The sequence below is a fragment of the Collinsella aerofaciens genome, from assembly GCF_040910325.1.
In the GTDB taxonomy this organism is placed as follows: Bacteria; Actinomycetota; Coriobacteriia; order Coriobacteriales; family Coriobacteriaceae; genus Collinsella; species Collinsella aerofaciens_BL.
In genome coordinates this window covers 1-53,085 of sequence record NZ_JBDGAV010000008.1, presented here as the reverse complement: position 1 = coordinate 53,085, position 53,085 = coordinate 1, and the positions used below count along the sequence as shown (strand labels likewise).

Annotated in this window: 43 protein-coding genes; 28 read left to right on the top strand and 15 right to left on the bottom strand. The window is 58.9% G+C overall.

Annotated elements, in window-relative coordinates; genetic code table 11:
• Positions 1-824, bottom strand: an 824-nt coding sequence (locus tag AB5Z25_RS04810; RefSeq protein ID WP_368134922.1) for a hypothetical protein, incomplete at its 3' end; no start/stop codon positions are given.
• A 329-nt stretch (positions 825-1,153) separates the two neighbouring features.
• Between AB5Z25_RS04810 and ptcA the strand changes: the two genes are divergently transcribed.
• The 3 genes from ptcA to AB5Z25_RS04795 all read left to right on the top strand — a co-directional run bounded on the left by ptcA (position 1,154) and on the right by AB5Z25_RS04795 (position 5,373).
• On the top strand, positions 1,154-2,227 hold the full coding sequence (gene ptcA, locus AB5Z25_RS04805) for a putrescine carbamoyltransferase (protein ID WP_117583532.1): 1,074 nt from the start codon (positions 1,154-1,156) through the stop codon (positions 2,225-2,227).
• Positions 2,228-2,360: 133 nt separating this feature from the next.
• Entirely contained in the window at positions 2,361-3,800 is a 1,440-nt protein-coding gene (locus AB5Z25_RS04800; RefSeq protein ID WP_368134921.1) for an APC family permease, read from the top strand.
• Between the two features lie 367 nt (positions 3,801-4,167).
• A complete protein-coding gene (locus tag AB5Z25_RS04795) occupies positions 4,168-5,373 on the top strand; it encodes an agmatine deiminase family protein (protein ID WP_368134920.1) in 1,206 nt (401 codons plus the stop codon).
• A gap of 202 nt (positions 5,374-5,575) precedes the next feature.
• Here the strand turns inward: AB5Z25_RS04795 and AB5Z25_RS04790 are convergent, their stop codons facing one another.
• On the bottom strand, positions 5,576-5,845 hold the full coding sequence (locus AB5Z25_RS04790) for a hypothetical protein (protein WP_271736888.1): 270 nt from the start codon (positions 5,843-5,845) through the stop codon (positions 5,576-5,578).
• Here AB5Z25_RS04790 and AB5Z25_RS04785 point away from each other — a divergent pair.
• Positions 5,844-7,253, top strand: coding sequence for an APC family permease (locus AB5Z25_RS04785; protein WP_368134919.1), 1,410 nt, complete (start codon positions 5,844-5,846; stop codon positions 7,251-7,253). The two genes, AB5Z25_RS04790 and AB5Z25_RS04785, sit on opposite strands and share 2 nt — an antisense overlap.
• Before the next feature lie 35 nt (positions 7,254-7,288).
• On the opposite strand, the gene AB5Z25_RS04780 is transcribed toward AB5Z25_RS04785, so the two are convergent.
• The gene (locus AB5Z25_RS04780) at positions 7,289-7,480 is read right to left on the bottom strand and encodes a hypothetical protein (protein WP_368134918.1); all 192 of its coding nucleotides are present in this window, start codon (positions 7,478-7,480) and stop codon (positions 7,289-7,291) included.
• Positions 7,481-7,608: 128 nt separating this feature from the next.
• On the opposite strand from AB5Z25_RS04780, the gene AB5Z25_RS04775 reads away from it, so the two are divergent.
• The 4 genes from AB5Z25_RS04775 to AB5Z25_RS04760 all read left to right on the top strand — a co-directional run bounded on the left by AB5Z25_RS04775 (position 7,609) and on the right by AB5Z25_RS04760 (position 13,407).
• Positions 7,609-8,601 (top strand): helix-turn-helix domain-containing protein, encoded by a 993-nt coding sequence (locus AB5Z25_RS04775; protein WP_217750206.1) that lies wholly within the window; start codon positions 7,609-7,611, stop codon positions 8,599-8,601.
• 315 nt (positions 8,602-8,916) lie between these two features.
• Positions 8,917-10,545 (top strand): amidohydrolase, encoded by a 1,629-nt coding sequence (locus AB5Z25_RS04770; protein WP_158554608.1) that lies wholly within the window; start codon positions 8,917-8,919, stop codon positions 10,543-10,545.
• An 87-nt stretch (positions 10,546-10,632) separates the two neighbouring features.
• Positions 10,633-12,009, top strand: coding sequence for an MATE family efflux transporter (locus tag AB5Z25_RS04765; protein ID WP_117746646.1), 1,377 nt, complete (start codon positions 10,633-10,635; stop codon positions 12,007-12,009).
• A gap of 228 nt (positions 12,010-12,237) precedes the next feature.
• On the top strand, positions 12,238-13,407 hold the full coding sequence (locus AB5Z25_RS04760; RefSeq protein WP_199409482.1) for an ATP-binding protein: 1,170 nt from the start codon (positions 12,238-12,240) through the stop codon (positions 13,405-13,407).
• Positions 13,408-13,779: 372 nt separating this feature from the next.
• Here the strand turns inward: AB5Z25_RS04760 and AB5Z25_RS04755 are convergent, their stop codons facing one another.
• The gene (locus AB5Z25_RS04755; RefSeq protein WP_271736885.1) at positions 13,780-14,583 is read right to left on the bottom strand and encodes a LuxR C-terminal-related transcriptional regulator; all 804 of its coding nucleotides are present in this window, start codon (positions 14,581-14,583) and stop codon (positions 13,780-13,782) included.
• 178 nt (positions 14,584-14,761) lie between these two features.
• Here AB5Z25_RS04755 and aguA point away from each other — a divergent pair, with 178 nt between their 5' ends.
• Positions 14,762-15,883, top strand: coding sequence for an agmatine deiminase (gene aguA / locus AB5Z25_RS04750; protein ID WP_161155974.1), 1,122 nt, complete (start codon positions 14,762-14,764; stop codon positions 15,881-15,883).
• Positions 15,884-16,043: 160 nt separating this feature from the next.
• The gene (locus AB5Z25_RS04745; RefSeq protein WP_158554607.1) at positions 16,044-16,214 is read left to right on the top strand and encodes a hypothetical protein; all 171 of its coding nucleotides are present in this window, start codon (positions 16,044-16,046) and stop codon (positions 16,212-16,214) included.
• Positions 16,215-16,829: 615 nt separating this feature from the next.
• On the opposite strand, the gene AB5Z25_RS04740 is transcribed toward AB5Z25_RS04745, so the two are convergent.
• Positions 16,830-17,480 carry a GNAT family N-acetyltransferase gene (locus tag AB5Z25_RS04740; RefSeq protein ID WP_368134917.1) on the bottom strand — a complete coding sequence of 217 codons (651 nt, stop codon included), beginning with the start codon at positions 17,478-17,480 and terminating at the stop codon, positions 16,830-16,832.
• A gap of 517 nt (positions 17,481-17,997) precedes the next feature.
• Here AB5Z25_RS04740 and AB5Z25_RS04735 point away from each other — a divergent pair.
• Positions 17,998-19,131, top strand: coding sequence for an IS110 family RNA-guided transposase (locus AB5Z25_RS04735; protein WP_115596229.1), 1,134 nt, complete (start codon positions 17,998-18,000; stop codon positions 19,129-19,131).
• A gap of 238 nt (positions 19,132-19,369) precedes the next feature.
• Here the strand turns inward: AB5Z25_RS04735 and AB5Z25_RS04730 are convergent, their stop codons facing one another.
• From AB5Z25_RS04730 to AB5Z25_RS04715, 4 genes are all read right to left on the bottom strand, one after another.
• Complete coding sequence (locus tag AB5Z25_RS04730) at positions 19,370-20,401, bottom strand: 3-deoxy-7-phosphoheptulonate synthase (RefSeq protein ID WP_117635771.1); 1,032 nt, start codon at positions 20,399-20,401, stop codon at positions 19,370-19,372.
• A 579-nt stretch (positions 20,402-20,980) separates the two neighbouring features.
• On the bottom strand, positions 20,981-22,837 hold the full coding sequence (locus AB5Z25_RS04725; protein ID WP_368134916.1) for an ABC transporter ATP-binding protein: 1,857 nt from the start codon (positions 22,835-22,837) through the stop codon (positions 20,981-20,983).
• Entirely contained in the window at positions 22,837-25,203 is a 2,367-nt protein-coding gene (locus AB5Z25_RS04720) for an ABC transporter ATP-binding protein (RefSeq protein WP_368134915.1), read from the bottom strand. The genes AB5Z25_RS04725 and AB5Z25_RS04720 overlap by 1 nt, the downstream gene beginning before the upstream one ends.
• Entirely contained in the window at positions 25,200-25,649 is a 450-nt protein-coding gene (locus tag AB5Z25_RS04715; RefSeq protein WP_368134914.1) for a MarR family winged helix-turn-helix transcriptional regulator, read from the bottom strand. The genes AB5Z25_RS04720 and AB5Z25_RS04715 overlap by 4 nt, the downstream gene beginning before the upstream one ends.
• A 251-nt stretch (positions 25,650-25,900) precedes the next feature.
• On the opposite strand from AB5Z25_RS04715, the gene AB5Z25_RS04710 reads away from it, so the two are divergent.
• From AB5Z25_RS04710 to yihA, 12 genes are all read left to right on the top strand, one after another.
• On the top strand, positions 25,901-26,650 hold the full coding sequence (locus AB5Z25_RS04710) for an SDR family NAD(P)-dependent oxidoreductase (RefSeq protein WP_006234857.1): 750 nt from the start codon (positions 25,901-25,903) through the stop codon (positions 26,648-26,650).
• Positions 26,651-26,758: 108 nt separating this feature from the next.
• The gene (locus AB5Z25_RS04705; RefSeq protein WP_368134913.1) at positions 26,759-27,778 is read left to right on the top strand and encodes a 2-keto-3-deoxygluconate permease; all 1,020 of its coding nucleotides are present in this window, start codon (positions 26,759-26,761) and stop codon (positions 27,776-27,778) included.
• Positions 27,779-28,244: 466 nt separating this feature from the next.
• Positions 28,245-30,296: a formate C-acetyltransferase gene (gene pflB, locus AB5Z25_RS04700; RefSeq protein ID WP_055310750.1), complete on the top strand. Its 2,052-nt coding sequence runs from the start codon at positions 28,245-28,247 to the stop codon at positions 30,294-30,296.
• Positions 30,297-30,381: 85 nt separating this feature from the next.
• Complete coding sequence (gene grcA3, locus AB5Z25_RS04695; protein ID WP_117583521.1) at positions 30,382-30,633, top strand: autonomous glycyl radical cofactor GrcA3; 252 nt, start codon at positions 30,382-30,384, stop codon at positions 30,631-30,633.
• A 411-nt stretch (positions 30,634-31,044) separates the two neighbouring features.
• A complete protein-coding gene (locus AB5Z25_RS04690; RefSeq protein WP_225093894.1) occupies positions 31,045-32,055 on the top strand; it encodes a LacI family DNA-binding transcriptional regulator in 1,011 nt (336 codons plus the stop codon).
• 184 nt (positions 32,056-32,239) lie between these two features.
• On the top strand, positions 32,240-33,622 hold the full coding sequence (locus AB5Z25_RS04685) for a family 43 glycosylhydrolase (protein WP_117746634.1): 1,383 nt from the start codon (positions 32,240-32,242) through the stop codon (positions 33,620-33,622).
• Between the two features lie 45 nt (positions 33,623-33,667).
• On the top strand, positions 33,668-35,119 hold the full coding sequence (locus AB5Z25_RS04680) for a PTS transporter subunit EIIC (RefSeq protein WP_052044095.1): 1,452 nt from the start codon (positions 33,668-33,670) through the stop codon (positions 35,117-35,119).
• 101 nt (positions 35,120-35,220) lie between these two features.
• A complete protein-coding gene (locus tag AB5Z25_RS04675) occupies positions 35,221-36,663 on the top strand; it encodes a glycoside hydrolase family 32 protein (RefSeq protein ID WP_368134912.1) in 1,443 nt (480 codons plus the stop codon).
• 275 nt (positions 36,664-36,938) lie between these two features.
• Entirely contained in the window at positions 36,939-37,793 is an 855-nt protein-coding gene (locus tag AB5Z25_RS04670) for a DegV family protein (protein ID WP_368134911.1), read from the top strand.
• Between the two features lie 186 nt (positions 37,794-37,979).
• Positions 37,980-38,798: a pyruvate formate-lyase-activating protein gene (gene pflA, locus AB5Z25_RS04665; RefSeq protein ID WP_368134910.1), complete on the top strand. Its 819-nt coding sequence runs from the start codon at positions 37,980-37,982 to the stop codon at positions 38,796-38,798.
• Between the two features lie 122 nt (positions 38,799-38,920).
• Positions 38,921-39,661 carry a 5'-methylthioadenosine/S-adenosylhomocysteine nucleosidase gene (gene mtnN / locus AB5Z25_RS04660; RefSeq protein WP_035137633.1) on the top strand — a complete coding sequence of 247 codons (741 nt, stop codon included), beginning with the start codon at positions 38,921-38,923 and terminating at the stop codon, positions 39,659-39,661.
• Positions 39,662-39,700: 39 nt separating this feature from the next.
• Positions 39,701-40,291 carry a ribosome biogenesis GTP-binding protein YihA/YsxC gene (gene yihA, locus AB5Z25_RS04655; RefSeq protein WP_055252447.1) on the top strand — a complete coding sequence of 197 codons (591 nt, stop codon included), beginning with the start codon at positions 39,701-39,703 and terminating at the stop codon, positions 40,289-40,291.
• A 236-nt stretch (positions 40,292-40,527) separates the two neighbouring features.
• On the opposite strand, the gene thrB is transcribed toward yihA, so the two are convergent.
• Both thrB and thrC read right to left on the bottom strand, forming a co-directional pair.
• Positions 40,528-41,409 carry a homoserine kinase gene (gene thrB / locus AB5Z25_RS04650; RefSeq protein WP_368134909.1) on the bottom strand — a complete coding sequence of 294 codons (882 nt, stop codon included), beginning with the start codon at positions 41,407-41,409 and terminating at the stop codon, positions 40,528-40,530.
• Positions 41,410-41,610: 201 nt separating this feature from the next.
• On the bottom strand, positions 41,611-43,128 hold the full coding sequence (gene thrC / locus AB5Z25_RS04645) for a threonine synthase (protein WP_368134908.1): 1,518 nt from the start codon (positions 43,126-43,128) through the stop codon (positions 41,611-41,613).
• A gap of 104 nt (positions 43,129-43,232) precedes the next feature.
• Here thrC and AB5Z25_RS04640 point away from each other — a divergent pair, with 104 nt between their 5' ends.
• From AB5Z25_RS04640 to AB5Z25_RS04630, 3 genes are all read left to right on the top strand, one after another.
• Positions 43,233-44,621: an aspartate kinase gene (locus AB5Z25_RS04640; RefSeq protein ID WP_138113249.1), complete on the top strand. Its 1,389-nt coding sequence runs from the start codon at positions 43,233-43,235 to the stop codon at positions 44,619-44,621.
• Positions 44,622-44,795: 174 nt separating this feature from the next.
• A complete protein-coding gene (locus AB5Z25_RS04635) occupies positions 44,796-45,821 on the top strand; it encodes an aspartate-semialdehyde dehydrogenase (RefSeq protein ID WP_368134907.1) in 1,026 nt (341 codons plus the stop codon).
• Between the two features lie 695 nt (positions 45,822-46,516).
• A complete protein-coding gene (locus AB5Z25_RS04630) occupies positions 46,517-47,095 on the top strand; it encodes a methylated-DNA--[protein]-cysteine S-methyltransferase (RefSeq protein ID WP_368134906.1) in 579 nt (192 codons plus the stop codon).
• Between the two features lie 144 nt (positions 47,096-47,239).
• Here AB5Z25_RS04630 and AB5Z25_RS04625 read toward each other — a convergent pair whose 3' ends face one another.
• The 3 genes from AB5Z25_RS04625 to AB5Z25_RS04615 form a co-directional block, all read right to left on the bottom strand.
• Positions 47,240-47,434 carry a chloride channel protein gene (locus AB5Z25_RS04625; protein WP_195520693.1) on the bottom strand — a complete coding sequence of 65 codons (195 nt, stop codon included), beginning with the start codon at positions 47,432-47,434 and terminating at the stop codon, positions 47,240-47,242.
• Positions 47,353-47,802, bottom strand: coding sequence for an Abi family protein (locus AB5Z25_RS04620; protein WP_368134905.1), 450 nt, complete (start codon positions 47,800-47,802; stop codon positions 47,353-47,355). Before AB5Z25_RS04620 ends, AB5Z25_RS04625 begins: the two co-directional genes overlap by 82 nt.
• A 170-nt stretch (positions 47,803-47,972) precedes the next feature.
• Positions 47,973-48,611 carry a GyrI-like domain-containing protein gene (locus tag AB5Z25_RS04615; protein ID WP_368134904.1) on the bottom strand — a complete coding sequence of 213 codons (639 nt, stop codon included), beginning with the start codon at positions 48,609-48,611 and terminating at the stop codon, positions 47,973-47,975.
• A 270-nt stretch (positions 48,612-48,881) separates the two neighbouring features.
• On the opposite strand from AB5Z25_RS04615, the gene AB5Z25_RS04610 reads away from it, so the two are divergent.
• Together AB5Z25_RS04610 and AB5Z25_RS04605 are read left to right on the top strand one after the other, a co-directional pair.
• Positions 48,882-49,583 carry an ABC transporter ATP-binding protein gene (locus tag AB5Z25_RS04610; RefSeq protein WP_227790901.1) on the top strand — a complete coding sequence of 234 codons (702 nt, stop codon included), beginning with the start codon at positions 48,882-48,884 and terminating at the stop codon, positions 49,581-49,583.
• 5 nt (positions 49,584-49,588) lie between these two features.
• The gene (locus AB5Z25_RS04605; protein ID WP_368134903.1) at positions 49,589-52,354 is read left to right on the top strand and encodes an FtsX-like permease family protein; all 2,766 of its coding nucleotides are present in this window, start codon (positions 49,589-49,591) and stop codon (positions 52,352-52,354) included.
• Positions 52,355-52,481: 127 nt separating this feature from the next.
• On the opposite strand, the gene AB5Z25_RS04600 is transcribed toward AB5Z25_RS04605, so the two are convergent.
• On the bottom strand, positions 52,482-53,085 hold a 604-nt coding region (locus AB5Z25_RS04600; protein WP_368134902.1), incomplete at its 5' end, for a DUF4368 domain-containing protein.

Genomic DNA, 53,085 nt, shown 5'->3' with positions numbered 1-53,085 from the left:
ACCAGACGCAAAACCTCGGCCTCGCGGTTGGAGAGCCTGTGGGCATTGCGATAGAAGGGCATTTGCTCTTCGATGTGCCGATCAAGATCGCTGACGTTCTTTTCCTCGGGCGCCTCCTGCATGCGGATTGAAAGCACGTGGTAGGCGTAGATGATCAGCAGAATCGCAAAGTAGCACGCAAAGACGTTCTCGCTAAAGTTGCGCTCGGATAGATACAGCTGCAGCCAAGAGGGTGTCAGACTCATGGGGATGACAAGGATGTTGTAGAAATCCTCGGCAACGATGCAACCGACCAGAATAGCGCCGATAATCAGGTGCTTTCGCTGGTTGTTAACGCGTGCCTTCAGCTCAACCTCTGTACTCTTATGAGCCGTCCAGAAGATATACAGTCCCACAAAGACAAGGAATACCTGACGCATCGTGTAGTAGATCCACTGACGCATGGGGCCGGAGGGGACTGCGACGATAGTCAGCGACTCGCACAGCAAAAACTTTAGGACAGGGATGGCGAACAACTTCTTAGAATGCTTATCGAGCAAGTCCATGGCAATCAGCCAAATACAAGCCTGTGAAGCAGTCACCACAAGGGTCCGCAATACAGGCATGGTAATTGAGTAATAGTCGCTGTCCGGAAAGCTCTCGTTTTGCAACGTGTATTCAAAAAAGAAGATCTCGGTCATCTCGATGGCGTAGCAAATAAAAACGCCACTGCCATAGATAAAGAAGCGTCGACGGGATGAGGCATAGGCGGCAAGCGAAAGCACTGCCGTCACAATACAGATTACGAGTATCGCTTGGGTATAGAAGAACATGAGTGTGTCCATCTGTCACTGTCCTGTCTTATTTGATCTCTTATGGAGCCCGCTATATCCCCCGGGTATATATGTCTCAGCCGATTCTTCCATTGCGGATTAGACGCCAAGATACAGCATAGCCGTATACCGTTCGTGGCTCCAGATAGTAAACCTTCTGTAAACACTTGACCTGCGGGTTTATATTGGATTAGAGAGGGTGTAACTCCGTGAACGGTCTTTAATCCCGAATAAACTAGGTAAAAATTGCATACGGGTGAATGATGGTCTTGTCAACACGAGGCGTGATGTCCGAGCGTCTCATAGTAATAGTCGGCAAGACCGGCGGAAAGGAAATCGATATGGCACTGCCTAAGGATTTCATCGACACCAACGACTTCACCAAAGAGCAGATCCTGGCTATCGAGGATCTTGGCCTGGCAATGAAGAAGGCCATCAAGGTTGACGGTTATTATCCGCACCTGCTTCGCAACAAGAGCCTTGGCATGATCTTCCAGCAGGTCTCCACCCGCACTCGTCTTTCCTTCGAGACCGCTATGACCGACCTCGGCGGCCATGCTCAGTTCTATGGCCCTGGCACCATCCAGCTCGGCGGTCACGAGTCCCTGGGCGACACCGCTCGCGTTATGGGCTCGCTGCTCGACATCATGATGGCTCGCGTTGACCGTCACAAGGACGTCGTCGGCCTCGCCGAGGGCTCTGCTGTGCCCGTCATCAACGGCATGTCCGAGTTCAACCATCCCACGCAGGAGATGGGCGACCTCATGACCATGCTCGAGAACCTCCCCGAGGGCAAGAAGATCGAGGACTGCACCCTGGCCTTCATCGGCGACGCCACCCAGGTCTGCGTCTCCCTCATGTTCATCGCCTCCAAGGTCGGCATGAAGTTTGTCCAGTTTGGACCTAAGGGCCACCAGATCCCCGACGGCGGCCTGCACGTTGGCACCGTCGAGGAGCGCGCCGAGTTCGGCAAGCAGATGATGGCCATCGCCGAGGAGAACTGCAAGGTCTCCGGCGGCTCGGTTGTCATCTCCGACGACATCGAGTGCATCAAGGGCGCCGACTTCATCTACACCGACGTGTGGTATGGCCTGTACGACGAGGAGGTCTCGGGCGAGAACTACATGGACGTGTTCTATCCCAAGTATCAGGTCACCATGGACATGATGAACTTCGCCGGCCCCAACTCCAAGTTCATGCACTGCCTGCCGGCCACCCGCAACGAGGAAGTCGTCGACGAGGTCATGGACGATCCCGAGCGCTCCCTGTGCTGGGTCGAGGCCGAGAACCGCAAGCACTCCATCCGTGCTCTCCTTGCCGCCCTGGGCAAGCGCACCCCGCTCAACGACGAGGGTGTCGAGTACTCCGCCAAGGCTGAGCTCCACGCCGCTCTCGAGGCTCTCGAGCAGCTCTAAGCCTCAAGGCTTCTAAAAGCACGTTTGCGGGCGGTGGATGCTCGTCTCCTGCCGCCCGCTCACCGAGGCCCAAGCAATTGCCTTAATGCCTTAGGGCCTCGGATCTGTCCAAGACTGAGCGAAGGAGCTCATCATGAGCGACGGAAAGAAAAAGCTTTCCTTCTTTACGGTCATTTCGACCATCATCTGCGTCGTCTTCGTTTGCGAGGCCGCCGCACCTGCTGCCGCCATCGGCAACCAGCAGTTCTTCTGGTGGATCTTCCTGATCCTGACCTTCCTGATCCCTTACGGCATGGTCGTCGCCGAGCTCGGCACCACCTATGACGGCGAGGGCGGCATTTACGACTGGGTACGCGATGGCCTGGGCGACAAGTGGGGCGCCCGCATCTCGTACTACTACTGGATTAACTACCCGCTGTGGATCGCCTCGCTGGCAACCATGTTCCCCGACATCCTGGGCATGGTCTTCGGCGTCGAGTTCAACCTGATCGCCAAGATGGTTATCGAACTTGCCTTCGTGTGGATCGTGTACCTCATGGGTCGCTCCAAGGCTGCCGACTCCGAGTGGGTCCTCAACGGTGGCGCCCTGATCAAGGTCGCCGTAGCCGTTGTCGTCGGCGCTCTGGGCATCTGGTTTGCCATGGAGAACGGTTTTGCGAACGACATGTCCGCCGCCACCTTCCTGCCCGAGCTCACCAACACCAACGCTCTCGGCTACCTGTCCATCATCATCTTCAACTTCATGGGCTTCGAGGTCATCTGCACCATGACCGACGACATGGCCGATCCCGCTCGCGATATTCCCAAGGCTATCATTGTCGGTGGCGTGGCTATTGCCGTCATCTACCTGTTCGCCGGCTTCGGCATCGGCGCCGCTGTGCCGGCCGATTCCATCGACCCCGACTACGGCATGATCGTCGCAGTCCAGACCATGGTGGGCGACTCCATGCTCTTCAAGGTCATCTGCATCGCCTTCCTGATCACCCTGTTCGCCAACATGGCCGCCTGGTCCTTCGGCGTCAACTCCGTCGCCCGCTACGCCGCCGAGCACGGCAACATGCCCAAGGTCTTCGCCTCGATGATCTCCGAGGACGACATGCCCAACGGCGCCAACCTGGTCAACGCCGTCGTCGCCTCCCTGGTTCTCTGCCTGCAGCTGGTGCCCATCGACGCCATCTCCAACGGCGTCTTCTGGATGCTCTTCGGCACCTCCGTCGTCTTCCTGCTGCTCACCTACATCCCGATGTTCCCGGCGTTCCTCAACCTTCGCAAGAACGACCCGAACCGCGAGCGCATCTTCACGTTCCCGTTCAAGGGCGCGATGATGAAGGTCATGCTGGCCATCCCCTGCATCGAGCTGGTCCTGGCCATCGTCGCGACGCTGGTGCCGTTCTCCGCCGCCGAAATCGGCGACAAGGTCCCGATGATCGTCATCTTCATCGTGCTCGTGCTCATCGGCGAGGTCGTCCGCGTCGTGAGCGCCAAGGGCCGCAAGGAAGAGTACAAGGGCCTCACCCCCGAGCTGGCTGCCCAGCGTCTCGCTGAGGAGGCCGCCGAGGCCGAGGAGAACTAGAGCACCCGGTTCTGGGACTCCGATCCTCCTCGCGTACCAACGTGCGCTTCGTCGGGCTTGTCGCTCCCGACTCCGGGCACTCCGGCCTCTTCGGAGGCGTGCCCAAGCGACAGGTTTGCTAACCATTCCCTGGGGTGGGTGTGAGCTATTGCTCCGGTAACCACCGCCCACCCCAATCTCTCTCCCGTATCCTTCGTGCGTTTTGTCTCCGCGCACCGGGTTACGTCGTCGCTTGCCGGTGCGACTCCGTGAAAACCGGCGCCGGGCGCCCCGACCTTTGCCGGGGAACGGGCGCCTACCATCTCTTGGTTTTAGGCTGCGGGTAACCCGCCCGCGGCAAACGATCGTTCGATTTGGAGGAAATCTTATGCGTACGATCACCGAGTCCGAGTCCACCCCCAGGGCCGACGGCTTCTTCATGCCCGCCGAGTTCGCCCCGCAGGACCGCGTGTGGATGGGCTGGCCCCACCGCACCGACACCTGGGCCCACGGCGCCAAGCCGGCCCAGAGGCAGTATGCCGCCATCGCCCGCGCCATCTCCGAGTTCACCCCGGTCTACATGTGCGCCAACCAGGTCGACTACGCCAACTGCAAGGCCGTCTTCGAGGAGGACGAGAACGTCACCGTCATCGAGATGACCACCGACGACGCCTGGTTCCGCGACACCGCCGCCACCTACGTCATCGACGGCAAGGGCGGGAAGCGCGCCAACCACTGGCACTTCAACGCCTACGGCGGCCTCGTCGACGGCCTGTACTTCCCGTGGGACAAGGACGAGCAGATCGCCCTCAAGATGGCCGAGCTCTCCGGCTGCCGCCGCTACCGTCCCGACGACATGATCCTCGAGGGCGGCTCCATCACCGTCGACGGCGAGGGCACCCTCGTCGTGACCGACCAGTGCCTGCTTTCCCCGGGCCGCACCTGCTCTGCGGTGCTCGAGGAGGAAGAGGACCCCGAGTCCATCTGGCCCAAGTACCGCAAGAAGTTCGAGCCCTGGAGCGAGGAGCTCCGCGCCTACATGGACGAGCACCTCAAGGACTACCTGGGCGTCGAGAAGGTCATCTGGGTCAAGGAGGGCATCGACCCCGAGGAGACCAACGGCCACATCGACGACGTCGCCACCTTCATCGCCCCGGGCGTCATGGCCTGCATCTGGACCGACGACCCCGAGTACCCGTTCTACGACCAGTGCCACGCCGCCTACGAGACCCTCTCCAACGCGGTCGACGCCAAGGGCCGCAAGATTAAGGTCTACAAGCTCTGCATGCCCGTGAACCCGCTGTTCATGGACCAGGCCTCCTGCGACACCATCGACGCCGACGAGAACGCCGAGCCGCGCGTCCCCGACGAGCCGCTGATCGCCTCCTACATGAACTACCTGGTCACCAACCACGGCGTCATCGTCCCGCAGTACGGCGACGAGAACGACCAGCTGGCCGTCGACACGCTCCAGGAGATCTACGACGAGGTCTGGGGCGAGGGCGTCTACAAGTGCGTGGGCGTCCAGTCCGATCAGGTCGTCTACGGCGGCGGCAACATCCACTGCATCACGCAGCAGGAGCCGTCCGCTTAATCGTCTGGCTTTCCGAGGCACCCCATCTCGCCGCTCAAGCCGTCGCTCGCGGCGACCTGGGGCACCTCGGAAACCCAGCCGGCCAAGCGCACAGGGCTACCTGGTTGGTCGGCTGGGTTCTCTTTGGGCACTCCGTTGCCTCCACATCGGAGTGCCCTTTTTCTTTGATTGGGTACGCGTCTGGCCTGGGATTTATTGCGGGTTAGGCCAATTGTTCGCTTGGATATCCCAGGTCAGACGCGTCTTCAATCGCCGAAAGTTCCCGGTCGCGAGCGCGGCCGTTTTGATCGGAGTATCTTTGTACCAGCGTATCGTCATCTTCACCCGCCTGTTCCGCGAGCGTTGGTCCAGCAATTGCATCCTCTCCTCTCTTTGGGATGGCACCTGCACCGGTGACGCGGCCTGCAACCCTACCTTGGGCTGCGCCTTCGGTACAGATGCCATCCTTTTTGCTGTAGGGGGAGCGTGCCATGGCAGGTAAAAAGTTCTCCCTGTTCGAGGTCATCCTCTCGGTTATCTGCGTCGTGTTTACCATCGAGGCGGCTGCTCCGGCGTCTGCCATGGGTAACGTGCAGTTCTTCTGGTGGATCTTCCTCATCATTACGTTTTTGCTTCCCTATGGCCTGGTGGTGGCCGAGCTCGGTACGGCGTTCGATTCCGAGGGCGGTCTGTACGATTGGGTCCGCTTGGGCCTGGGTGACCGTTGGGGCGCCCGCTGTTCCTGGTGCTACTGGGTTAACTTTCCACTGTGGGTGGCAAGTATCGCCTGCATGTTCCCCAGTGTTATCAATGCGGTATGGGGTATCGAGTTTTCGCTCGGGGTCCGAATTGCCATCGAGCTTGCCTTTGTGTGGGGTGTCACCGTCATGGCGATGCAGCCGGTTGCCGAGGCCGATTGGGTCATGGATGGCGGCGCCGTCATCAAGGTGCTCATCACCGCCGTGGTGGGAATCGTCGGCATCTGGTTTGCCTGCAACAACGGCTTCGCCAACGACATGTCGTTCGAGACCTTCATTCCAGACTTGGGCGACACCAATTCGTTGACGTTCCTATCGATCATCCTATTCAACTTTATGGGCTTCGAAGTGGTCGCGACCTTTGCCAGCACGATGAAGAGCCCGTCGCGCGATATCCCCAAGGCGGTTATCGCCGGTGGCGTGGCCATCGCGGCGATCTACATCATCTGCGGCATCGGCATTGGAGCCGCGGTCCCCACCGAGCAGCTTTCGCTCGATTCGGGCATTGTGGACGCGGTCGCCGCCATGGTGGGGCGCACCCACCCGCTGACGATGATTGTTGGCGTGGCCTTTTTGGTGACGCTGTTCGCCAACATGATCTGCTGGAGCTTTGGCGTCAACAACGTGGCGAGCTATGCCGCGCGCCATGGCAACATGCCGCGCCCCTTTGCTCTGGTGTCCAAGAAGACCGGCATGCCCGACGGCTCGGCGCTCATTAACGGTTGCTTTGCCAGCCTGGTGCTACTGCTCCAGATCCCGCTGGGCGAGGGTTCAGACGTCTTTTGGGTTTTCTTCTCGATGAACGTCGTCTTTTTGCTCATGAGCTATATCCCGATGTTCCCGGCGTTTTGGCGCCTGCGCAAATACGACGGTCGCCCGCGTGTGTTCCGTGCGCCCTTCGAGGGCAAGGTACTCGCGGTGGCGCTCGCGATTCCCGTGGTGGAGCTCGTGCTTTCGATTATCGCTACGATCGTGCCGCTCAACAGTTCACCCACCGAGATGGCAAAGATGCCGATCCTCTTGGGCGTGGTGATCGCCGTGTTGCTGGGCGAGGTTTCGCGCCTCATATCGCGCCGCGGCCGCAGCGTCGATAATCCCGGCGTTGGCGCAAGGGGGACAGGTCGCTTTGCGCCAAAACAGTAGCTCCGCGAGCTGCGCGGCGCTCGCTGCATCCCGGATTACTGTCCGCGGTGCTCGGGATCAGAATCGAGCTTGGGCGCAAAGTAGGGGACGTGGCCCAGGTAGGGGCAGCTGTCCGAACGCGCCTCAACGGCGCAGGGGACATTGTCGTAGGTCATGGAAGAACCGAGTCGGGTGATGGCCTTGGCGGCGGGCGCGACGAGCATCTTGAGCGGAGCGATCGGCGTCATGGCATCTCCTTTCATCGGTGAGACACAGCTTGTTTATCTAAACGATACAGTACGTTTAATCGGTGAGTCTAATCTTGCGGCAAAGAATCTGTCAACATCCTCACAGCATCTAGACAGGGGAGGCGGGCATGAGTTTCGCGTTCTATATCTACACCACGATTATCATGGGTGTGGCTCTGGTGACCAGTGCCGTGGCATTGGTGGTTTGGCTCATGACGCGCCGTCGCGACAGCCTCGTGGCCGCGGCGGGTTTTTTGCTCTATATGCTCGATATGTCGGTCATCTTTTTTGACGAGTACAATCGGCTCAAATACGACTACGCCGTTACCTTTAGCGAGCCGCTGCAGCACCCCTTGCTGCGCTGCGTGCTTGGTATTGCCATCTATGCCTGCGTGGTGCTATGGATGTTTGCGCGCTTGCGCAAAAGACCGACGTCGCGCATGCTCGGACTCGCTATCGTGCCGTTTTCAATCTTGCAATTGCTGCTGGTGCCTCGCAGCGGCGCTGCCGGAGAGGTGCAGCAGTATCTCTTTTGGCTCACGCGTGACCTGGGTAATGTAGGATGTCTTGCCTATGCCGCCTGGCATTACCGGTACAGAGCAACGCGTGTTGAGAAACTCGACCTCGACCGCTCAAAGCTCTTTTGGAAGGTGGCCTTCGTTCTTGTGTTTTGCGTGATCGCCGAGGACACCTACATGATCTTGTTCTGCCGCCCCGACTCCCAAAACCCCGTCATCGGCCTCTTTTTGTGGTATCTGTCCGAGCGCAATATCTCCGAAAACGTGCTGCTCGTGGTATGCGCGGCTCAGCTTTTTTGCCAGTTTAGCCATATCCTGCGTGTGTATGCCCGTCATCCGCGTGCCGATGAGGACGTGGCAGCCGAGAGCGCAAGCTCTGAGGACGATCTCGCATCGCGTGTGGTGATTTATGCCGACGCCCATAAGCTGTCACGGCGCGAGCAGGAGGTGCTCACGCTGGTGCTGAAGGGCAACGACGCCCAAAACATCGCCAGCGAGTTGGTCATCAGCCCTGGCACGGTCAAGGCACACTTGCATCGCATCTACGTTAAAAGCGGCGTCTCCAACCGAGATGACCTTATAGATACCTTTTGGCGTTCCTAGCCTCATTCTTCCTCGCATGCGGGTCTTGCTGTGTGGGCGGCCACACCGTTGGGCGTAATGAAGCGGTAATAATCTCAGACAATAAACCTGCAGGTAAAGCGTGTAAACCTGCTTAAACTGACCGTTTGCGGTCCCTGGCCTTGGCACGGATTTGCCCCTGTGTATCAATGGGTGTAGCGCGAAGCCGCGGACGTGGGACAGACGTCCGAGCACGGCTTGTAGGCACGCGCCGATGCGGGAGCGCTACGCTCCCAACCGAGTGCCCACGCGGGCGGTGCGTCCGCGTTACAACCAAAGATGCCTGAGGAGGCTCACATGGACAAGGCTGATGTAGTTATCAAGAGCGACGCCGTCTTTACCGGCGATGGGCTCGAGCCGTTTAAGGGCGGCGTTGCCGTGCGGGGCGATAAAATCGTTGCCTGCGGTGACGATGCTCACCTGGCACCGTTTATCGGTCCCGATACCGAGGTGCGCGACTTTGGCGACCAGCTCGTCATGCCCGGCCTGATCGACTCGCACACGCATTTTGCCCAGGGCGCGTTTATGACCGACCCCGATTTTGCCGTCAACCTCATCGACTGCACCAGTTTTGAGATGGCGATGGAACGTGTCGTGGCGTTTGCGGCCGACCATCCCGATAACGAGTGGATTCTGGGCTGCCAGATTATCCAGTTCCAGTGGGATGTCCCCGAGATGCCCACGGCCGCGATGATCGATGAGTACATCTCCGACCGCCCGGTATTTCTGCAGCAGGTTGACTTGCATACCTTTAGTGCCAATACCTGCGCCATCAACAAGGTGGGAGTAACTTCGCAGACGCCCGATCCCGCAGGCGGCAAGATCCTTAAGGATGCCGACGGCAATCTGACGGGCGTGTTTTCCAACAACGCCGGCGCCTTCTTTATGGACGAGGTCTACGACCCAGCGCCCGAGGTTGTTGACGCGTCGTTTGCAAAAACCGCCCGGCGCGCCAATGCCCTGGGAATCACTACGGTCGGCATGGTCAATCCTACGTTTGTGAGCATGGAAAACCCGTATGCGGTGTTGGCAGGTCTTAATGCCAAGGGCGACTTGCCGCTGCGCGTGTTCCTGTACACCGACCTGTTCGAAAACGAGTCCTTGACGCTCGAGCAGATCAAGGAGAAATACGCCTTCCCGGGTACGCAGGTGGAGTGGCACGGCTTTAAGCAGTTCCTTGATGGTGTGTGCTCCGACCATACCGCCTGGATGCTTGAACCCTATAGCAACGCACCCGACACCTGTGGTGAGCCCGCGGAGGAGCCGGAGCGCATCCGTGCTGCCATCCTGAGGGCGCAGGAATGGGGCGTTGACACGCGCATCCATGCAATCGGCGATCGCTCGGTGCGTTTTGTGCTCGATTGCTTTGAGGAGGGCGAGCGCTTGCATGGCAAGCGGGATTGTCGCCACTCCATGGAGCACAACGAGACGGTTCAACCCGAGGATATGCCGCGTTATGCCGAGCTCGGCGTCTGCCCCGGCATGCAGCCGTGGCACATGCTGCTCGATATGGCTGACCTTGCCAAGGACGAAGCCGTGGGTCCCGAGCGTGCCGCGCTTTCGTGGCCCCTGCATAGCCTGCTTGCCAGCGGAGCCGTGGTGCACCTGGGCAGTGACTTCCCCGTTGTGGGCTTGGAGCCCATGGAGGAGGTGTACGGCGCGGTCTTCCGCATGCTCGAGGACGGTTCCAACCCTGAGGGCTGGTTCCCCCAGGAGCGCATTACCATGGCCGAGGCTCTGCGCGCCTACACCTATGGCAGCGCCTACGCCATGCATGCCGAGGACCGCATCGGCACGCTCGCGTGCGGCAAACAGGCAGATATCTGCGTGCTCGACCGCAATCTCTTTGATTGCGAGCCGGCCGAGGTGCTCGAGGCTACCGCAGCCCTCACGATGATCGCCGGCAAGGTGGTCTTTGAGGCATAGCGCCATCGTTTGATTGGGCGGCTTGGTGCCAGTTGTCAGCCGCCTGACATCCGTTCAGCACTACTCTCTCAAGGAAAGGGGAGAACAATGGCAGAAGAAGTAACCGCTGCCGTGGAGGAGGAGCGCGAGCTCGCCTCCCAACCGATTCCCGGTCTGGTGCGTAAGTACACCATCGTCACCGGCCAGGGCATGCTCGCCCAGATCATCATGGTGGTCCTTGAGGGCCTCGTGATGGGTTGGGGCCTAGGTGCCCACGGCCTGGCATGTGTCTCGATCATTATGTCGGTCGAGTACATCAACCTGGCCTTTGGCAACCTGTTTGGCACCGGCGTGCCCGCCGTGGTGGGCAACCTTTTGGGTGCCGGCGACATCAAGGGCGCAAGCAAGGCTTTTAGCCAGGGCTTTTGGCTCACCACGATCGTGAGTGTGCTGCTTGCTGTGGTGATGGCAGTGTTTACCGAGCCCATCTGCACATTCTTTGGCGCCACGCCCGACATCATGGCCGATACCGTTGCCGGCGTGCGCACCTTCGCCGTGCTGCTGCCGCTCACGGTCATTGGCCAGATGATCACCGCTGTGATGCGTGTGGACGAGAAGGTTCAGATCCAGGCCAACCTCATGACCGTTTCGGCCATCGTCGCCATCTGTTGGCTCGCGCTTTCCACGTTTGTGCTCAAGTTTGGCGTTATGGGCGCCGGCGTGTACTACGGGCTTTCCATCGGTATCTGGGCCATCGGTATCTTCTGGTTCATCGGGGGCAAAAAGTCCCAGCTCCAGATTAGCCTGGCCGACCTTAAGCTCGACCTCGCCATCTGCGGCCAGATCTTCAAGATCGGCTTCCCGTTCTTCCTGGTCCAGGGTGCGACCTTTATCTTTAATACCGTTGCCAACTCGCTTTTGGGTTCGCTCGGCGGCGACATGGGCTCGCTCTACATCGCAGCCTTTGGCGTGATCAACGGCTACATCCTCTACATTACCATGATGGTTGCCCAGTGCTTCTCCTACGGTCTGCAGCCCATCGCTGCCTTCAACGCCGGCGCAAAGGCTTGGGCACGCCTTAAGGAGACGCTCTCCTGCACGCTTAAGTACCAGGTTGTGACGCTGGCGCTGGTCACCGTCGCGCTCTGGCTTGCCGCCACCCCGGTGTGCGCCTTCTTTGCCGGCAGCGATCCTGCGCTCGTTGAGGTTGCCGCCAACGCCACGCGTACTGTCATCCTGGCTGTTGCCCTGGGCTATCTTGCCATGACCATGTCGATGTATTTCCAGGCGGTCGAGAAGGTGGGTGTCGCCACGTTTACGGGCCTGCTTCGCTATGTGATCTGCTCGGTGCCGCTTATGTACCTCCTCGGCAACATGATGGGTGTCGAGGGCGTGTGGATCGCCCTGGTGGTGGCCGATGCCATTACTGGCATCATCTCCATTGCGCTCGCCGCGCACGAGTCCAAGCGCCTTGCCACGCTCTAGGCTCGGACATGGCTGGCGTACGATAGTCGAACAAGTTAACTCGCCTGCAAGCCACCACAATGGGGACAGCCCCCATTGTGGTGGCTTTTGTTATTTAGGGTCTGAGATTTCGGCTCTATAAATAATGCTTTTGAACTGGGTTACTATAAGATTATGGTAAACGCTACTATAAGATTATGGAGAATGAAACTATTCGATTATGGTAACAGCGTAATAAGGGGCGTTGATATGGCTGAGTTCATTAACAGGGATTTGCATGAGTTGCTCATTCGCATGGCAGGCTGGTTTCCTGTTGTGTCGTTGACAGGGCCTAGGCAGAGTGGTAAGTCTACGCTGGTTCGGCATGCCTTTCCCGACTATTCCTACGTCACGCTTGAGGACCCTCAAACGAGGCGCGCGGCCTTGGAGGATCCGGTGAGTTTTATCCGCAACCGAAAGGGCGGACTCATCATCGATGAGGCGCAATACGCCCCGGATTTGTTTTCAATGATCCAGGTTGTTTCGGATGAGCGGGGAGACGCCGGTCAATACATCCTTACAGGCTCGCAAAACTTTTTGATGATGAAAAGCATCGGGCAGTCTCTTGCCGGGCGAGTCGGGATCTTAAAATTGCTGCCATTATCGTTTCGAGAAGCGGAGAGGGGCCAGCAGGGGCAGCTGGAAGTGGATTTGTTCGCGCTCGAAGGGGGATACCCTCGCCTGCGTTCCGCCGGAATGCCGTCCTCGGTTTATTTTCCCAGCTATATCGATACCTATGTTGAGCGCGATGTTGTGGGCTTGCTTGATGTGCGCAATAAGGCGGAGTTTCATAAGTTTCTGTCCATAATTGCTCAGAGCGTCGGTGCCCTCATCAATATATCCTCGCTTTCTCGAGATACGGGCGTGAGCGTATCGACCATTAAAAGCTGGTTGTCCATTCTGGAGCAGAGCTACCTGACGTTTTCGCTGCAGCCCTATTATGCAAATGCCAAGAAGCGTCTAACTAAAACGCCCAAGCTCTATTTTTACGACACGGGGCTGCTCTGCTACTTGCTCAAAATTGGATCACTGGAGCAACTATTGGAGAGCCCTTATCTGGGGGCCGTTTTCGAAAACCTCATCGTTTCCGAAACGGCGAAGAGCCATCTCAACGTGGGCGAGAATCCCGAGCTGTATTTCTATAGGGACGACAGCAAGCGTGAAATCGATTTGCTCGACTGTACAAACTCAGGGAGTCCCAAGGCTATCGAAATAAAATCATCCAGAACGTATCACGATAAGTACGCCCGCCATCTACAGACTGTATGCGATGAGATCGACATTGCAAAAGATGCGCGCTATGTTGTGGCCCGCGTGGACTCAACGTATGAGTCGAAAGACTGTAGTGTGGTTTCGGCGCGTGATTGGCTTTTACGATAACAAGCTCGGCGTATTAACGGCTGCCGCGAAGGGAACCGGCCCCCTTTTTGCGGCGGTTTTTGCCTATCTGGTGCGTCTTAGATGCAAGTGAGTAGACTTATTTGGATATGCCGAGCACATCGCAACAAATACTCAATAAAACCGCAGGTCAGAGCTGTGGCGTTTTGGGGCGTGCTTGACCTCCTGCAAAAAGCCTACTCACTTGGTTTTTCTGCTAGAAGACCGCCGCGAGGGAAGGCAGCTCCCTCGCGGCGGCTGACATTTGCCCAGATAAAACCTGCCAAAATAAACCTGTCTACTCTTTGAGCCAGAGCCGACACTAATTCAAATGGCGAAATCAAAGGGCGTTCTCTGCATGGAGGGCGCCCTTTTTTATCGCGGGATGTTTTGCGTGGCAGTCATGAGGCCCAGGCGGTTGCTGACGCCGAGCTTGCGATAGATGGCGTTGACATGCTTCTTGACGGTTGACTCGCTTATGAATAGCTCGTTTGCCATCTGTTTGTTCGTTTTGCCGTCGAGCATGAGCCGCATGACTTCGGCTTCGCGCGGTTGGATATTGTGTTCTGTAATGAAAGCATTTAGCTGGTTTGTGTCTTCTGTCTGGGTGAGTTTAATGCCCCGAGGATAGAGGTTGGCGAGCGCGAGGCTCGCGTGCCGAGCGACTTCGAGCAGGATTGCGAGCTCGGTGTCGGTGAAGTCTCCGGCCGTGCGTTCACGAAACAGGGTGATGCTTCCTAGCGGGCTGTCGTTGTGCGCGAGCGTGGCCGTACAGCCAAAGTAGACGCCCTGCGGTTCCATCCATTTGCGATAGATGGGCGTGGCATCGCGTCGCTCGACGTCGACGAGGTCGAGGTCGCGGTAGACGCCGACCTTATGTAAGTCAAAGCTCCATGTTGTATAGTCCATCGCGGCGTAGCGGTTGTAGTAGTCGCTCAGTGCGCGGTCGTCCATTCCGCTGCTTGCGGGGTGGACGTAGCGTGGGGCATCACTGCCCGCTGCCTCGATCAGGTCGAACATGGCGATCCGATGGGGCACGAGCCCTGTCGTTCCCTCGAGGGTCTCCTTTTGCAGCTTATCGACACCGTGTGATGCGTGGATTGCAAGCGCGAGCTCGTTGAGAGCAGTCCAGGTCGTACTGTCCAACTCAATAGTCTGCTGATTATTGCATGGGGGCATAGGGCATCCTTTCCATTGTGGAACCCAGTATGTCATGTTCTCGGCCTGAATAGAACTTTAGGTCAGCGAATGGTATACCGTCGGTCGCTGAAAGGGGCTCGAGGGACCATTGAGAACATCTCGGTGCGGCCGCATCATGGTCTCGTCAAGCAAAAGCACCGAGATTTAGGAGCTTGAAATGAAGACCATTTACGAGAGCGAGTCTACGCCAAAGAAGGACGGATTCTACATGCCCGGCGAGTACGAAGAGCAGGAGCGCACCTGGATTTTGTGGCCGCATCGCTCGGATGTGTGGCGCTGTGGTGCCAAGCCGGCGCAAAAGGTCTTTACCGAGATTATTAAGACCGTTGCACGTTTTCAGCCCATCACTGTGGGCGTCAACACTGAAGACTTCCCCGCGGTGTGTGAGATCTTCGACGGCGTTGAGAACGTGCGCGTTATCCACATGGAGTACAACGACAGCTGGATTCGCGACCCCGGCCCGGCGTTTCTTGTCAACGACAAGGGGGACGTGGCACTCTCGCACTTCCACTTTAATGCTTACGGCGGTTTCATTGACGGCCTGTATTTCCCGTGGGACAAGGACGCTTCCATTGGCCTGCAGGTGGCACAGCTCGAGCAGGTTAACCGCTATCGTCCCGAGGATTATATCCTCGAGGGTGGCTCGTTTAACTGCGACGGCCAGGGCACCGTGGTGACCACCGAGATGTGCCTGCTCAATGAGGACCGCAACCCCCAGTACACCAAGGAGCAGATCGAGGAGAAGCTTGCCGAGTACCTGGGCATCGAGAAGGTCATTTGGATCAAGGATGGCATCGACCCGTTTGAGACCAACGGGCACGTGGACGACGTCGCATGCTTTAGTGCGCCCGGCGAGGTCTGCTGCATGTGGACCGATGATCCCAACCATAAGTTCTACAAGGAGTGCCAAGAGGCGTATAAGACGCTTTCCGAGACGACGGATGCCCGTGGCCGCAAGCTCAAGATCCACAAGGTGATTATGCCTGCGACCTCGGTATATATGACCGAGGAGGAGGCCAGCACGATTGACCCCGTCGAGGGCGTGCTGCCGCGTACCCCCGAGGATGCTTTCGAGCCGAGCTACCTCAACTTCCTGCCCATCAACGGCGCAGTGCTTGTACCGCAGTTCGGCGATCCCAATGACGCCCAGGCGCTCAAGGATATCCAGGCTGCTTATCCGGACCGTGAAGTCATCGGTATCATGACTCGCGAGGTTATCTACGGCGGCGGCAACATCCACTGCATCACCCAGCAGCAGCCCAAGGCGCGCTGTAAATAGCAGTTCCATGGTGAACAGTGCTTGATTGTCCGCACGCGAAAGTCCGCCGACTTCAATGGTCGGCGGACTTTTTGTGTGGTGGTTTCAGCTGAACGGCGGGCCGTGCGGCTTGGGTGTGCGGGCACACAATCTGGGGAAACCAAACAGATTGGGGCCTTATATGATCGACTCGAAGGGAAACGTGCGACCCGAGGGCATGTTTAACAGGGCGTACCTGGCCCCCGAAGCCCAGCGCGCATACGATACGCTGCTCGAGTGCGTGCTCAACGGGCAGAAGGGTTGCGAGGCTTCGGCGCATGCGGGCATGGATACCATCAAGGCGCTCGTATAGCTTTACGCTTTCGGATGTGACACATAGGACTGCGTGCGCCGCTCCCGGCTATATTGCCCCCGAGGTGCTTCAACTCATGGAGATAGCCGGCATCAGCGATTTCGAGAGCTTGGCAGCGTCCACGAATGCCCCCGTGTTTACGCCACAGACGGATGACTTTGGACTCGCGGTCCATATCTTTAAGATGCTTAACCGCGGAATACACCCATACGCTTCTGGTGAGCTGGACTTGGACATATTTGACCTGGACGACGATGACATTCCGCCTGCACCATTGATAAACAGCTGCGTGTGTAATGGGCACAGCCCGTTTGTGGGGACGTTGGTCGGATACGTTGTCCCAAAGTACGCTCTTGAGCTCGATGATTTTAGCGGCACTATGGGCGAGGCACTCCGTCGATCGCTGTATGGCAGGGCGGAGGAGCGTCTTGACGCACGCACATGGGCGCGCCTGCTCGACCGCTATCTATCCGAGACAGTTGTGTGCAAGCGTGGCCATCTCCACCACTCGTTACAGCACGAATGCCCTTGCTGCCGAGGAGAGCGCGCCTTGTTGACTCGTCTTGGTTGATGGTTTGGGCCGTCTTGTAGAAAGCCCGTGAGGCGACATGCAAGTTAATCCTGCGTGTCGCCTCCGTACATATAGACGATAAATCCGTCGCCGGTGTCCTGGCTGTGATCCTCCAAGATGCGCTTCATGTTGAGGTACTCGTAGAACTGCCAGTCGGAGTTGCAGTCGCTCATCAGGAAGAATTTGGTGCACTCGGCTTTGGCGAGTTCGGCGCGCGCAAGGTCGATGAGCGCACGGCCGAGCCCCTTGCCCTGCCATTCGGGCACGATGATGATCAGGTTGAGCTGGCCTTGGGCATATTCGTTGCCCGTGGCGGCAAAGCGGTCGGCTGTTGCCTTCTCGCGGCTATCGCCAAAGAGCGAGCCTTCGAGCTTGGCATCGGCGGTCTTTGCCATCTCGGTTGCCTGGACGAACATCTCGTTGTAGCAGGGCTCCCACGTGGGATTGGTGCGTGGTTTGCCGTCTTCGAAGATACCGATGCAGCAAGCGGCGATGATGCGGCCTTCAGCTTCGGCAACGAGCGCGATGGGGGAGCGCTGCAGCTGCATGGCGATGTTAAAGCGCGCACAGAAATCGGCGGCTTCGACGTCGCCTCGGTTGCGCAGCGTGTTGCACCACAGCTGGTTGTAGATGGCGGCGATGCCGGCCAGGTCATCGAGCGTGGCGGCACGCAGAGTTACGTTGTCAAGGCTCATGGGGGCTCCTTCCAAGTTGGGTCAGGCCACCCCTGAGTGTGACATGGACGCAGGACGGCCGCATCGACCATTCGGCAGGCGAGCCTCGAATCCTCGGGGACGGAGGGTCCTAAGAAGGAATGAGGGCGGATTTTCGGACACTTGCTCGATGAGAGTGGATAATCTCCCACTTTTAGCGCTGGTATAGGCCAAAAACGGGAGATTATCCACTCTCATTCTGGGTAGTCGTTGGGGACGTTCTTAAACGACCAGTCATTAAAGAACGTCCATTACAGTCGAAATTGTCAGCCCGGGACCGTCTCGGGCTACGATTGAGGCGCGCCCAGAACGGGCCGCCGACCGGGCGCCCGCGCACGGCCGAACGTCCCTGCCCCCGAGAGGGCCCGTTGGGTGCTGCCGGCGCGGGACGCGCCGCCCCCGACGGCTGATAGGAAAGTGCCGGGCAGGCGCCGCGGCTGGTAATGTGAGTGCCGAGGGGGAGGCCATCCGGTCGAACGACTACCGGAAGGATACCACCGTGAAAGCGCCATCCACCAGACCCGCGGCCGTGCTCGGCCTGGACGTCGGCAAGTCGTCGCACTGGGCCTGCCTGATCGACCGCGACGGGGAGGTGCTGGCCAGCGCCCCCGTCCGCAACAGGGAGGCCGAGCTCGACGCGCTGTTCGCCTCCGCGCCCGCCGGCACGCTCGTCGTCGTCGACCAGTTCCGCAACATAGGGTCCCTCGCCGTGAGGCGGGCCCGCGCCGCGGGGCTCGGGGTCGCCCACCTGCCCGGGCTCGCCGCCAGCCGCGCCGCGGGCCTGTTCGCCGGCGAGGCCAAGACCGACGAGCGCGACGCCGCGGTGATCGCGCGGACCGCCCTGGGCGTGCCGGACTCCCTGTCGGGGGTCCCGGGCCGCGGCGAGGCCCTCGAGGCCGCCCGCGCCCTCTCGTCGCAGCGCGACCACGTCGTCGCCTGCGCGACCAGGGACAAGAACCGCCTGCGCGCGGTGCTGCTCGAGTCCTGCCCGGCCCTCGAGGCCGCGGTCGACCTGTCGGACCGGCGGTGGCTGGAGCTGCTCGCCGGGTTCGGCGGGGCGTGGGGGATCGCCCGCTCCGGGGCCGAGGGCCCGCGGGCCGAGGCCGCCGGGGAGGCCGCGGCCGCCTCCACCGCGCCCCCGCCGGCGCTCGTCGAGGCCGAGAACAGGCAGGTCAGGTTCCTGGCCGCCCGGATATCGGAGGCCCTCGACGAGGCCGGGGCCCTCGAGGCCGAGACGGCGGCGCTGCTCGAGGGCGACGAGACCTACGCGTGTCTGCTCACCGTGCCCGGCATCGGCCCGAGGACCGCGGCGCAGCTCGCGGTGTCGGTCGACATCGGGAGGTTCCCGGACCACGACCACCTGGCCTCGTACTGCGGCATAGCCCCGAGGGTGAGGAGCTCCGGCACGTCGGTGAGGTCGGTCAGGGCGTCCAGGCGCGGCGACGCGAGGCTCAAGTCCCTGCTGATCTTCTCGTGCAACAGCCTGGTGAGGTCCTCGGGGCGCTACGGCGAGTACTACCGGGCCTGCAGGGCGCGGGGCATGGGGCACGGGCGGGCGCTCAAGGCCGTCGCGAGGAAGCGGCTCAGGGCGATATACGCCGTGATGCGCGACCGGGTGCCCTACCGGGAGTAGCCCCGACGGTTGACAAAACTATAGGAACACCCAATGACTACCCCAAGGAACATCCCAAACTGCCGGCAGAAAAGGAACGTCCCTAACTGCCGCATCCGGAGTAAGACAACGCCGCAGGTAGAGGACGGACAGCGAGCGGGCCGCATTTGAGACAAGGTGACGTGAAACGAAAGGGCGCTGACCTTCTGGTCGCGCCCTTGAAGTTGAACGTCAGATTGTCCAAATGCGGCCCGCGTAACTAAACCCGCTCCGCGATCTCGTGGATGAGGTAGTCGGTCTTTTCCCAGCCCAGGCACGGGTCGGTGATCGACTTGCCAAAGACACCGCCGTCGACCGGCTGGTTGCCGTCCTCCAGGTAGGACTCGATCATAAAGCCCTTGACCAGCTTGGAGATGGACTCGTTGCGGCGGCAGCTGTCGAGCACCTCCTTGCAAATGCGATACTGCTCCAGCGGACGCTTGCCCGAGTTGTCGTGGTTGCAGTCGATGACCGCTGCCGGATTGGCATAGCCGGCGTGCTCGGTGTAGCGCTCGGCCAGGCGCTCGAGGTGCTCGTAGTGGTAGTTGGGGTAGGTGCGGCCATCGAGGCCGATGTAACCACGCATAACGGCGTGCGCGAGCGGATTGCCGTCGCACTCGACCTCCCAGTTGCGGAAGATGAAGCTCTGGTGCGCCTGCGCGGCGTAAATGGAGTTGAGCATAACGGTGGTAGAGCCGGCAGTGGGATTCTTCATGCCGACGGGTACCGAAATGCCGCTCGACACCAGGCGATGCTCCTGGTTCTCGACCGAGCGTGCGCCCACGGCCACATAGCTCAGCAGGTCAACGAGGTATTGGTAGTTGGACGGGTAGAGCATCTCGTCGGCGGTAAAGAAACCGGTCTCCTCGATGACGCGCAGGTGCATGTGGCGGATGGCCTTAACGCCTTCGAGCAGGTCATCGGGCGCCTCGGGGTCGGGGTTGTGCAGCAGGCCCTTGTAGCCAGTGCCCTTGGTGCGCGGCTTGTTGGTGTAGACGCGCGGAATGATGATGAGCTTGTCCTTGACCTCTTCGGCGGTCTTGGCCAGTCGGTTCATATACTCGAGCACCGAATCCTCGCGGTCGGCAGAGCACGGGCCGATGATGAGCACCTTACGTGCGTCCTCGCCGGTAAAGACTTTGGCGACCTCGGCGTCAAATGCCTGCTTTTTGGCGGTAAGCTCGGCAGAAAGCGGCATTTCCTCGCGGATCTCCATGGGTATCGGCAGCCTGCGTTTGAATTCCATGGCCATAGGGGCCTCCTCAATCTATAGAAAGAGCAATAAGCGTTTTGTCGAATGCTCGGCATTATCCGCTGTCGCACGCTAAAGTGCAAGCCTTTGTCACCCCGAAACCTACCAAAAAGAGACAGGTTTATTTTGGCAGGTTTTATCTGGGCAAACGTCGGCGAATGCCGGGAGGGAGCGGCGTCGCGCGGGACCCTAAGGCTATTGTCGGTTCCCCAGGAAACACCCTGTGGGCAAAAAATGCCAAATATGAGTACGGTTGCTAGCTTAGTAGCATATTGCCTTCGCAAAATAATAGACATAACAGCAAAATATGTTCATTAACGCAAACACATATAAGTCCGCTATAGGGCTGTTTGATCAATTTAGGGACGCGTGTAAGCCGTGAAAACGGCATTTGGGGCTGTTTTGGCTGTTACTAAAAGGGTAACAGTACTCATATTTGCCATTTTTTGCCCACGGGGCCTCGAAGGGGCTGTCAATCAGGTCCCAGGGGAGGCGGTTTGAGGGCCGCAGAGCAAAAACGGGGGCGCAGGTTGTCCTGCGCCCCCGTTCTCGGGCGTTATTCGCTCCTTGCGGCCGAATTTACGCCGCCTCGTCGAACTGCGAGTTGTACAGGTCGGCGTAGAAGCCGCCCTGGGCGAGCAGCTCGTCGTGCGTGCCCTTCTCGACGATGTCGCCGTCGCGAATCACCAAGATCACGTCGGCGTTGCGGATCGTGGACAGGCGGTGCGCGATGACAAAGCTGGTGCGGCCCTGCATCAGCGCATCCATGGCGCGCTGAATGAGCTCCTCGGTACGAGTGTCAACGTTGGAGGTCGCCTCGTCCAGAATCAGCGCCGGGCGGTCGGCCAAAATGGCACGGGCGATGGTCACGAGCTGGCGCTGACCCTGCGACAGGTTAGTGCCCTCCTCGTTGATCATAAAGTCGTAGCCGCCGGCGAGCGTATGGATAAAGTGGTCGCAGCGTGCGGCGCGTGCAGCGGCCTCGACCTCGGCATCGCTTGCATCGGGACGTCCGTAGCGGATGTTCTCGCGGATGGTGCCGTTAAACAGCCAGGTATCCTGCAGCACCATGGCAAACTCGCCGCGCAGTGCCGCGCGGTCCCAGTCGCGCACGTCGACGCCCTCGACGCGCAGCGAACCGCCATCCACGTCGTAGAAACGCTGCAGCAGCTTAATGAGCGTGGTCTTGCCGGCGCCGGTGGGGCCGACGATGGCGATGGTCTGACCGGGCTGCGCCTCGCAGCTAAAGTCGTGGATGATGGTCTTGTCGGGCGTGTAGCCAAACTTGACGTGGTCGAACTCAACGTGGCCGGGGCGCTTCTCGGGAATCTGCGCGTCGGCTTTCTGTTCCTCCTCGGGCGCGGCCAGGAACTCAAAGACGCGCTCGGTGGCGGCGGCCATCGACTGCATCGTGTTGCTCACGTTGCCCAGCTGCTGCACCGGCTGCGTAAAGTTGCGCACGTACTGGATAAAGCTCTGGATGTCGCCGGGCGTGGCATTGCCGGTCAGCGCGAGCTGTGCGCCCACCACGACAACGCCCACGTAGCCCATGTTGCCCACCAAGCTCATAAGCGGCATCATCAGGCCCGACAGGAACTGCGAGCGCCAACCGCTCACAAACAGTCGGTCGTTTTGACGGTCGAACTCCTCGATCGAGGCCTCGGCGCGGTCGAACACCTGAATAACGTTCTGGCCGGCAAAGTCCTCCTCGATAATGCCGTTGACGGCGCCCAGGACTTGCTGTTGCTCGCGGAAGTACGGCTGCGAGAAGTGAATCATCACGGTCAGGATAATCGCGGCGGCCGGCAGTGTGAGCACGGTGACGCCGGTGAGCGGCAGACTGATTGACAGCATCATGACGAGCACGCCGATAATCTGCGTGACGGACGTAATAAGCTGCGTCACGCTCTGGTTGAGCGACTGGCCGAGCGTATCGACGTCGTTGGTGATGCGGCTGAGTACGTCTCCCTTGCTGTGGCCGTTGAAGTAACTCATCGGCACGACGGCAATCTTGGCGGCGATTTCCTTGCGCATGCGGTAGCAGATCTTTTGCGTGACGCCGGTCATGAGCCAGCCCTGGACCAGGCTGCAGACAGAGCTCGCCAGATACAGGCAGAGCAAAAAGCCGAGCGTCTTGGCGATCCAGTCAAAGTCAACGTCGCCGGTGCCGTTGACCTTGGCGACCAGGCCTTCGAACAGCTTGGTCGTAACCTGGCCGAGCACCTTGGGTCCCACAATGTTAAAGATGACCGAGCACACGGCAAAGGCGACGGCGACAAACACGGCAATCTTGTGCTGGCCGATATAGCCGAGCAGCTGCCTCATGGTGCCCTTAAAGTCCTTGGCCTTTTCGCCGCGACGCATGCCGCCCATGCGGCCCATGGGTCCACGCTGACGGGTGGGCTTGGGAATTTGGGTCTTGGTCTCGTCTGCCATTAGCGCTCGCCTCCTTCCGTAACGGCTGCAATTTCTTCTTGGGTAAGCCCCAGCTCCTCGGCGGAAAGCTGTGACTGTGCGATCTCCAGGTACGCCGGGCAGCTGCGCAGCAGCTCCTCGTGCGTGCCGGTGCCCACTACGTGGCCGTCGTCGAGCACGATGATCTGGTCGGCGTGCATGATGGTCGCGATGCGCTGGGCCACGACCACGAGCGCGGCGTCGGTGACGTTTTTGGCCAGCTCTTCGCGCAGGCGCGCGTCGGTCTTGTAGTCGAGGGCGCTAAACGAATCATCGAACACCACGACCTCGGGCTTTTTGGCCAACGCGCGGGCGATGGCCAGACGCTGGCGCTGACCGCCCGAGACATTGGAGCCGCCCTGGCTAATGGGGGAGTCGTACCCGTCCTCGCGCTCGGCGATAAAGTCCTCCGCCTGGGCGACGTGTGCTGCCTGGCGCATATCCTCGTCACTCACCATGTCGCCGGCAAACTTGAGGTTGCTCTCGACGGTACCCGAGAACAGACGACCCTGCTGCGGAATATAACCGATGCGGCGGCGCAGCTCAGAGAGGGTCATGTCGCGCACGTCGATGCCGTCGAGCGAAATGCTGCCGCCCGTGACGTCGTACAGGCGCGGAATCAACTGTACAAGCGTGGACTTGCCCGAGCCCGTGGAACCAATGATGCCGAGCATCTGGCCGGCGTGCGTGGTGAAGTTTACGCCGCTAATGACGTCGGCGCGGGCATCGGGATACTGGAAGCTCACGTCGCGGAAGGTGAGCTCGCCGCGCGGCGCGCTGGCAGCAGGCAGTTTGGGCGAGACAGGGTCGTTGATACTCGTGGGGCAGGTGATGACCTCTTCCACGCGCTCGGCTGCGACCTCGGCGCGGGGCAGGATGACCGAAACCATGGTGAGGATCATAAACGCCATGACGATCTGCATGGTGTAGGAGATGAACGCCATCATGTTGCCGACCTGCATCACGCCGTCGGACACGCCCTGCGCGCCAAACCAGACGATAAGCACGGTGATGCAGTTCATGACGAGCATCATGAGCGGCATCATAAAGCTCATGGCGCGGTTGGTGTAGAGCTGCGTAGTCATCAGGTCGAGCGACGCCTTGTCAAAACGTTCGAGCTCATGCTCCTCGCGGTTGAACGAGCGGATGGGCATAAGGCCGTCGAGCAGCTCGCGGGCGGTAAGGTTCACGCGGTCCACAAAGCTCTGCATCTTTTTGAACTTGGGCATGGTGAGGCCCATAAGCACGCCGACGACGGCCGAGACCGCGATGATGGCCACGGCGATGGTCCACTCCAGGCCGGTGTGGTTGGCCAGGACACGCATGACAGCGACGATGCCCATGACGGGGGCCATCAGACACATGCGGATAAACAGGGTTGCGGCCATCTGGATCTGCTGAATGTCGTTGGTGCAGCGGGTGATGAGCGAGGCCTGGCTAAACTTGCCCACCTCGGCCGGCGAGAAGTGCATAACTTTGTTGAAGGTCTCGCGGCGCAGGTCGCGTGCGATGGAACAGGCGGTGCGCGAAGCCACGGCACCGGTCAGGATGGTGGCGACGAGCGAGATCAGGCACAGACCAAACATCGTGGTCGCCATGCGGCCCAGGTAGGCGTTCTGCACGTCGGCGGGGTCGATGCCCTGCGCCTTGTACTCGTCTTGCACATAGCTCACGGCGCGTTGGGTCACGATGGAGCCCGACATGGAGCCCATTTTGTCCGCCATATCGTTGGCGCCCTCGACGAGCTTGCCCTGGTCGATTAGGCCGCCTTCAACGCCTAGACGCAGACCCTTCATGGTGATCTTACCGCCGTCGGCATCAATCTGCTTTTGCATGTTCTGCGCTGCTGCGGCCTTCTGCTGCATCTCGGCGAGTTGCTCGGGCGTCATCGCCGCCATCTGCTCGGGGGTGGGCATGGCCTGGGCGGCGTTGTTGTCTTTCTCGCTGGACGAGCCCATCATGTCGCCCATGGAGTTGGCGTCGATGCCTTGGTTGAGCGAAAGGACGACGGTCTCGGGCAGGCTCATAATGTCAGCGAGCTTGCTGCCGTCGGCGCGCTCGTCCTCGGTGCCCTTGTACGTGCGAATCCCGTTTTTGTCTGCCTTGCTAAACACGGCCTCCACAGCCTTGGCGTCCTTGGCGCTCATAAAGAGTTCGAGGTCGTCGAGCGATTCGGCGCGAATGGTGTCGGGCACGGGCGAGGCGATGCCGCCTTGCTGCACGCCCACGTCGACGATGTCGCTCATATAGGTAGGCAGTGCCAGATCGGCGTTGCAGCTGATTACGATAAGTACGATAGCTGCGAACAGTGCCAGGACATGCTTTTTAAAGAGCTTGAGAATCCTCACTCGGCATCTTTCCTTTCTTGATTGCGGTCGATAATTTCGTTGGCACGCCTTAGAAGACGCACCATCTCTTGGGTATTTGTTTCGCCGAGCTGCTCGAGGAAAGCCGCAGTGCGGTCCTCGAATTCCCGACGTTTGATTTCTAGATCCTGGAATCCTTTGTCGGTCACCGTGACGTGTACGCGACGACGGTCAGTCTTTGAGTGCTCGCGCTCGACCCAGCCCTTGGCCTCGAGGGCGCGTAAGATATTGGCGATGCGGGCGCTCGAGACCCAGGCGCGATCAGCGAGTTCGCTCGGCGTGAGCGAACCGCCGGCGAGTATGAGGGCGCGCATGACGGCCATTTCGCCGCCGAGGGCTTTGTCCGCAAAGCGCGAAATGCGCTGATGCATGCTGCCGAACTCGGTAAGGAGCTGACGCCCAAGCTCACGGAAATCGGTATCTTCCACCGAAAACCCCTAACACTAGAAACTATTTTCGGTGAAAGATGATACCCCCATACGCGGGCCTCATACAGTGGGCAATATTAAGAGCTCATTAAGACTTAAAATCATTCAATTGCTAAAGCGTTTCAAAGAACTATTATGCACGCGGTTAGGCGAGGGGTTGTCACCACCATGACGACTGGGACTCATTTATCGCCACGTGCGATGCTCCAACTTCCCGCAAGGAGACACCTAAATTAAAGGGGGATGGAGTCATGGCATTTGACTTCACGGGCAAGACCGCGATTGTCACGGGCGGCACTCAGGGCATTGGCCTCGAGATCGCCAAGGGCATCGTCGCGGGCGGCGGACATGTCGCGCTCATCGCAAGGAACGCTGCTAAAGGCGAGGCCGCTGTGGCCGAGCTTGGCGAGGGAAACAAGTTCTATCAGCTCGATGTCGCCGATGCGCCCAAGGCGCGCGAGACCGTCGAGCAGATTTTTACGGACCTGCCGCAAACCAACATCCTGATCAACTGCGCTGGCGTCATCAGCACCAAGAAGTTCGACGAGATCGACGACACCGAGTGGCGCCGTACCATCGACATCAACCTCAACGGCACCTTTACCATGATGAATGCCGTGTACCCGCACTTTAAGGCGGCCCATGCCGGCACTATCGTCAACGTGAGCTCTGTTGCTGGCAAGATCGGCGGCGGCCTGCTCGGCACCGCTGCCTACGCGAGCTCCAAGGCCGGTGTTAACGGTCTAACCAAGGCAGTCGCCAAGGAAGGCGGCAAGTTTGGCGTTCGCTGCAACGCCGTGTGCCCGTCGCTCACGTTGACCGATATGACCTCGATTCTCTCTGACGAGAACTCTCAGCGCATCATCAACGGTATTCCTCTGGGCCGCGCCGCCCAGGCCAGCGAGCCTGCGCAGATGGTGCTGTTCTTCGCTTCCGACCTCGCCAGCTTCGTGAACGGCGAGATTGGTGACTGCGACGGCGGCATCGTCCTGGACGGGTAATACCCCGCGGTGATTGTTTGGCGGCGACCCTGGCGACTCGGGGTTGTCGCCTTCTTTCTGACATAGGCGCGTGCGGCTACGATTCGCATGCATCCAAAGGAGATATATATGAGTGAATCGACTGCGGTGGAGGCGCCGGCGGCAAAGGAGCCGTTCTTTAAGATGTCCTCCATCCCGGGCGCCAATATCTTGGTGCCGCTTCTGTTGGGCTGCCTGCTCAACTCGCTATTCCCCGACCTGTTTAAAACGCTCGGTAGCTTTACGCTTGGCATGACCCAGCAGGGTGCAGGCCCGCTCGTTGGCGCCTTTTTGCTCATCGTCGGTACGACGATTTCGTTTAAGAGTGCTCCCGCCGCCGCTGCACGCGGCGCCATCATCATCGCTGTCAAGCAGATCGTGGTCGTTGCCGTGTCGCTGCTCATCCTTTATGTGTTCAACGACAACCTGTTTGGCATCTCTGCCATGGTGATGCTGGCGGCTTGCACCGGCGCCAACAACGCTATGTACGCTGGTCTGATGGGCACCATGGGCAACGAGGCCGAGCGTGGCGCCGTCGCCATCACCACGCTCGTTGTCGGCCCTCCGGTCACGATGATCGTGCTCGGCGCTGCCGGTCAGGCTCCGATCGGCTGGTCGCTCGTGGGTGCCATTCTGCCGATCGTCATCGGCATTATTCTGGGTAACCTGTTCCCCAGCTTTAAGAAGATGATGGCACCGGCACTTTCCGCCATCATCGTGCTCGTCTTCTTTGCCATGGGCTCGACCATGACCTTTGGCCAGCTCATTAATGGCGGTCTCCCCGGTATTCTGCTCGGCGTGATCTGCTCGGTGGTCTTTGCAATTCCCGTCATCGCGGTCGATAAGCTCACGGGTGGTACGGGTGTCGCAGGTGCGGCCATTTCGAGCTGCGCCGGAGCCAATGTGGCCACGCCTGCTGCCATGGCAAGCGTCAACGGGGCCATGTACGGCGGCTCCGTGCTCGCGACGGCTACGGCACAGGTTGCTGCCTGCGCAATCGTGACGGCTATTTTGACCCCGCTGGTCACCAGCTGGTGCTACAAGCATTTTGAGGGCCAGGGCAACGGCGATAGCAAGGCAACGACCGACAAGGCCGCCGCAGCCGCCTAATGCCAAGCGGCAATCAAAGCTAAAAACTAGCTACGCCACAGGGCGGCCACGGGGGATCCCGTGGCCGCCCTGCAGTTTCTGTAGGGTCTCTGGGACACTTTACCCTGCTAAAGCTGGCATAACAGCTAGAGCGAACGTCGTACAAAGGCAAGGAAAAATAACATACAAATCGGTGAACGGTAGTTGTTCGCGCTCGCGTTTCCTGCGGATTTGTAAAAAACGCCCTTATGATATAAAAAAAGAAACATATAACAGCCCAGATGGAGAGGGTCGCTATGTTATCCTTCTCAAACGGGTGAAATCTTGGGTTTTGGGTTGTAGTTCCAAGGTGGACAAACGTGTTCCCTGCACCAACGTGTGGTGAAGAACGGAAGAAGCCGGTAGTGCAAGCCGAACATTCAAGAATTCAATAAGCAGCGGTGTGAGAGAGCGCCGCATTACACGTAACTAGGAGCGTGGTTACACAATGCAGGAGGCATGGGAAGGCTTCAAGGAAGGCATTTGGACGGGAGAGGTTGACGTCCGAGACTTCATCCAGAAGAACTACACCCCCTACGAGGGCGACGAGTCGTTCCTCGCCGGCCCGACCGAGCGTACCAAGGAGCTGTGGGGCGAGGTTCTCGACCTGCTGCTTAAGGAGCGCGAGCAGGGCGGTGTCCTCGATATGGACACCAAGACCGTTACGGGTATCGTGAGCCACCCCGCTGGCTACATCGATAACGCCCACCGCGAGAAGGAGACCATCGTCGGTCTCCAGACTGACAAGCCGCTCAAGCGCGCGCTGCACGTCAACGGTGGTATCCGCATCGCTTGCCAGGCTGCCAGCCAGCACGGCTACAAGGTCGACGAGAACGTTGTTGAGCGCTACACCTTTGAGCGCAAGACCCACAACGCCGGCGTCTTCGATGTTTACACCCCCGAGATGCGTGCTTGCCGCTCGGCTCACATCATCACCGGTCTGCCCGATGGCTATGGCCGCGGCCGCATCATCGGCGACTACCGTCGTGTTGCCCTGTACGGCGTCGACTACCTGATCAAGGACAAGGAGGCCCAGAAGGCTTCCACCCCGACGGTCATGACCGCCGACAACATCCGCGATCGTGAGGAGCTGCAGGAGCAGATCCGCGCCCTCGGCGAGCTCAAGATGATGGCCGAGACCTATGGTTTCGATATTTCCAACCCTGCTACCAACACGCAGGAGGCCATCCAGTGGATGTACTTCGCCTACCTTGCTGCCGTCAAGGAGCAGAACGGCGCTGCCATGTCCATCGGCCGTACCTCTACGTTCATCGACATCTACGCTGAGCGCGACCTTGCCAACGGTACCTTCACCGAGGAGCAGATCCAGGAGTTCGTGGATCACTTCATCATGAAGCTTCGCATGGTCAAGTTTGCCCGTACCCCTGAGTACCAGGCCCTGTTCACCGGCGACCCGCAGTGGGTCACCGAGTCCATCGGCGGCATGGGTGTCGACGGCCGTACGCTCGTTACCAAGATGAGCTACCGCTACCTGCACACGCTCGAGAACATGGGCACCAGCCCCGAGCCCAACATGACCGTTCTGTGGTCGACCCGTCTGCCCGAGAACTTCAAGAAGTTCTGCGCCAAGACTTCTGTCGCCAGCTCCTCGATCCAGTACGAGAACGACGACCTCATGCGTGTCTATCACGGCGACGACTACGGCATCGCCTGCTGCGTGTCCTCCATGCGCATTGGCAAGGAGATGCAGTTCTTCGGCGCCCGCGCCAACCTGGCCAAGTGCCTGCTGTACGCACTCAACGGCGGTGTTGACGAGGTCTCCAAGAAGCAGGTCGGCCCCAAGTACCGCGCCGTCGAGGGCGATACGCTCGATTACGACGACGTTGTGGCCAAGTACAACGACATGATGAAGTGGCTCGCTGGCGTGTACGTCAACTCGCTGAACATCATTCACTACATGCACGACAAGTATTGCTACGAGCGCATCCAGATGGCTCTGCACGACAAGCACGTGCACCGCTGGTTCGCTACGGGCATCGCTGGCCTTTCCGTCGTGGCTGACTCCCTGTCTGCCATCAAGTACGCCAAGGTTCACCCCGTTCGCGACGAGAATGGCATCATCGTCGACTTCGAGACCGAGGGCGAGTTCCCCAAGTACGGTAACGACGACGACCGCGTCGACCAGATCGCTCACGACGTTGTGCACCAGTTCATGGAGTACATCCGCATGAACGACACCTACCGCAACTCCGTGCCCACGACCTCGGTTCTGACCATTACCTCCAACGTCGTGTACGGTAAGAAGACCGGCTCCACGCCCGACGGCCGCAAGGCTGGCCAGCCGTTCGCCCCGGGTGCTAACCCCATGCACAAGCGCGATAGCCACGGTGCCATCGCTTCGCTGTCTTCGGTTTCCAAGCTCCCGTTCCGCGATGCTCAGGACGGCATCTCCAACACCTTCTCCATCATCCCGAGTGCGCTCGGCAAGGAGGATCAGGTGTTCTTTGGCGATATCGACCTTGATCAGCTGGGCGAGTAACTATTGTTAGTGCTATACTAACAATAACGATTACTGATTAGTGCGCCGGTTTCGGCCGGCGCCTATCGATCGAAGGAGACACATTATGAAGGTTTCTGAAGTTTCCGAGACTCAGGCCGATAACCTGGTCCACATGCTCGACGCTTACGCCGAGAAGGGTGGCCACCACCTGAACATCAACGTCTTCAACCGTGAGACGCTGCTCGACGCTCAGGCTCACCCCGAGAAGTATCCGCAGCTGACCATCCGCGTTTCCGGCTATGCCGTGAACTTCCACACGCTCACCAAGGAGCAGCAGGACGAGGTCATTTCGCGTACCTTCCACGACAAGTTCTAAAGGGACTCAACTCCCACCGGAGACCCGGTAAGGCCTACGCACTTTGCCTCTCAAACGTCCTCGCCGCTTCGCGGCTGCGGAATGTTTGCGAGACAAAGTGCTCCCGGTCTTGCCGGGTCTCCTGCGTTGTCGTCCTTTAGGGAACCACGCTAAATTAAATTGGTGTCCTCGGACATGCAAAGAGGCTCGCTGCGCACTTCGTGCGGCGAGCCTCTTTGCGTCCTGCGGAATGTTTTGGGAGGTAGCCCAAACAGCCCCGGCGGGGGTCCTTTGGAGTCACCCTTTAGGCGGAACTCTCCTAATTATTTGGATGAGTCGTTTACTTACTTGTACTGTTACCGTCTTCCCGCTCTTGTTGGGGTATGCTTTGTTCGTATGTAAACGTATGACATGTTGATGGGGGAGGGTGCTATGGCTCGCGAGAGTGCTCGTTCTAAGGATACGGCTAAGCCTGGCATCAAGGAAGTTGCGGCGGTGGCGGGGGTTTCGCCTACTACGGTATCTCGCGTGCTTAATAATCGCGGCTATATTAGCCAAGAGACCCGCGATAAGGTCCATGCCGCGATGAAGCGCATCAACTATACGCCCAACGATATCGCCCGTGCCATGCTCAACGGTCGCCTGAATCTTATCGGTATGATCGTCCCCTATGTCAGCAGTCCGTTTCATGCCCAAGTGGTTCAAGTCATTGAGCATACCCTGGCCGAAAACGGTTTTAAGATGCTGCTGTGCAATAGCGCCAATCGACCCGAGCTTGAGCGCTCTTATATCGACATGCTTCGACGCAATATGGTTGATGGCGTCATCGTCAACTCGCTTAATATCGGTGCCGAGGCGTATGCCGAGATGGGCTTGAGTCTGGTTGGTATCGACTGCGACCTTGGCGAAGCCTCTGTTCAGATTGCGAGCGACAGCTATAGCATCGGCGAACTTGCCACGCGTCGCCTGATCGATGACGGATGTTCACGCATCCTGTGCCTGCGCAGCAATAGCCGCATGCGCATGCCTGCCAATAAGCGTACCGATGCCTACCTCGATGTTGTTGAGCAGGCCGGTTTGCCCGCGCTTGTCCGTGAGGTTGAGTTCGTTAAGCCCGACGACGAAAAGAGCGCGGTCGTTGCGAAGATCCTCGATGAGAACCCCGATATTGACGGCATCTTTGCGGGAGACGACACGATGGCGGCTATCTGTCTTAACGTGATGAAGCAGCGCGGCTTGAGCGCTCCGGGCGATATTAAGGTCGTGGGCGCGGATGGTGCCCGCCGCACTATGACGTTTATGCCTGACTTAACAACCGTACGCCAAGATATCGATCGCATCGGAGAGCTCGCGGCGCAATCCATCATTGCTCTTATTAACGGCGAAAAGCCCGAATCGAATATCAAGCTCCCCGTTGAACTCATTGAGGGTAAAACCGCGTAGTTCATCCCGTGCCAAAAGAATTCCTCAAACACCTCTGATGACCGTTCGCCGGCATATGTCAACCGTTTGCCGACGACTGGAACTGCGAAAAGACGTATTGGTGTGAAAACGTTTGACATATGAAAACGATTGACATATCTTGCAGTTGTACCGAGTTAGTATCTCGTGAGAAAGGAAGTCTCGGATGCACAAGGTGTATTACCAGCCTGAGGGAATTTGGGTAGGCGACATCATGCCGTACGGCGAGGACGGCACGTTCTATCTCTATCATCAGCGTGACACGCGAAACCCCGGACCTTTCGGAGAGCCGTTTGGCTGGGCACTCGCGACAACCAAGGACTTCGTCAATTACAAAGACTTTGGCGAGAGCCTTGAGCGTGGCGGCGACGAGGAAGTCGACCAGTATGTTTATGCCGGCACGGTGTTTAAGGTGGGCGACAAGTACCATGCGCTCTACACTGGTTGCAATCGCGATAAGGTCAAGGCACGCTTGATGAAGCAGGTTCTTCTTCACGCAACGAGTGACGACGCCGTCAAGTGGGAGAAGAACATCGCCGAGACGCTGCTTCCGCCCCAGGAGGGTTACGATGACCGCAACTGGCGCGATCCCTTTGTGCTTTGGGATGAGGAGAACGAAGAGTACATGCTCATCCTCGGCACGCGTGTGGGCGAGGACAAGCGTCTGATGACCGGTCGTCTGGTCAAGTTCACCTCCAAGGACCTGGATACCTGGGAGTTCCAGGGCGACTGGTGGAATCCGGGCCTGTACACCATGTTCGAGATGCCTGATCTCTTTAAGATGGGCGACTGGTGGTATCTGGTGTTCTCCGAGTACAGTGATGGCAACAAGACCCGTTACCGCATGTCTCGCTCTATCAACGGTCCTTGGATCACTCCTGCGGACGATTCCTTCGATGGCCGCGCGTACTATGCCGCGCGTACCGCATTTGATGGTGAGCGCCGCGTTCTCTTTGGTTGGGTTCCTACGCGTGACGAGGGCGGTGACCCCAGCTCTTACCTGTGGGGTGGCACCTTTATGCCCCTCGAGATCGTTCAGCGTGCCGACGGAACGCTCGGCACCAAGCTCCCCGACAGCATGCTTGGCGCCTTTGGCGAGGGCAAGGCTGTCGAGACCTTTGAGCTTTCCTGCGAGTCGGGCAAGGTCGAGCAGGTGCTCGCCGCGGATGCCGGCTCCACCTACTTGCTCGATGCCGACATTGAGCTCGGCGGTAACGCTGCCGGCTTCTCGGTCAAGTTCGCCGAGGACGCCGAGACTGGTCTTGCCTATGAGTTCCGCGCCAACCTGCGCGAGGGCAAGCTCGAGTTCACGCCGGCTCCCCAGTACCCGTGGTTCCAGGTCAACAACATGGGCCTCGAGCGTCCGTTGTTCTTTAAGGGCGAGGGCACTCACCATGTGCGTCTGGTCGTCGACGACGACATCGCGACCATCTTTGTCGATGATGTTGCGCTCAACGCTCGCTTCTGCAACAAGCAGGGCCAGGGTGTGGCGCTTACCGTCACCGACGGTGCGCTCAAGTGCGCAAACGCAACGATCGCGTCTCTGTAGCGGCAACGAACCGTTTTATGATTTAGAAAAGGAATGGAGAGGAACATGGACTACAAGGCAGTGTCCCAGCAAGTCGTCGACAACGTCGGCGGACTGGAGAACATCGAGGGCGCCACGCATTGCGTGACCCGTCTGCGTCTGGTGCTCAAGGATACGAGCAAATACAACAAGGCCGAGCTCGAGAACATCGATGGCGTCAAGGGCGTGCTGTACAACAGCGGCCAGCTCATGATCATCTTCGGTACCGGTACCGTCAACAAGGTTTACGATGAGTTTATGGCTCTGACGGGCGTTAAGGAGATCAGTGCTTCCGAGGTCAAGGGCGCTGAGGCGGACAAGAAGGGCAAGTTCTTCTCGGTCCTCAAGGTATTCTCGGACATCTTTATCCCCATCATTCCCGCCTTCGTCGGCGCTGCAATCATCATCGGCCTTAAGTCGCTGATCGTTGCCAACGGCCTCTTTGGCATGGAAGGCAGCCTCGCCGATCACAGCGAGTTCCTCAAGAACCTCGCAAGCTTCTTTGCCATTATCGCCACCACGTTCGACTACCTGCCTGTCCTGGTTATGTACAGCGCGGTCAAGCGTTTTGGCGGTAACCCGATCCTGGGCATCCTCGTCGGTATCGTCATGGTTCACCCGAGCCTTATGAACCGCAACACGTTCGTTATGGACCCGACGGGTGCTGAGTACTGGAACTTTGGTCCGCTCTCCATTCCCATGGTTGCTTTCCAGGGCGGCGTGTTCCCTGCAATTCTGACCGCCTGGTTTATGGCCAAGGTCGAGAAGATTGCCCAGAAGTACATCCCCGAGGTCGTTTCGTTCGTCTTTGTCCCGACCGTTACCCTGATTCTTGCTAACGTTGCCCTGTTCACCGTGTTCGGCCCGCTCGGCAACCTGATCGGTGACGTCCTCGCCGGCGTAATCGATATCCTGTACAACAGGATGGGCGTCTTTGGTGCCTTTGTCTTCGCCGCGTTCCTGCAGCCGCTCGTCGTTACCGGTACGCATCAGTTCATCCAGGGTATCGAGGCAAACCTTGTTGCCACGACTGGCTTCAACTACATCCAGGCCATCTGGTCGGTTTCCATCATCGCCCAGGGCGGCGGCGCCATCGGTATGTACCTCATTCACAAGAAGCACTCCAAAGAGCGCAACATCTGCATGTCGTCCTTTATCCCGACGCTGGTCGGAATCTCCGAGCCCGCTATCTTTGCTGCAAACATGCGCTATTCGATCATTCCGTTCATCTGCGCATGCATCGGTGCAGGCTGCGGCGGTGCCTTCGTCAAGCTCTTTGAGGTGCGCGCTATCGGTCAGGGTCTGACCGGCGTGCTTGGCCTGCTCATCGTCACGCCCGAGACCCTCGTGTGGTATGTGGCTGGCAATCTCATCGCCTTTATCGTGCCGATCGTCTTGATCTTTGCCTACAACAAGGCAAAGGGCGTGCCGACCACCGATGAAGAGGGCGCTGGCGCTGGCTTCGACGTTAGCTTCTAGTTGAGCCGTTCAGTGTAATCTGAGGATAAGTCCATTTGAGGAAGGGCGTTCGACTCGTGTGAGTCGAGCGTCCTTCCCCATAGACGAGAAAGTCAACGGCGATGTTAAATCAAAAAAACAAGGTGACACGCGCGGACTATGAGCAGTGGCGTGTCGGACAGGATGAGACGGCGGCTCGCATCGCGTCCGACCCCGATAGGCTTCTGTTCCATGTGGAGCCTGAGCTTGGCTGGCTCAACGACCCCAACGGTTTGGTTCAGATTGGTGATACGTATCACATCTATCATCAATACGATCCGTTCGATGCTGCGCATGGCGGTCCAGTGCTTTGGAACCATCTGACGACAAAGGATTTTGTGACGTACGAGAATCACGGCCCCGTGCTGTTCCCCGATTCCGATTTGGATTCGAGCGGAGCGTATTCTGGTTCTGCCTTTGTACGTGATGGCAAGATTCACTACTTCTATACCGGCAACGTCAAGCATTTTGACCGCGATGATTACAACTACGTGTTGACGGGCCGTGAGCAAAACCAGATTCATATGGTTGCCGAGAATCCCGACGAATTGGGCGAGAAGCGCATGGCTGTTGGACCAGTCGATTACCCCGACGATATCGGTACGCACGTGCGCGACCCCAAGATCCTTGAGCACGATGGTGTCTACTACATGGTTCTGGGCGCTCGTACGAAAGACGACCGTGGCTGCGTGCTTGTCTATACTTCGCGTGATTTAGGGGTCTGGAGCTATGCGACGCGCATTGAGCTGGGCGAGAAGTTTGGCTTTATGTGGGAGTGCCCTGATCTGTTTGAGCTTGATGGCGAGCTTATTCTCGTTTGCTGTCCGCAGGGTGTGCCTGCCGATGGTTGGCGTTACCGCAATCCGCATCAGTGCGTGTGGTTCCCCATCGAGGCCGATTGGGAGGCGCCGAGCTTTAAAATCGTCGGGAAGGGCATGCCCCCGATGGTCGATGCCGGTTTTGATTTCTATGCTCCGCAGTCCTTTGAGGATGCTGCAGGCCGGCGATTGATGATCGGATGGTCGGGTTGCCCCGATGCGACGGCGGAAAACCCGACGGTGGCGCGCGGGTGGCAGTGCGCGTTGACGGTGCCGCGAGAGCTGAGCATGCGCGATGGTAAGCTCTGCCAGCAGCCGGCGCACGAGATTGAGAGGATGCGCGGCGACTGCGTTCGCACGACAGGCGGTGAAACCGTTGAGGAGCCGGGCCGCCTGTTTGATCTCGTGGTTTCCTGTGAGGGCGCCAAGATGGTTGAGCTCGAGATTCGCAAGGGTGTCTTTGTGCGCTATGCGGACGGGATGCTTACCCTCGACATGGGTGACGAAGGCTATGGGCGCGACCAGAGGTCGATTGAGCTCGGCGAGCTTCGCGACCTGCGCGTGCTTTCGGACACTACGATGGTCGAGATTTTTGCAAATGGCGGCGAGGCGGCACTTACGAGCCGTACCTATTCGCCGGCGGTTCCGGCGATGGGGTTGCATGCCGAGGGTGCGGCGTCGATGGATTTCTACCGCCTCGCGCATTAACCGTGTGTGGAGCGCGATTGGACTTGCTGGGCGGAATGCGTCGCAGTTGCTGCAGCGAACTACCGTTCATCGCGTATAGCTACCGTTTGCGGGATAAGTAACACTCATTTATAAACCGTGTAAAATCTCAGGTAAGCACGGAGTTTTCCAGGGAGACGCTGTCCTTTGTTGTGCGCAAGGGGCGGCGTCTCTTTGGCGCTTGGACGCCGTTGTGCAACAGCGCGGCGCGCGTGTCATGTATTGAAAAGCCAATGTCGAGATGGGTCGTGATAAGAATGGGCAAGTATGTAATCGTGGTTGAGTCTGGGTCGGATGTAACGCCGGAGCTCTGCGAGCGCTACGGCATCGTGCGCGTGCCCATGCATGTCACGATTGGTGACGAGACCGTCGAGGACGGCTCGATCGATCCGCTCGAGATTTATTCGCGCTGCAACGAGTTTGGTGTGATGCCCAAGACCAGTGGCTGTTCGCCAGCGGATTTTGCGCATGTGTACGACCGCATCCATGCCGAGCAACCCGACGCGACTATTTTGCATCTTGCATATTCCGAGGCCACGACCTGTTCGCATCAGTCCTCTAAGATTGCGGCCCAGGGGCGCGACTACGTGTTCTCCATGGACACGCGCTTTGTCTCGGTAGGCCAGTCGCTTGTTGTCGTCGAGACCGCCAAATACATCGAGGCTCACCCCGATGCCACCGTCGACGAGATCTTCGCCTTCGCGAACTCCGTCATGGACCGCGTGCTGTTGGGCTTTGTCCCAACCGATCTCGCCTTCCTTAAGGCCGGCGGTCGTTTGTCCAACGTGGCATTCCTCGGTGCCCATCTGCTCAAGATTAAGCCCTGCATTGAGGTGACGGGCGGCAAGTTCGTGGCGACCAAAAAGTTCCGCGGCTCTATGCTCAAATGCGCCCGCGCCTTTATTGACCACATGGTTGCCAAGGGGGAGATTGACTACTCGCACATTGGCCTGGCGTATTCGGTAGGTCTTTCCGAGGAACTGCGTGACGACATGGAAGTCTATGCGCACGACCTGGGCTTTAAGGACGTTGCCTGGACCCAGGTCGGCGGTGTCATCTCGAGTCATTGCGGCCCGACCGCCTTCGGTGCGGTACTCACGCTCAAGGCGTAAGGCCTGGCATCTATCGATTTCTATTGCCACGGCGGCGGGCGGGTTGCGATAACCCTCCCGCCGCTTTTGCGTGGAGTCAAATAGGACGACCTAATTGACCTCTAAACCGTTTCGCCATCATATGTATGGGCTAGAATGGCTCTGGCATTTATGTAACTAAAACCAATGAGAGGCAAGGTAGCGGGAATGGCTGAGATGACGCTCGAGGGTGTGGACGCTCGTCCCGAGGACTCCGCGTTTGCCCTGGGCCGCGTACATTCGATCGAGACGATGGGTACGGTTGACGGTCCCGGCATCCGCTTCGTAGTGTTTGTCCAAGGCTGTCCCATGCGCTGCGCGTATTGCCACAATCCCGATACCTGGTCGGTTAACGGCGGCACCATGGTGACCGTCGAACATCTGATGGACGAGTTCCAGAGCAACCATGAGTTTTACCGCAGCGGCGGCATTACCGTTTCGGGCGGCGAGCCGCTTCTGCAGCCCGATTTTTTGGCCGGCCTGTTCCGTGCAATGCACAACAATCCCGATGGTCGCGTGCATACCTGCCTTGACAGCTGCGGATATGCGTTTGATCCCAACCACCCCGAGAAGTTCGATGCTGTTCTCAACGAGACCGACATGGTGCTGCTCGACATTAAGCACGCCGATCCGGTTGAGCATAAAAAGCTGACCGGTTGCGATCCTGCACGTATTCTGGCGTTTGGCGATGAGCTGGCGCGTCGCAGGATCAAGGTCGTTATCCGTCACGTAGTAGTACCGGGCATTACCGACACGGTGGAGGAGTGCGAGGCACTCGGTCGCCTGATTGCCCCGTGGCACAACGTGGTGGGCTTGGAGATGTTGCCGTATCACACGATGGGTGTCGTCAAGTATGAGCAGCTGGGGATTCCCTATAAGCTTGAGGGCGTGCCCCAGATGGATACCGCGCGCATGCCCGAGTTGCGCAATGCCGTTATGACCGGCATGAAAAAGCGCCGTGCGGAGCTCAAAAACGCTATCGGATAGCAAGTCTTTTGCTCCTCTACGATACCCGCGCTGCGGTGGTCTAGCGACTTCGTATTGCGCGGTTGAGTCAAAATGCTGGTACCATACCGTGGATAGCAGTTTTCACGGGTTTGGGGGATGGTATGCCTACCATCGCAATCATCGGTGCACTCGAAAAAGAGGTTGCGCAGATTAAAGAAGAACTGAACGGCGCTCGTGTGGCACAAGAGGCGGGCTTGACCGTTGTCAACGGCGAGCTCGACGGTTTGTCCGTTGTTGCTACGACCGCTGGCATGGGAACCGTAAACGCCGCGGCGGCAACGCAGCATCTCATCAGCAAATATGCCCCGCAGGCCGTTGTGTTTTCGGGCATTGCGGGTGGCCTAAACCCTAAGCTCCATATTAACGACGTGGTTATAGGCAAGTGCCTGCGCTATCTCGATACTGACACGGCGCTCATCGCCGAGTCGGCGCCGGGACTCGAGGAGTTTGTCTCGACGCCGGCGTTGGCTGATGTTGCCGCCGCCGTGCTTGCCGAGCATGGATTTGTGGATGCCTCGGCGGATGAGAATTCTGCGGAGAAGGACCCCAAGCAGTTCCTGTGTGGCACTATCGCCACGGGTGACCGCTTTGTTACGGGTGACGCCATGCGTAACGCTGCGATTGAGGCCACGCATGCCGATTGCGTCGAGATGGAGGGCGCGGCAATTGCGCACATCGCGGCCAAGAATGGTGTCGATTGCCTGGTGCTGCGCGCTATCAGCGATAATTGTGACGAGGCATATGACGCGTTTTGCGAGCGCGAGTTCGATCTGGATGAGTACGCTCGCACCGCGAGCGGCATCACGCTTGACATCGTTCGTCGTATCGCCGCCGCGCAATAGCACACCCGTTTTGTAAAAATCTACGACCAAGGAGTGTCCATGGCCGATTCCATTAACTACCAGCTTGCCAAGTTCGTTGCCAGCTATGGCAAGGTTTCGCAGATTCCCGAGTCCACCTGCCCCGAGGTGAGCTTCGTCGGCCGCTCCAACGTGGGCAAGTCGTCGATCATGAACAAGCTTTTTGGCCGCAAGAACCTGGTGAAGGTTTCGAGCACACCGGGCAAGACGAGCAACATCAACTTCTTTGAGGCTGACGACGTGCACTTCGTCGACCTGCCGGGTTATGGTTTCGCCCGTCGTTCCAAGGCCGAGCGTGACCGCTGGGCCGAGCTTATCGGCGACTTCTTCGACTCGGAGCGCAGCTTTAACCTGGTTGTATCGCTGGTGGACATTCGCCACGACCCCAGTAAGCTCGACCATGACATGATCGACTACCTGCAGGGCAACGAGTTCAACTTTATCGTTTGCCTCACCAAGGCCGACAAGCTCAGCCGCACCCAGCAGGCCCGCCAGGCAGCAGCCATCAAAAAGCAACTCAACGTCCCGGCCGAGAACGTAATCATCACAAGCTCCCAAACCGGCACCGGCATCGACGAACTCAAGCGCCGCATCGCCGAGGCCTGCCTCTAATAAGCGCCCCTATCAATAAAAGGCAGGCTATCAGCCCGGCGACTTTCCAGAGCGTAGGTCTCTGTAGCCGCCGCCAGCGAAGCTAACGTAGGGGAGGCCAGGGGCTTTGCCCCCAAATCTTTCCGCAGGACGGCAGGACCCCCGCCGCACGAAGTGCGCAGCGGGGGTCCTGCCATGTCCGAGGACGATTTGGGGGCAAAGCCCCTGGCCTCCCCGGCGAGTATACGGGACGGCGACTACAGGTATTCGATCTGGGCGCCTTCCGTGTCGCACGTCAGAATATGCGTGTCGCACTTAGGGAACTGTTCGCGCAGCTTGACCTGCAGGAACTTTGCCACGATGGTGTCGTCGGTCACCGCCATAAGGGTCGAGCCTGAACCGCTGATCCAGATGGTCTTGGCGCCGCCGTTAAGGCAGGTGTCGCGCACGGCGTTGTAGTCGGGGATGAGGCGGCGGCGATAGGGCTCCTGGATACGGTCGTCGTTGGCGGCGGCAATCAGGTCAAGGTCGCCGGTCTCCAGGCCGCGCGTCATGCCCGCGATGCGGCCCATCTGCCACACGGCGGTGGAGAGCGGAATCTCCTGTGGCACGACCTTGCGCGCCTCACTCGTGTGCACCTCGTAAGGTGGAATCACGGTAATAAAACGCAAGCGATCGCTCACCTCGTAGCGCAGACACTGGGGGAGCGAATCGGTCGGCGTAAAGGAGCAGACGGCGCCGCCCAGGATAGCGGGGGCGACGTTATCGGGATGGCCCTCGACCTCGGTGGCAATGCGGACGAGCTCGGCGCGGTCGACGGTGTGGCCCGTCAGCGCGGCGGCCGCCATGATGCCAGCGACGACGCAGGTGGAGCTGGAACCCAGGCCGCGGGCGACGGGCACATCAGTTTGAATGTCGATGGCAACGGGGAAAGCCGACTCGCCCCATGCGGCCAGTGCATCCACAAAGCTCACGTAGACCAGGTTATTCTCGTTTTGGAACTCCTCGGGGCAGCCCGTGATGGTGAGCTTGTCGGCGCGCTCGAAGGTGAAGTGCGAGTAGAGGCTGACGGCCATGCCGAGGGTATCGTAGCCAATGCCTAGGTTGGCGCTGGTTGCTGGGACGGTGATTTTGATCATGTGGGTCCTCCTGGGCGGGTCTGGCCGTTTAGTTCGCTGCTCGGGCAGTCCTGGCTCGCTCGGAAAGCACATTAAGTGCTTTCCGGCTCGTGCGGAACTCGCGACGAACTAAACGGCCAGACCCGCTCGCATGCTCGTCATCATCCCGAAAGCTAAATAAAAAGAAGGTGCGCCGGCTTTCGCCGGCGCCTTATAAGGGGTTTAGTTGGTAGCCATCTTTTTTGCTGCGGACTCGACGTAGCTTGCCATCTCATCGACGTCGCAGACGTCTTCGAAGCGGACGGGCTTGGATTCGAGTTCGGCGAGCTGGGTCGGGGCGACCGTGTTGGTGGCCTGCTCGAGCACACGCATAGCCTCAAAATCATCCTCGGGAACGTCGAGGCCCAGGGCGTCGCAGCAGGCGCGCGGGAACTTGTAGGGGCTTGCGGTCGAAAGCAGCACGCGGGCCTTGGCACCCTCGGCGGGAGCGACTTTTTCAAAGACGTGATAGCCGCAAGCGGTGTGCGGGTCGATCACGTAGCCGTTCGCATCCCAGCAGCTCTTGATGGCAGTGCGGACCTCGTCCTCGCTGGCCCAACCGCAGCCAAAGACGCTCTGAATCTTTGCCAGCAGGTCGGCGGGAACCTCGTAGCGACCAGTCTGTGCCAGCTGCTCCATAAGGCCGGCAACGAGCTCGCAGTCGCCGTTGGACAGGAAGTACAGCATGCGCTCCAGGTTGGAGCTAATAAGGATGTCCATCGACGGCGAGATGGTCGTGAAGAACGGGCGGTTACGGTCGTAAACGCCGGTGGTCAGGAAGTCGGCAAGCACGTTGTTCTTGTCGCTCGCCACGACGAGCTTGGCGACGGGCAGACCCATGCGCTTGGCGTAGTAGCCGGCCAAGATATCGCCAAAGTTGCCGGTCGGTACGCAGAACTCCACGGCGTCGCCGGCCTCGATGGCGCCGGCGCGCAGCAGCTGCGCATAGGCGGCAAAGTAGTAGACGACCTGCGGTACCAGGCGGCCGACGTTGATGGAGTTGGCGCTCGAAAGCACCGTGCCGGCGGCCTCCAAGCGCTCGGCAAGCTCCTTATCGGCAAAGATGCGCTTGACGGCACTCTGGGCGTCGTCGAAGTTGCCGCGGATGCCGCAGACGGCGACGTTATCGCCCTCCTGCGTGGACATCTGCAGGTTCTGGACGCGGCTGACCTTGCCCTCGGGATAAAAGACGGTGATGCCCGTGCCCGGAGCGTCGGCAAAACCGGCGAGCGCGGCCTTGCCCGTGTCGCCCGACGTGGCGGTGACGATCATGATGCGCTCGGCGCCGCCGTCCTTGGCGGAAGTGCGGGCCATCAGACGGGGGAGCATCTGCAGGGCGACGTCCTTGAAGGCGCTTGTGGGGCCGCCAAAGAGCTCCATCACATAGGTCTGAGGGGCGTCGGCGCCCGGCGCAGCGTCGAGTTTGACGAGCGGCGTAACCTCTTCACTCGCGAACGTGCCGCGGTATGCCTCGTCGACACACGCCGAAATTTCTTCGGCCGTGTAATCATTCAGTAACATTCCCAACACATCTTGAGCGATTTCAAAGTACGATTTATCTGCAAGCGAGCTGATATCGACCTGCTGGGTGCCGAGCTCGTCCGAGACAAACAAACCCCCGTCGGGAGCGATGCCGGTACGGATTGCCACCTTACTTGAGCACGATAAAGTGCGTCCTCGTGTACTATGATAAGTTCCCATATAACACTGCTCCTCGGATGCCTTGGTCCCAATCGGTGAAACCATGGTATCAGAGCGCGCAAAATAGGTTTGCAGAGGCTTTTTAGAAAGGTAACCTCAAGCCCATGATTAAGATTGCCAAGTTTGGCGGCTCGTCGGTCGCCGACGCTGAACACTTCAAGAAGATCAAGGCCATCGTCGACGCCGACCCTGCCCGCCGTTTTGTGGTGGTTTCCGCCTGCGGCCGCCGCTTTAAGGGCGACACCAAGGTGACCGACCTGCTCTACCTGGTTAACGCGCACGTTAAGTATCACGTGTCGTGCGAGGAACTGCTCGAGGACATTGGCCAGCGCTATTTTGATATCGCTGACGAGCTGGAGCTCACCTATCCCATCCGCGAGGAGTTCGCGGCCTTTGCCGAGCGCGCCCGCTCGGGCGGCTACTCTACCGAGGAGCTCGTGAGCCGCGGCGAGTATTTCACCGCTCGCCTGATGGCCGAGTACCTGGGCCTGCCGTTCCTGGACGCCGCGACGGTTGTGGCGTTCCATCACGACGGTACGCTCAGCATGAATCGCACCTCCGAGCTGGTGCAGGAGTACGGTCAGCAGGGCGGCTTTGTTATGCCCGGTTTCTACGGCGCGACGCGTGAGGGCCAGATCAAGCTGCTCGACCGTGGCGGCGGCGATATCTCGGGCTCGATCCTGGCCAAGTGCCTGGGCGCCGATCTGTACGAGAACTGGACCGACGTTTCGGGTTTCTATTCTGCCGATCCGCGTATTGTTCCCGAGGCTCAGCCCATTGCGCGCGTTACCTACGAGGAGCTGCGCGAGCTTTCGTACATGGGTGCGAGCGTCCTGCACGAGGAGGCCGTGTTCCCCGTGCGCGAGGCAGGCATTCCGCTGGTCATCAAGAACACCAATGCGCCGCAGGACCCCGGCACCATCATTAGCGAGACGGCTGATGAGGGCGAGGCAGAGCCCATCATTACCGGCGTGACCGGCAAGCGCGGTTTTGTCGCCATCAACGTGGCCCGCGACCGCACCAAGCCCCGCGTTGGCTTTATGCGCCGTGCGCTTTCGGTGTTCGAGCGTTATGACGTTTCCGTCGAGCACATGCCCACCGGTGTCGACCGCTTTGGCGCCGTGGTGCAGGAGCAGGACGTTCACGATTCGCTGTACTCGCTCGTGGGCGACATTCAGCAGGAGGTCGAGCCGCTCGAGATCGAGGTTGTCGAGGGCTTGGCGCTTATCGCGACCGTTGGCCGCAACCTGCGCGGTCGTGCCGGCATCTCTGGCCACCTGTTTGGCATGCTTGGCCAGGCGGGCGTGAGCGTGCGTATGATTTCACAGAGCTGTGACGAGATCAACATCATCATTGGCGTGGAGGAGAAGGACTTCGATCTGGCGATTCGGACCATTTACCGTGCCTTCTCCGATGAGAACGGCATTGTGAAGGTCTCCGACCTGGAGGCTTCCGCGCCGGTCGATCCTGCTCTGGCTGCGCTCCACAAGTAGCTGCTATCTCGCTAGATTTTTGGGACTCGCCTCAAAAATCTACGGCGGGGCGTTTCGTTTCGGTTTCGTTTCGACGGGGCGGGTTTCGTGCCCGCCCCGTTCTTGTATACACTGGCAACAATAATCGGCCTGCTTGGCGTGCGGGCGATAGCCACAACCTTTAAAGGGGGAAGCATGAAACAGTACACGGTTGCTATTTTGGGCGCGACGGGAGCCGTGGGCACCCAGATGCTCGAGTGCCTCAACGAGCAGGAGTTTCCGGTCGGTAAGCTCAAACTGCTGGCAAGTGCACGCTCCGCGGGCAAGACCGTTGAGTTCCGCGGCGAGCAGATTGTGATCGAAGAGGCTTGCCCCGAGGCCTTTGAGGGCTGCGACATCGTACTCGGCGCTGCCGGCGACGATATCGCCAAGGAGCTGCTGCCCGAGGCCGTCAAGCGCGGCGCCGTCGTGGTCGACAACAGCCATGCTTTCCGTATGGATCCCGAGGTGCCGCTGGTCGTGCCCGAGATCAATGCCGACGATATCAAGTGGCATCACGGCCTTATCGCCAACCCCAACTGCGCGACCATCATCGGCCTGGTTCCCACGTGGCCGCTGCATCAGCTCGCCGGTGTGAAGCGCATGATCGTCTCGACGTATCAGGCGGCTTCGGGTGCCGGCGCTCCCGGTATGGCCGAGCTCGAGGCTCAGCTGGCCGCCCTGGGCCGCGGCGAGGAGATTCCCGAGCCGCGCGCGTTTGCCGCCCAGCTGGCGAGCAACCTGATTCCGCAGATCGGCGGCGTCAAGGAGGAAGGCTTTACCTCCGAGGAGATGAAGCTGCAAAACGAGGGCCGCAAGATCATGCACCTGCCCGAGCTGCGCGTGAACTGCACCTGCGTGCGCGTGCCCGTGCTGCGTTCGCACTCCGAGAGCATTACGCTCGAGTTTGAGCGCGATATTACGGTGGAAGAGGCCCGTGCTGCGCTGGCTGCTGCTCCCGGCGTCAAGCTGGTTGACGATATGGTTGCCGAGGATGCACACGACCGCTTCCCCATGCCGATGGATACGTCCGACCAGGACCTGATTTGGGTCGGCCGCGTGCGTCGCGACATCTCGAACCCCGAGGCCGCGCGCGGTATCACCTTCTGGTGCTGCGGCGACCAAATCCGTAAGGGCGCGGCAACCAACGCCGTCCAGATCGCTAAGCTGCTCTGCGAGTAGTGTGACCTGTCCGGCGGTGGCCGGGCTTGGTTTTCAGAACGTCCTCGACCATGTGTGGCGCCTTGTCCTGCTCCTTCGGAGCCGCGGACAAGGCGCCACACTGGTCTGCGGAGTGTTCTGAAAACCAAGCCCGGCCACCGCCTGCGGTGACGCTGCTGCGAGCGGCCTGCGATGGGGCCGTTGTTGGTTGGGGCCGCTGGGCTGATGTGAGGGCACGTGGCCGTTGCGGGCCCTGATCCCGGCGGCGGCCTCGGCGCTTTGCGCCTGCCGCCTTGGGGGACTGTGGGGCGCGGCCGGCAGCTGCGGCGCTGTCGCGCCTGCTGCCTGCGGGGACTTTGGGGTTGGTGCGAATCGAGGTCTAATACTTTTCCGAGAAGTGAACGACCTTATTTGGACCCCCGAAGCATTGGCATATTTTGACCGCCATTTCCTGCGGTTTTGTTGCGCGAATCCTGCGGTTTTGCGGTCTAAAGGTGTGGATGCTCCGGGGCTTCGATTTTACTCGTTCACTTCTCGGGAAAGTATTAGAGCTCAGCTGATAGAGGTACCGCTCTGGCGTCGATGCCCCGCGTCTTCTTCGCTTGATTGGGGAAAACAGCCTCGCTTAAACAATTACGAGCCCGCCCAGACGTATCTGCGGGGTTGTCTGCACAGTTCGCGGTATTATGTTTGCGGAGTTTTGAAAGGAGCCGCAGGTGGTCACGACGACGTTTGCTTCGCCTTTGGGCGAAATCTTGCTTGCCGCTGATGGCCGCGGTCTGACGGGGCTTTGGTTTGAGGGACAGGAGCACTTTGGCTCTACGCTGCTCAAAGAAGATGCGGAGCACGTTGAAGGTGCCGATGCGGTTTCTGGCGCCGGCGGTATGTCTTCGGTGGATCCGGCAAATGGTGCGGCTTCTTCGGTGCTTGAGCGTTCTTGGGCTTGGCTGAATGCTTATTTTGCGGGGCAGGAGCCTCGGTTTACGCCGCCGTTGCATATGATTGGCACGGCGTTTCAGTGCGAGGTTTGGTTTGAGCTGCTTTCTATCCCGCGTGGCGAGGTCGCTACGTACGGTGAGATAGCCCAGCGAGTTGCGGCTCGACATCGTGTGCCGGGAAACGAGGCTCCCGTTGTGTCCCCGCGTGCCGTGGGGGCTGCGGTTGCACGCAATCCCATTTCGATTATCGTGCCGTGCCATCGCGTGGTTGCCGCCGATGGTTCGCTCAACGGATATGCCGGCGGGCTTGACCGCAAGGAGTGGCTGCTTCGGCTCGAGGGCGCGTACGAGGAATAACGTTCGAGCACTTTGCATAGCCAAGACGCCGTGAAAGAACGGGATGCGCTTTCCGAATGGCGTCCCAAACGGAAACCGTGTCCCGGAATACAGCCTTAGAGTGGGATGCCGTTTCCGGTTGAGACCACTTGCTTGGACATCTTTCTACGCCCGCTTCTGCAGGGCATAGATCGACTTATCCATGTTGAACAGGTAAGCCGCGACGCAGACGATGAAGAATGCCGGCAGATTACCGAAACCGAAGACTTCGCAGCCAATCAGGATGGGTGCGAGCAGCGTATTGGTGGCGCTGCCAAAGACGGCTGCGTAGCCCAGCGCGGCGCAAAGCGCGATGGACATGCCGAGTTGAGCCTCGTTATGGCGACATCTGGGTAACAGAAAGGCCTGCGTTCCTCAGAGGCAAGATAGGCAATTCTGCTTTTGAGGTAGATCTCAATTCTGCCGACCGCATCAAACATTAACTGCCGGAGGGCTCGGTCAAATTCATACGTGTAGATGATGGTTTCGAATGTTGTGCCTTCGCGAAAGATGGTAATCCCGGACTTGCATTTGGTTTTGTAGGGAAACCAGTAGGCCGACAGTCTGTAGTGGTTGGCTTCGACCAAAGCTCGCTCGAGTTCGCTTTGATCAGAGCACTTAAGACCCTTGTTTTCTGTCAATAGTGCTATTTGTTCGTTGATGGATATCCGCGACTTCTGGTATTTCATTAAGCCTCTTGATAGAAAAAGAGCTGGAGTTGCGCATCGTTGAGAGGCTTTCCAGCTTTAGCAAAACAAACTTATAAGATGCGACGGGCCGCGTCAAGATAATTACCGGACGGCCTAGGAGGCGGCTGGTTGGCCGGCTTAAAACCTAGCGCGTGAGATGACGCTCCACGCTATTCAGCGCACTTGATAGGATGACGAACCACGGTCTTAAGTTTCTCCGGTGCACATTTGCGTGGATCGGAGAGATAGATTTCGTGGTGTAAACGGGTGTCTGAGAAGTCGGGGACATAGCCCTGCTCGGTCGCGTATTCATGCATGGCGTCTACGGTCGCCGGTTCGTTGTCGTAGGGCCCGGTGTGCATGCATTGAACGCAGATGCCCTCGTCAACTTTAAGCAGCTCGACGGCGGAAAAGTCCAGTTTCTTTTTGGTCGTGGCTTCCGCGACTGCCCAGTCAAAGTCATCTCGGGTGACGAAATCGGGCAGGCGGATGCACGAGATGAAGTTGAAATCGTCCTTGCGTACATAATCGATGTCGTCGCTCGGGGAGTCTTGCCACCAGAAACCCTCGAGCGGCGGTACCACAAAGTCGAAATAGCCCTCGATACTCCTTGAGCCTTTCTTCGACATCTTGACGGTATAGGCGATGCCGTAAAGCAACGGCAGTGCGTTTTGATACTCGCCACCTTCGGTATTTGGGTCGCCCTTTCCGCGAACGGCTACGTAGCTCATAGGCGGGACAGTTACGATGCTCGGCTTGCTTGCAGGTTTGTAGAGCTCCTTGCATTCCTTCTTAAAGTCGAACGCCATGTTGGCCGCCTTTCTGCGTATTGGCCTGCTTAGATAACGGAATCATATCATAGAAACGAACAGCTGTTCGAATGATTTTGCTGACAGATAGAGATGCGTGCGTTGTGTTTGGCGGTCGGCCTGACCCCGTCGATGATTTCTCTGCCTTCCCGGCGCTTGCCTGCGCTCCCCGTTTCCCCATATAAAACCTGCCAAAATGAACCTGTCCCTTTTTGGTCGGCGTGAAATGGGTAATACTAAAGAGTTATCCGACCAGATGGGAATTAATCGATGGCTTATATCGAATTCAAAGACGTCATCAAGGCGTACGGCGAGGGCGATGCCCGCATCCATGCGCTCGACGGCGCGAGCTTTACCGTTGAGCGCGGTGAGCTCGCCATTATCCTGGGCGCTTCGGGCGCCGGCAAGACTACGGCGCTCAACATCCTAGGCGGCATGGATACGGTAACCTCCGGCTCCGTGACAGTGGACGGGCGCGACGTGAGCTCTGCCAACGAGGCGCAGCTTGTGGAGTACCGCCGCGCCGACGTCGGCTTTGTCTTTCAGTTCTACAATCTGGTTCCCAACCTGACGGCGCTCGAAAACGTTGAGCTTGCAGCTCAGATCTGCCCCGATTCGCTCGATGCCGAACAGACGCTTCGCCAGGTTGGCTTGGGCGAGCGCCTCGCCAACTTCCCCGCGCAGCTTTCGGGCGGCGAGCAGCAGCGCGTGTCCATTGCCCGCGCACTGGCCAAGAACCCCAAGCTTCTTTTATGCGACGAGCCCACGGGCGCGCTCGACTATAAAACCGGCAAGCAGATCTTGCAGCTGCTGCAGGATACCTGCCGCAAGCAGGGCATTACGGTCATCATCATCACGCACAACTCCGCGCTCGCGCCCATGGCCGATCGCCTGATCCGCTTTAAGAGTGGTCGCGTGGAGAGCGAGACGGTCCAGCAAAATCCCGTGCCTATCGAGACGATCGAGTGGTAGCGCCCATGGACCAGGACCGCCAAAACAGCCAAAACCACGATACGGAGCGCGCGGGTCGCGACCGGGAGTTTGCGACCTACCGCACCGCTCAGAGCTCAAACGATATGGTGCCGACGGTTTTTCGCCGTGGCATCTACCGTACAATCCGCGGCAGTCTTAAGCGCTTCTTGTCTATCGTGGTCATCACCGCGCTTGGCGTGAGCGTGATGTGCGGTCTTAAGGCAGGCTGCGAAGATTTGCGCGATTCGGTCGACGCCTATTTTGACCAGCAGAATGTCTATGACATTAACGTGCAGTCGACCTATGGCCTTACGCGCGACGATCTTGCGGCTATCCAAGAGGTCGACGGCGTCGAGACGGCCGAGGGTATCTACACCGAGACCGCCTACACCGCCGTGGGCACAACACGCGAGCGCGTGATCGTGCAAAGTCTTTCCAAGGAGAACATCGATCAGCCGGTGCTCGTGAACGGCGATTTGCCCGAGAGCGCCGATGAAGTCGCGGTGACTTCGAAGTTCCTGAAGGCATCGGGCAAGAAAATCGGCGATACGGTGAGTTTTGCCGCCAATGACGCGAGCTCGTCCAATCAAAGCGCCAAGGACCAGTTTGCCGCGGGCGATTACACCATTACGGCTGAGGTCCTCGACCCCACTGATGTAAGTTCTGACTCGACAGTCAACGCCTTTCGCGCTGCTTCGGCGGCGGACTATAAGTTCTATGTGAGCGAGGACGCCGCGACATCTTCTTCCTACTCCGCGGTCCACGTGGTCGTCGAGGGAGCCAAGAGCCTCAACTCCTATTCGGATTCCTACGCGGCAAAGATCAATGAGGTCAAGGGCAATATCGAGAAGATCCGCGAGGAGCGTGAGAAGGCGCGCGCCCAGGAGCTGACGGTCGACACGCCGGCGAGCTTGGACGCGGCTGAGCGTCAGGCGAATATGCTCTTTGGGATTGAGCAGGACAACATCAATCGCATGGCAGAGGGCAGCGAGGAGCGCGTGCAAGCGCAGACCGACCTGGATCAGCGCCGCGCCGCCGCCGACCAGCAGTTTGCCGATGCCCGCGCCGAGCTTTCCGATCTAGGCGAATGTACGTGGTACATCCAGGACCGCGGCAATATCGCAAGCTACTCGAGCGTGGAAAGCGATAGCTCGTCAATTGAGGCCATCGCCACGGTGTTCCCGTTTATCTTCTTTATCGTCGCCGTGCTCATCAGCCTTACCACCGCTACGCGCATGGTCGAGGAGGAGCGCACGCTTATTGGCCTGTACAAGGCGCTCGGCTATTCACGTGGGCGTATTCTGTCCAAATACGTGGACTACTCGCTGTGGGCGTGTCTGATCGGCGGCGTGCTCGGCAACATCATCGGATTTGTGGGCCTGCCGCTGTTCCTGTTTACGGTGTTCGACGACATGTACTCGCTGCCCCAGATGCTGCTTTCGTACGACATCGTGTCGTCGCTCGTGTCGGTGGCGCTGTTTGCCGTGGGCGTGGTGGGCGCTACGATTATCGCCTGCCGCCACGAGATGTCCGAGACCCCAGCCTCGCTTATGCGTCCCAAGGCCCCGCGTGCCGGCTCGCGCATCTTGCTTGAGCGCATCGGCTTTATCTGGCGTCGCATGGGCTTTTTGAACAAGGTGGCGGCGCGTAACCTGTTCCGCTACAAAAAGCGCGCCTTTATGACCATCTTTGGCATCGCGGGCTGCACAGCGCTTGTAATTTGCGGCATGGGCATTCGTGATACGTCGGTCGCGCTGTCGCCCAAGCAGTACGGCCACGTCACGCGCTACGATCTGCTGGCGGTCGCCAATCCCGACGATTTTTCACAGACGTGCGCGGCATTGGATGGGCGCAGCGCGTCCAATGATTCCAACGTGACCGTGACTTCGACGCTGCCGATTATGACCGACAACGTCACCTTTACATTTGGCGGCAAGAGCGAGACTGTGCAGCTGATCGTGGTGCCCGATGACCGCACGAGTGACTTGGGCGATTACGTGCGTCTGGAGGATGAGTCCAAAGAACCGCTGCCTTTGCGTGACGGAGACGTGTATCTGAGCAAAAGTTCACAGCTGGTGCTGGGGATTCAGCCGGGCGATACGGCTCACGTCCAGGATTCGTCGCTCAATGTTGCCAAGGTCAAAGTCAGCGACATTTCGCTTAACTATCTGGGCAACACGCTTTACATGACGCAGGGCACCTATGAGCGCACGTTCGGCCGAAGCGCGCGTCTTAACGGCATCTTTGCACTGCTCAAGGGTTCGTCGGCCGACCAGATTGCGTTTAGCAAGAATCTTAAGAGTGACGGTTGGCTTACGATTTCGAGTACGGCCGAGCATTGGGAAAACTATGAGGCGAACTTTACGATTATCAATTCGGTCGTGGTGCTCGTGACCTTTATGGCGGCGTGCCTGTCGTTTGTGGTGGTGTTTACGCTGTCCAACACGAATATCTCCGAGCGCGAGCGCGAGCTGGCGACCATTAAGGTGTTGGGCTTCCGTCGCGGCGAGGTGCACCACTACGTCAACAAGGAGACGTTGATCCTCACGGCGATTGGCGCCGCACTGGGCGTACCGCTAGGCGGCTTGCTGGCCGAGAGTTTTACGTACATCCTGCAGATGCCGTCGCTGTATTTTGATGTTGAGGTCGAGCCGCTGAGCTACGTGCTATCCGTGTTGCTGGCCTTTGCCTTTACGTTTATCGTCAACCTTGCCACCAATCGAACGCTCAACAAGATCGACATGGTCGGCGCCCTCAAGAGCGCCGAGTAACCTGCCAAAAAGGGACAGGTATATTTTGGCAGGTTTTATCTGGGCAAACGCCGGACAACCATTTGTTGAGGTAAGATAACGTAACCTTTTTTGCAGAGGGCGTTATCTTACCTCTTTTTGATGTATGTTAGATAGCATAACTCTTTACGTCGGCTCCTATCTGTCTGAAATAGGAGATACTTTCGGTGGGCTTGTCGCCTGTATCAACTCTGCCGACAAAGCTATAAAAGATTTCGATTTTGCGGGTGTTCGTTTCCTTATCCAGTTCGTGAATAAGAATACGGTCAACAAATTCATGGACGTTTTCGTAGGTCAGTTCGGTAATGGCGGTGTACTTGCGTACCAGTGCAACAAACCTTTTCACGTCCGCGCTGCGCTCGGTGGCGTTGTCGATTTCCTGTGACAGCTCCGCAATCCTCCGTGTCAGCGTCTTTTTTTCTTCATCATAGCCGGAAGTCAAAAAAGCAAACTGTTCATCAGAAAGTTTCCCTAAAGCGTTGTCCTCATAGAGCTTGCGGAATAAGATATTCAGCTCGCTAATCCGGCTCTGTGCCTTGTCAAGCTCTTTCCGCTGCTGCGTCAGCGTCTTTTGTACTGCCTTTGCGCTGCACTCGTTGGCGGTTTCGATAAACTCCTGTTCATGCTCTTTCACATAGGTGTCGACGCGCGACCATCGCGCGAGCATGCCCTCGGGGTAGTAGGTGCCGTGCCTGAGCTTGGGTATCTCGAGC

Excerpts from the sequence above, each read along its gene's own strand:
- AB5Z25_RS04615 (WP_368134904.1), bottom strand. The coding sequence starts at position 48,611 with ATGGCGTTCGACTTTAAGAAGGAATGCAAGGAGCTCTACAAACCTGCA.
- AB5Z25_RS04770 (WP_158554608.1), top strand. The coding sequence starts at position 8,917 with ATGGACAAGGCTGATGTAGTTATCAAGAGCGACGCCGTCTTTACCGGC.
- AB5Z25_RS04685 (WP_117746634.1), top strand. The coding sequence starts at position 32,240 with ATGCACAAGGTGTATTACCAGCCTGAGGGAATTTGGGTAGGCGACATC.
- AB5Z25_RS04705 (WP_368134913.1), top strand. The coding sequence starts at position 26,759 with ATGAGTGAATCGACTGCGGTGGAGGCGCCGGCGGCAAAGGAGCCGTTC.
- AB5Z25_RS04625 (WP_195520693.1), bottom strand. The coding sequence starts at position 47,434 with ATGTCCATCGCGCTTTGCGCCGCGCTGGGCTACGCAGCCGTCTTTGGC.
- AB5Z25_RS04760 (WP_199409482.1), top strand. The coding sequence starts at position 12,238 with ATGGCTGAGTTCATTAACAGGGATTTGCATGAGTTGCTCATTCGCATG.
- AB5Z25_RS04790 (WP_271736888.1), bottom strand. The coding sequence starts at position 5,845 with ATGGCACGCTCCCCCTACAGCAAAAAGGATGGCATCTGTACCGAAGGC.
- pflA (WP_368134910.1), top strand. The coding sequence starts at position 37,980 with ATGGCTGAGATGACGCTCGAGGGTGTGGACGCTCGTCCCGAGGACTCC.
- AB5Z25_RS04610 (WP_227790901.1), top strand. The coding sequence starts at position 48,882 with ATGGCTTATATCGAATTCAAAGACGTCATCAAGGCGTACGGCGAGGGC.
- AB5Z25_RS04675 (WP_368134912.1), top strand. The coding sequence starts at position 35,221 with ATGTTAAATCAAAAAAACAAGGTGACACGCGCGGACTATGAGCAGTGG.
- AB5Z25_RS04765 (WP_117746646.1), top strand. The coding sequence starts at position 10,633 with ATGGCAGAAGAAGTAACCGCTGCCGTGGAGGAGGAGCGCGAGCTCGCC.
- AB5Z25_RS04620 (WP_368134905.1), bottom strand. The coding sequence starts at position 47,802 with ATGAAATACCAGAAGTCGCGGATATCCATCAACGAACAAATAGCACTA.
- thrC (WP_368134908.1), bottom strand. The coding sequence starts at position 43,128 with ATGGGAACTTATCATAGTACACGAGGACGCACTTTATCGTGCTCAAGT.
- AB5Z25_RS04640 (WP_138113249.1), top strand. The coding sequence starts at position 43,233 with ATGATTAAGATTGCCAAGTTTGGCGGCTCGTCGGTCGCCGACGCTGAA.
- AB5Z25_RS04780 (WP_368134918.1), bottom strand. The coding sequence starts at position 7,480 with ATGACGCCGATCGCTCCGCTCAAGATGCTCGTCGCGCCCGCCGCCAAG.
- ptcA (WP_117583532.1), top strand. The coding sequence starts at position 1,154 with ATGGCACTGCCTAAGGATTTCATCGACACCAACGACTTCACCAAAGAG.
- yihA (WP_055252447.1), top strand. The coding sequence starts at position 39,701 with ATGGCCGATTCCATTAACTACCAGCTTGCCAAGTTCGTTGCCAGCTAT.
- AB5Z25_RS04725 (WP_368134916.1), bottom strand. The coding sequence starts at position 22,837 with ATGGCAGACGAGACCAAGACCCAAATTCCCAAGCCCACCCGTCAGCGT.
- thrB (WP_368134909.1), bottom strand. The coding sequence starts at position 41,409 with ATGATCAAAATCACCGTCCCAGCAACCAGCGCCAACCTAGGCATTGGC.
- AB5Z25_RS04690 (WP_225093894.1), top strand. The coding sequence starts at position 31,045 with ATGGCTCGCGAGAGTGCTCGTTCTAAGGATACGGCTAAGCCTGGCATC.
- grcA3 (WP_117583521.1), top strand. The coding sequence starts at position 30,382 with ATGAAGGTTTCTGAAGTTTCCGAGACTCAGGCCGATAACCTGGTCCAC.
- AB5Z25_RS04745 (WP_158554607.1), top strand. The coding sequence starts at position 16,044 with ATGATCGACTCGAAGGGAAACGTGCGACCCGAGGGCATGTTTAACAGG.
- pflB (WP_055310750.1), top strand. The coding sequence starts at position 28,245 with ATGCAGGAGGCATGGGAAGGCTTCAAGGAAGGCATTTGGACGGGAGAG.
- AB5Z25_RS04795 (WP_368134920.1), top strand. The coding sequence starts at position 4,168 with ATGCGTACGATCACCGAGTCCGAGTCCACCCCCAGGGCCGACGGCTTC.
- AB5Z25_RS04605 (WP_368134903.1), top strand. The coding sequence starts at position 49,589 with ATGGACCAGGACCGCCAAAACAGCCAAAACCACGATACGGAGCGCGCG.
- aguA (WP_161155974.1), top strand. The coding sequence starts at position 14,762 with ATGAAGACCATTTACGAGAGCGAGTCTACGCCAAAGAAGGACGGATTC.
- mtnN (WP_035137633.1), top strand. The coding sequence starts at position 38,921 with ATGCCTACCATCGCAATCATCGGTGCACTCGAAAAAGAGGTTGCGCAG.
- AB5Z25_RS04635 (WP_368134907.1), top strand. The coding sequence starts at position 44,796 with ATGAAACAGTACACGGTTGCTATTTTGGGCGCGACGGGAGCCGTGGGC.
- AB5Z25_RS04730 (WP_117635771.1), bottom strand. The coding sequence starts at position 20,401 with ATGGCCATGGAATTCAAACGCAGGCTGCCGATACCCATGGAGATCCGC.
- AB5Z25_RS04670 (WP_368134911.1), top strand. The coding sequence starts at position 36,939 with ATGGGCAAGTATGTAATCGTGGTTGAGTCTGGGTCGGATGTAACGCCG.
- AB5Z25_RS04755 (WP_271736885.1), bottom strand. The coding sequence starts at position 14,583 with ATGCCCCCATGCAATAATCAGCAGACTATTGAGTTGGACAGTACGACC.
- AB5Z25_RS04800 (WP_368134921.1), top strand. The coding sequence starts at position 2,361 with ATGAGCGACGGAAAGAAAAAGCTTTCCTTCTTTACGGTCATTTCGACC.
- AB5Z25_RS04710 (WP_006234857.1), top strand. The coding sequence starts at position 25,901 with ATGGCATTTGACTTCACGGGCAAGACCGCGATTGTCACGGGCGGCACT.
- AB5Z25_RS04740 (WP_368134917.1), bottom strand. The coding sequence starts at position 17,480 with ATGAGCCTTGACAACGTAACTCTGCGTGCCGCCACGCTCGATGACCTG.
- AB5Z25_RS04785 (WP_368134919.1), top strand. The coding sequence starts at position 5,844 with ATGGCAGGTAAAAAGTTCTCCCTGTTCGAGGTCATCCTCTCGGTTATC.
- AB5Z25_RS04680 (WP_052044095.1), top strand. The coding sequence starts at position 33,668 with ATGGACTACAAGGCAGTGTCCCAGCAAGTCGTCGACAACGTCGGCGGA.
- AB5Z25_RS04775 (WP_217750206.1), top strand. The coding sequence starts at position 7,609 with ATGAGTTTCGCGTTCTATATCTACACCACGATTATCATGGGTGTGGCT.